This is a genomic window from Pseudoprevotella muciniphila, from assembly GCF_003265305.2.
Taxonomy (GTDB): domain Bacteria; phylum Bacteroidota; class Bacteroidia; order Bacteroidales; family Bacteroidaceae; genus Alloprevotella; species Alloprevotella muciniphila.
On record NZ_CP033459.1, the window covers coordinates 2,825,044 to 2,882,714 of the forward strand.

Consider the following 57,671-nt stretch of genomic DNA (forward strand, 5'->3'; position numbering starts at 1 on the left):
AGTTTCACCGTGAGCAGGTTCTTTTCTGCACTCGTGCCACCAATAACAAATGCAATGTGATAAGGTGGGCAGGCTGCCGTGCCGAGTGTCTTCATCTTGCTGACGAGGAAAGGCACAAGCGTCTGCGGATTGAGGATGGCTTTCGTTTCCTGATAAAGGTAGGTCTTGTTGGCAGAACCGCCGCCTTTTGTAACGCAAAGGAACTTATATTCCATACCTTCCGTGGCTTCGATGTCAATCTGAGCGGGCAGGTTGCAGCGGGTGTTTACCTCGTTGTACATGTCGAGAGGAGCATTCTGCGAATAGCGCAGGTTCTCTTCTGTGTAAGTCTTGTAAACACCTTTGGCTATGGCTTCTTCGTCTTCAAAGCCTGTCCACACTTGCTGACCCTTTTCGCCATGCACTATGGCGGTGCCGGTGTCCTGGCAGATGGGCAGTTGCCCCTTGGCGCTCACTTCGGCGTTGCGCAGGAAGGTAAGTGCCACATACTTGTCGTTGTCGCTGGCTTCAGGATCGGAAAGTATCTTTGCCACTTGTTCGTTGTGCGAACGACGAAGCAGGAATGATACGTCGCGAAATGCTTGGTTAATCATTTTTGTCAGTCCTTCGGGCTCCACTTTCAGGATGGGATGCCCTTCAAAATCGCCTACAGATACGTAGTCCTTTGTCAGGAGATAGTATTCTGTCTGGTCGGGGCCGAGTTGGAACATCGGCGCATAGTGGAATTCTGGTGTCTGTGCCATAATATGTTGTTGAATTAAATTGTCGTCTGTGTTACTGTTCTTGGCAATACGTTTGCGAAGTTAAAGATTTTTTTTGAAGAAAAATACCATATAGGTCAATATTCTTACTTCTTGAATGGTTTTCTGAATGTACAGCCTTCTTTCCACCGTGAGCAGCCGTACGCTGTGTGTCCTTTGATAACCTTACCCTTACCGCAGACAGGACAAGTGCTACCGGCGCGGATAATCTTACGTTTTGGCGCATTGGTGGAAGATGTGCTGTTGCCGGACCTTTTCTTGCTGCCATCAGGGACCTCTGAAAGGGCAATGTGGCGGTTGCTGTTGTCCGACATCACTTCCTGAATAATCTCGGAAACCATCACCTTGAGTTCTTCAATGAACTGCGGAGCACTGTATTTCCGGTGCTCAATTTCGCGCAGTTTCTTTTCCCAACGCCCTGTCAGTTCTGCACTTTTCAGCAACTCTTCCTTTATCAGACCAATCAGTTCTACACCTGTCGGAGTGGCGAAGAGCGACTTGCGTTGTTTCCTGATATAGCCACGCCGGAAAAGTGTCTCGATGATGGCTGCACGAGTGGATGGGCGTCCGATACCGTTTTCTTTCAGTGCCTCGCGGAGTTCTTCGTCGTCCACGAGTTTACCTGCCGTTTCCATGGCGCGCAGAAGTGTGGCCTCGGTATAATACTTTGGCGGCTGTGTCTCTTTTCTGGCAAGGTTGGGCTCGTGTGGACCGCTCTCGCCAACCCTGAAGTCGGGCAACGTGCGTTCCTCGTCGTTCTTGTCATCTTCACTCTTTGCATCGCTTGCGAAAACGGTGCGCCAGGCAGGTTCAAGAATCACTTTGCCTGAAACGCGGAAAGTCACGTCGTCTGCCTGACCCAGAACAGTGGTAGTGGCAAATTTACAGTCAGGATAGAAGTTCGCTATAAAGCGTTTCGCCACGAGGTCGAAAACGTTGCGTTCCATGTCGGTCATGTTGACGGGTTCGCGACCGGTGGGAATAATGGCGTGGTGGTCGGTTACTTTCGAAGAGTCGAACACCTTTTTGCTCTTGCGCAGAGGCTGTCCGCGCAGGGGTTGGAGCAATGCGCCGTATTGCTTGGATATGCCGTTTAGTGTGGCTTTACATTTGGGATAGATATCATCGCTCAAATAAGTGGTATCTACGCGGGGATAGGTGGTGAGTTTCTTCTCATAAAGGGCTTGAATGAGTTGCAGAGTCTGGTCGGCAGAATAACCGAATTTCTTGTTACATTCCACTTGTAGCGATGTTAGATCAAAAAGACGTGGTGGAGCCTCTGTGCCATTCTTTTTTTGAACTGACGTTACTTCAAAGGGCACGTTCTTTATCTTTTCCATCGCCTGTCTGCCTTCTTCCTCTGTGGAAAAACCGCGTTTATTTATGCTTGTTTTTGCATTATTGTTTTCAGCATCCGCAGATTCTTCATCAGGTTGTCCCATTACGGCAGTAAAAATCGTATCGCGATATTCTGTGGTAAGCACCCAATATGGTTCTGGTTTGAAGTTTTCTATCTCTTCCTGCCGACGTACAATGAGTGCCAAAGTGGGTGTCTGCACACGACCTACAGAAAGAGGAGGTTGACCATAGTTGTTTGGACGATATTTTAGCGTATAGAGACGGGTAGCATTCATGCCGAGCAACCAATCACCAATGGCGCGGCACAACCCGGCTTCATAGAGGGATTGGTAGTCGTCTTGCGGTTTCAGGCTGTTGAAACCCTCGCGGATGGCTTCCTCTGTCAGCGATGATATCCACAGGCGCTGCACAGGACACTTTGCGCCTGCCTTCTGCATGACCCACCGTTGGATGAGTTCGCCTTCCTGGCCCGCATCACCGCAGTTGATGATGCTGTCGGCATGTTTCATCAGGCGTTCTATCACCTTAAACTGCTGCCGTACACCGCGGTCGTTCTTCAACCGTATGCCGAAGCGCTGCGGAACCATGGGCAAACTGCCAAGAGACCAACGCTTCCAGTTTGGCGTATAGTCTTCCGGCGACTTAAGTTCGCACAAATGTCCGAATGTCCATGTAACCTGATAGCCATTTCCCTCAAGGTAACCGTCATGGCGGGTTGTCGCACCAAGCACATTCGCTATGTCGCGTGCCACACTGGGTTTCTCTGCAATACAAACAATCATAGTATCAAGTCATCAAAAAGTTTCGCTTTTATCCAAAAGTTGCTGAAAATCATCCGGAGTGCCAACAGTCATGCCCCCATCCCTCATCTCCCAAATCGCATCCGCAATGCTGAAAGACTGCCGCAGGTCGTGAGTGGTGAGTAATATGGTCTTACCCTCTTCCTTTGCCAACTGTCGCAGCAAACGAAGTATTTCCACTTTTGCCACATAGTCCAGGAATGCAGTGGGCTCGTCGAGGAGGATGACGGGAGTCTCCTGCGCAAGAGCCTTGGCTATCATCACGCGCTGCCGCTCGCCATCGCTGAGCGAAACTAAACGTCGTCGCTCAAGATGGCTCACACCAGCCATTGCCATGCTCTGATCTACCTTCTCTTTATCTTCTGCGCGCATTTTACCACTGAACGGCGTATAAGGAATGCGCCCCATCTCTACTACTTCGCGAACAAGGAGCATCTCTGTGTCGGGACGGTGTGTCAGAACAACTGAAACCATACGCGAAAGTTCACTGCGCGAGTAGTCCGAAAGCGGTTTGCCCTGCCATATAATCTCACCACCCATCGGCGACAGAAACCCACAGAGCGTCTTGAGCAAGGTGCTCTTACCCGTACCGTTCCTGCCTATCAATGCCGTAACGCTGCCTGCCGGCAGACATCCCGACAATCCCGACGCCACAACACGACGTCGATAACCAACAGACAAGTCAGAAACTACAAGCACACTCTCTTTCATACTGCAAAAATAACAAAAAACATGAACTGACACGTGATAATTGTCTATCGGTGGAAGCTGAAATGGACTTTCAGTTCGTTTTGCGAATATCAATAAAATAAAGCAGAATGTATTTCCGCAAAATAGCGGTTTATACACTCTGCTTGTAAATTCAAGAATTATTCTTTTACAGGTGTTTAATTACCTGCTTCTTCTATCTTCTTTTTGCCTTCTTCACCAATTTTTTCAATTTCTTTTTTTGCAGCATCACCAATTTCTTCCAATTGTTTGTTTGCATTGTCTTTTATATCTTGTAGTACTCCAAACTGTGCTTTAACTTCTTTGGCTTCCTCTTCAGTCGGATACTTGTAAACACTAAGCAACAATGCCAAACAGGATATGATAATACCAGCAATAGAAAGGCCTTTCGAACTCTTTATGATGCCATAAATACCTGCGATAACGCCTAAAATGGCAACGATTAGACCAACCATGGCTGCCGTCTCAAAACCGCTTATGTATTCATCAATGCCTTCAGCGGTAAACTTTAAGCCTTCCTCTGATGGTTGAAGTGCTATGAGAAGAACGAACGCTAAAATACCTAAAAGCAAACTGCATAAACCAATTGTTTTAGACTTTTTGGGTGCTACTGGCACCTGAGGTGCATTTGTTTGTTCCATAATCAGAAATTTTAAATGTTAATAGAATAAGTTGTTTCTTTTATAGTGTAAATTATAATGTCCTTGTACTGGATTTATTTAAGTGCAAAAATATACATTTTTTAACAATAACCAACTTATTTCAGCAGTTTTTTTTTACCAAATCGTCAGGATTTACTTCAAAATCTTGCGTGTAACACCATTTTCGCGGATGATGTAAACACCGTGAGAGTTGATGTTGTTGACCTTTCTGCCATCAATAGTGTAGATTTCCGGATTTCCTGGGCGTGCGAATGGTGGCTGTGTGATAGCAGTAGCAAAGTCGAGGCCTACATAGTTGAAGCGATAGCGACTGCCTAAATCGCTTATTGTGTTGCCGCTATAAGTCATTATTACCCAATTTCGATTGGCATCGCTCCCATGACTTGAACCTCTATCAGAGATAAGAATCCCATTCGCTTTGATGCCATAGTAGCCATCATAATTGGTCTTGATGAGTTGAAGATTGCCCGCCGTGTTCGCACGATATTGCATAAAGTCGTATGTGCCGTCGCTGCTGATGACACCGCTGTTCCAACTGCCGCGTGTCTGACCGGAAATGTAGGCAATGGGGCTGCCTGATGCTGTGTACATGGTGAAGGCATCAGCCGTGGAGCCCGGCATGAAGTAGAACTGCTGCAGGCGTGCGGAGTCAGTTTCTGCATAACTGTCTAAGGTGATTTGAAGTGCAGGCTGTCCCATATAGTCGCCGGCTACCCAATAGAAAGGTGTTGCCCTGTGGTCCAAGATGTTGTAGAGATAGTGCACTTCGTCGTCGCTCATCTTGAAGATGGATTCGCTGGGTTTTACCACATCGCCGGCAGCAACGGGCTTTTCATACTTGCCTGCCTCCATGAAGGTGTAGCGGCTGCCTTGGTCGGAAGTGGAATTGCCGCTGTAAGTCATGATGGTCCAGCCCATGTTGTCTTCCGAGCCATGGCTTGTACCGCGATTACAAAGTAAAACGCCATTTGTGGTCTGAATGCCATAGTAACCGGTGTAGTTCGTTACGATGAAGTTGAACTCACCGCTGTTTTCCGTGTCGTACTGCAAGTAGTCCATAGTGGCAGTGGAGGTGCCGCTGTAACTGGTACGTGTCGTGCCGGGCACATAGTCCATCTTCTTACCGTCGTAGGTGAATATGTTGAACGACTTGGCGTCTTTGCCTTGAGTGAAAAAGAAGTATTGGTCAGTGGCTTTGTCTTTATTCACCTCTGCATAGTTCTCGTTCGTTACCTGAACGGCTTTGAAGCCATACTGATTACCGAGCGTCCAGAAGAAGGGACCTTCGTAGGATGTCGTGCTGCGGTTGTCAACCACGGTGTAGAAAGTCTTGCTCTCGTCTGTGCTGAGCGTTACCACCTTTGAGGGCGGAATAATGTCGCCTGCAGCGTATGTCTCTTGCTGCTCGGCAGCGTTGGGCCATGGAACGACTTCTCCGGTTGTGGTAATGGTAGGACGCTGAGCATCCATGCTGATGAGCGAATCGGTAAGTTCCTGTGCCAATGCCTTGAGCAGTTCGGGCTTGCTGTCGGCAAGATTGTTTTCTTCGCCGGGGTCTTGACTGAGGTCATACAGACGGAGTTCCTGATTCTCCCAGAAATAGAGCAGGTGATAGTTGCCTTTCATCAATCCGGAATATGTACCATAACCTTCCGACTTGTCAGCCGATTCGCCCCAACGGTTGGGATAATGCCAGATGGTAACGCGGTCGCGCTTGATACCGGGATTTTTGAGCATGTCGCTGAAGTCGCGGCCGTCAACAGTCTGCACCGTCTCGTAGTTCGTTACACCAGCGAGGCTGAGAATGGTGGGGAAGAAATCCTCTATCATGATGCGGTTCTCGTTCACTGTGCCGCCTTCGGTCACACCGGGCCAGTAGGCTATCATAGGCTCGTGGATGCCACCGTCGTAGCCGGAACCCTTGCCGCCGCGGGCAGGATAGTTCTGGTCGTGGTTATAGCGTCCTTGACGGGGACTGACCGCTTGTCCGCCGTTGTCGCTCATGAAGAGGAGAATAGTGTTTGCTGCCAAAGCAGAGTCGGCTTCAAGAAAGTCCAGAATGTCGCCCAGACTCTTGTCCATACCCTCAACGAGTGCTGCATGGTTGATTTCCGAAGTACTCAGGTTGGCTTTAAGCATTTGGTCGTAAACACCCACACCATTGCTCATATAGTTGCCGGTGAAGCGGGCGTCCGCATTGTAAGGTGTATGGATGGCATATTGCGACATATAGAGGAAGAAGGGCTTGTTGTTGCGTATAGGAATCTGGATTTTCTTCAACGCTTCGCGTGTGAGAGCCTCCGTAAGGAAAACGCCTCCTTCATAATATGCCTCAAGACCGGCAACATGGTATGATCCGCTGCCATAGTTCTCTGAAGCCAGATAACTGCCAGGTCCGCCATTTGCACCACCGCCAATGTTAATCATGAAGCCGAGACCTTTCGGGTCGGAACTTGTGGTGCCGGATGCGCCAAAGTTGCCTTTACCAATATGGATAGTGGTGTAACCGGCATCCTTGAGTAGTTGAGGCAGAGGAGTAACGAGTGTGCTGTGATTGAGGTCGGCTGACTTGGTCGTAGTGGAAGGCTGTATGCCGTTGTAGTTCCAGTCGGGCAGGGTCAGCGAACCACCGCTGGCATTAGTGTTGCCGCTGTGAATCCAGTTCGTTACACGATGGCGGGCGGCATTCATACCGCTCATCAGCGAGCAACGCGAGGGTGATGAAACGGGGCAGGCGTATGCATTGGTGAATTTTACACCCATCGCCGCCAAACGCTCCATGTTAGGCGTGCGGTAGCGGTCATTCAGTAGTGTGCGTTCCTTGTAAAAAGGCACGGAGGTCTCCTGCCATCCCATGTCGTCAACGAGGAACATGATGATGTTAGGCTGATCTGTCTGTGCTAATGCCATAGTAGGCATAATAGAACCTAACATCAAGGTCTTTATAGTATTCGGGTTCATCATATTTATGGTAATTGATTAGGGTTTGTTGAAAAATAGTCCTCAAAAGAGTATCGATTACAAAAATATAAAAATATTTGTAAAGATGCTCAAAAGAGCCAAAATCAATTCAATTTGCAAGTTGAATTTCTGTTTATTCTAATCAACTCAGCGGCTTCTCAAAGTAACAACCACCACTTCTGGCCAGGCAACAAATCGGGCACGCATAAGCGAGGTACCAATACCCGACGTAACGTAGAGCATTTGATCTTTTTCATGATAGGCTCCTGCGTATTCTCTGAAAAAAAGTGCCCCGAAATTTACGAAAGGCAAACTCAGTTGCATGCCATGTGTGTGTCCAGATAAGGTTAGAGGTATGTCTGTCTTTTCTACAACACTCCGACGCCAATGCGACGGATCGTGCGAAACAAGAATTTTGAAAACACAGTCGTTCAGACCTCTCATGGCTTTCTTCAAGTCGCCAAATCGTGGATGTCGGGCATCGTCGCGCTCACTGTCGTTCTGAACGCCAATGATAGCAATACTGTCGCCACCACGGCGGATAGTCCTGTGCCTGTTAAGCAACACTTTCCAGTCCATGCCGCGTTCCATGCTGACAAGACGTTGAATATCTCTCAGGCGTTCTTCATCGCTGTTCCAACTGGTGTATGCCATGTAGTCGTGGTTGCCAAGAACGGATATAACGCCATCCGTCGCACTTAATCTGGAAAGCGGAGTGATAAATTCATCCAACTGTCCGGAATGATGAGTCACAATATCGCCCCCGAATAGAATCAAGTCTGCATGTGTGCTATTGATGTAATTAACGATACTGTCAATGGTAGAAGGTGTGCCGTGCTGGGTATCAACGTGCAGGTCGCTGATGAAGGCTATGCGGTAGCCGTCGAACGACTTTGGTATGCGCCTGTCTGTAAGTTCGAGTTCGGTTGTTACATATTGCTTTTGTCCGAGCGTGAAAGCATAGAGCATATAGACTAAAAACAATGCACAGATACCGATACCGCAGACAATTATTGAGCGACGAAGAAGACGACGTTTCTTGAAAATACGGGAAATGAGCAAAAAACTCAGAAGTATGATTTCGGCAGTACAAAGCGTAACGATTACACTGATTATCCACATCCTGCAGATCTGCGAATCTGCTTCTTTACTCTCTAAAATGGCAGAAATAAGGAAAAATACCAACATGAGTGCGTTGGGAATCAAACTTATCCAACGCCATTTTCTCCTCGGAAGAACAAACCAAAGCAGAATATCTGCTGTCAAAGGCAGCAGAAGCATCAGAATGAAGATGTGGGAAAGATACATGATGGTGATGTCCTGAATCAGTTGTCTGTTACGCGAGCCAAAAACTTTCGCATCGTTTCAAGTGGAAGCCCACGACGCTTTGCATAGTCGGTGAATTGCTCTTCGGTGATTTTCCCGATGTTGAAATATCTTGTAGCGGGGTGGGCGAAGATAAGTCCGCAGACTGAGGCATGTGGCTGCATGGCACCGCTTTCGGTCAGGCTGATACCGATTTCAGCCATGTTGATGAGTTCGTCAAGAAGAAAAATAATGCTCTGGTCGGGCAGGCTGGGATAGCCGACAGCCGGTCGGATGCCCTGGAACTTCTCGAGCAGGATGTCGTGCATAGACAGGTCTTCGTTTGGCGCATAACTCCAATCCTCGGTGCGGATAAAGTGATGCATCTTTTCTGTGCAGGCTTCTGCCAGGCGGTCGCAAACTGTCTGTACGAGCATGCCTTTGTATGGGTCGTCTTTATGCAAACTTTCCATCTCGCCATCGACAGCGGAAGCAAAAATGCCAAGATTGCCCTCTACGGATGGTTTGCCGTTCGAAAGCGTAGCCGGAAGTTTGCTGCCGAGGGGACGGATAAAATCTGCCAGACACAGATAGGGCGCACCATCTCTGGCTGTCTGTTGACGGAGGAAGGGCAAACGCTTGCCGTTGACGAGTATATCATCGCCATCACTGTATGCCGGAAAAATCTGGTATTGGGCATATGCCTGATAGCCTTCAGCGTCAAGTTCTCCAATCGTTTTTAGTGCGTCAGAATATAAATCCAAGGCTACTTTCGCCTGTGCCCGTTCCGCTTCACGTTCAAAGGAGTTAATCCACGATTGTCGGCAAGACATGCAGTCGTGCACTTCTGCCACTTTTGAGAACCTTGCAGAAATCTGCCAGGCATGGAAGAAGTAGGACCAACTGATGTAAGGCGTCAGTACGCGAAGAGGAAAATGTAATGTCATAATTTAGGTGGAAAAGGACTATCTGTCGTAAGTTACAGCCTGCCCCCGAATATTTTCGTTCGTAATGTATCTGCCGTTATAGATAGGGAATCCGTTGCAGAAAGTGCGCTCGATGCGCCAATGGAAAGTCTTGCCTTCGAGCGGACTCCAGTTGCATTTGCTCTCTATGCGGTTGGGTGTGAGTGTCCATGGTGCGTGAGGACGCACGAGTACGAGGTCTGCCTTGTAGCCTTCGCGGATAAAACCACGATTGTCTATGCTGAACAGTCGGGCAGGGTGGTGGCACATCAGTTCTGCCAACCGTTCTATGCTCAGTACACCCTCGCTGACCATTTCGAGCATCGAAAGGAGAGAAAACTGTATCATCGGAATGCCCGATGCCGCCTTGAAACAGCCGCCCTTCTTGTCGCTCAGTCGGTGAGGGGCATGGTCGGTGGCTAATGTGAAAATCTTACCATTGCTAAGTCCCTGTCGCAAAGCATCGCGGTCGGTGGCGGTCTTAATGGCAGGGTTGCATTTTATCCTCGATCCGAGTGTGCGGTAGTCGTCTTTGGTAAAAAGCAGGTAGGAAAGGCAAGCCTCGGCGGTAATGTTGGGGTAGTCTTCGGTGATGAGTTCCAGTTCGCGTGCCGTGGAGACGTGGGCGATGTGCAGGCGTGTGCCGTAAGTCCGGGCAAGGCGGACGGCTTGTTCTGTTGACTTGAAACAGGCTTCTTCCGAGCGTATCTCACTATGGAAGGACACGTCGGCATCATCACCATGTTCTGCCCTGACAGCCTGTGCATTCTTATCGATAAGCGAGGAGTCTTCACAATGCACCACGATGGGCACCCGCGCGTTCTCAAAGAGGCGTTCAAGCGCAGCAGTGTCGTTTACGAGCATATTCCCGGTGGAGGCACCCATGAAAATCTTGATGCCGCAGTAGCGCCTGATGTTGGTGCGCAACAATTCTTCTGCATTGTCGTTCGTTGCACCGATGTAGAAGCCATAGTTTACCACGCTCTTATGCGAAGCCATCTCCATTTTTGCCTTCAATGCGTCCGGTGATGTGGTCTGAGGTAAGGTGTTGGGCATGTCGAGCACGGTGGTTACCCCGCCTGCTGCCGCTGCCTTGCTCTCTGAGAGGAAATCGCCCTTATGGGTGAGGCCCGGGTCGCGGAAGTGGACGTGGGTATCTATGGCACCGGGCAGCAAATAGCACCCTGAAGCATCAATCACTTCATCTATGGGAAGTGATGTTTCAGCATCCGTTCCACGGACAATTTCGCTGATACGGTCGCCATCTATAATAACAGAGCCAACGAAAGCATCGCCTTCGTTGACTATAGTTGCATTCTTTATCTGAATAAGCATGGTTGAAAATTTCCTTATGTTATGAAGACGTTTTTTGACGAGGCTTGATTTTACCTGTCATGCTCGCCCAGCGAAGACGCATCACACCGAAGAGTGCTTCGCCGAATATGCCGCCCGACATCTTGCTCGTGCCAAGTTGGCGATTTACAAAGATGACAGATACTTCCTTGACGTTAAAGCCGAGTTTGTAGGCGGTGAATTTCATTTCTATCTGGAAAGCATAGCCTTTGAAACGAATGTTGTCGAGATCGATGGTTTCAAGCACCTTGCGGCGGTAGCACACGAAGCCTGCCGTGGTGTCGTGAGTGGGAATGCCCGTGATGAGTCGCACGTATTTTGATGCATAGTAACTCATCAGCACACGCCCCATGGGCCAGTTCACTACATTCACGCCCGTCAGGTAGCGAGACCCTACTGCCACATCGCCGCCACCGGTGGTTACCGCCTCATAAAGGCGCGGCAGGTCGTTCGGATCGTGGCTGAAGTCGGCGTCCATCTCGAAAATGTACTCATAGTCGCGCTCTAAAGCCCACTTGAACCCTGCAATGTATGCCGTGCCAAGCCCCAACTTTCCGCTTCGCTCAACGATGAAAAGACGGTCGGAGAATTCCTCTGCCATCAGTCGCTTCACGATGTCGGCGGTGCCGTCGGGTGATCCGTCGTCGATAATCAGGATGTGGAACGCCTTTTCCAGCCCGAATACGGCACGGATGATGTTTTCAATGTTCTCTTTCTCGTTATAAGTAGGAATGATAACGATGCTGTCGCTTTGTGTCATTTTTCCTGTAAGAATTTGTTAATGCCTGCTTTTTTGCCTGCATTTGTCTTCGTCATGCAAAGATAACGCAAATCGGAGAATATAAGTCAAATTCAACTTGATTTTTGCATCATGTGCGTGGGCAGATGCCCTAAGAACCAATAATCATCAAGACTAATCATAAGACTAAACCCTAATTTATAGACCACCTCTTAATCATAATAATTGAAGTGTAATTTCACACCTTTATAGTTTGTGAATGTTCCGGAGTAAGAGCCATAGTCGCCTTTCGAGCCGGAACCACTTACTGTGCCTACAAATTTACCGATATACTTTCCCCTGTCGTCCGTGGCGGTGAGGATGAGGCTGCCTGTGCTGCTGTTGAACGAGGAAACCCTCAGTTTGCGCTGATTCGACGAGCCATTGCCGTAGTCCACCCAATAGCCTCCGGTTGAGCCGTTCATCCAGAGTGAAGACGAGCCGCCTACACTGCCGTTCATGTTCAGGTTTACACTTCCGCCTGAATGATTAGTGCTGACAACATCACCTGCAGTAGTTTTCGACCGTCCCTTTTCTTTCTCAAGAGCCTGCTTGAGGTTTTCATTCTCTTCCTTTATCTTGTCTTGATCCTGTTGCAGTTTGTCTATCTGCTCTTGTTGTCTGACAGCAGTTGATTCAGATTTTGAGTGGCTCCCTATCAGGAACCAAATCAGAAAACCAACAAGAATACCCACCAAAACACACGATATGACGACAAGAGCAGTTCTCAGGTTTGAATCATTGCCATTTTGAGGAGATGGCTGTGGCTTGTAGTACCCTTGGGTAGGGTTGATTTGCTGACTTTGTCGGAGATTCTGCGCTTGTTGAGGTGTCTGGTTAATAGCGGCACCGCATTGTGGACATACGTTTTGCCCTGATTGAAGCGGTGTGCCACAATGGGGGCAGAAATTTGCAGGAGAGTTGTTCATGGTTATTATGGTTTTCGTTTTCTTATGCAAAGTAAAGCAAAAAATACGAAACATGTTACCGGTTTGTAGTCATAATCCGTAACAATTCGTCTTTTTATTTGCAGTACATTTTTTAGAATACACCGAAAACCCTCCAAAAAACGAAACTCATGGTGTGTTACAGAAACTCCTTTATCTCTTCATGCAATTCCGGAGGATAGTCGAAGGGGAAGTGTTCTACTGCCTTTCGTGCTGCTTGTCGAGCTTCGTTGAAATTCCCGATGGCTCCCAATGCTATGGTTAGTGTGTGATACATTATAGCAAGTCTCTCGTCAAATTGCCCTTGCTCGGGTTCCCAGAGTCTGATGGCCTTACGTATGTACTGCACCTTTTCCGAATCGTAAAGGTGGTAGCTCCAACTGAAATACAGGGAAGACAGTCCGTCGGTGTCGTTCAAGGACTTAAGTAGGCTTTCTGCTTGTCTCCATTCTTCTTCAGGGTTTTCAAAATTATAGTATTTTCGTAATTCTGCCTGACTTCTCAATGCCGTTGCCAACTCTTGGTTGTTGGCGAATATCATGTTGTCGTATTGTAGGGCTATGTCGATATAATCTAAAGCGTCCTGCATCATGCCGTGTTCCTCTGCACAATTTGATATTTCCACAGAGAGAGAGAAGATGTCTTTTTTGTCTGCATTATCTAATACCTCCTTCCATATTTCATTGGCTCCTGCTTGGTTCTCTTCGGCTGCCAGCACATTCCCTAATTTTACCATCCATTTCAATTTTTGTAGTGGATTTTCTTCTGCATCTATCAGGGTCTTCAGATACCGTTTGGCTCTGTCTGTGTCGCCTTGAATGTAGTATAAGAAGTACTCTAAAACGTTGTTGTCATTATTTATGTTGCTTGTTATTATCGTACTGCTTTCAGTAGCAAAAGGAAGAATCTTGTCCTTGTTCTTGAAAAAAACTTCATCGTTGGGCATAAGTTCTTTCTCATAGATGTCGCGGGCAAGTTGAAGATACTCCTTTGCCTTTTCTGTGTCCATGTATGCAAATAAATAGGTATAGAACTTTGCCTGTGCCTGGCCTATCCTTACTCCAGGCGAGAAATTATCGTTGTCTGTGTCGAGTTGTTCTAATAAATGTGTGTAAACATCACAACTACGGCTATTACCCAAAGATGTGTGAGTGAATATCATGGCAGAATACAACATAGCCACATCTCCTGCACAATTACCATAGTTGAAGTGGTTGATGTCCACATATTTGGAATAATACTTCACTCCCTGTCTGTTTTTTTCTGCCTCTCCTTCCAAGTAACTGCGTATGCCATATATGTTTGCAAGCTCGGGAGAGTTTGCACCATAAAGCTGATACGTCTCTAACTCCGCACTGTCGGCAACTGTCATGCCCTGGCTCAAGTCGTCTTTGAGAAGAATTGCTTCAATCTCCTTCAACTTAATGCTGAACAGATGATATTTCGGAATGCTTCTTCCTCTCATAATCTGCCAGAACTTTTGTAGCCAGAACTTCGTATTCTCTGGTGAATCGCTATACGCGCAGATGTAGGCAATGTGCAGACATACATACAAGTTGAGGTCAGTCTCGTTTGCTTTCTCGTTCTCTTCGTATGCTTCGTAAGCGTATTGAAGGGCCTTCCAGAAGATAGACAGATTAAAGTACATTTTCGATACAGCCAATCTCAGCATGCTCTTGTTCACTTCCTCAAAGGCAATGGCGAATGAGAAGTAATCTTTCGCATCTTTGTACCTGAAGATTTTTTGAGAAAGTTCGCCTAATAATATATGTATCTCGCTATTAGGATAAGATGCATCTATGTTGACGACGTAGTTGAGCAACATGTAGTCAATACGTTGCTCCACAGTAACAGTTTTAGTCCGAACGTCATAGAAACCCAGTTCTGCGTTCTTCGCAAAGTAAACCACATTGTACACAAATGCCTTTATGAGTTCTTGTGGCTTTGAAACGATGTCATCTTTCCATGTCGCCATCAGATAACATAGATACACGCGTGCCGCCTTAAAATATTCGCGTTTGGCATACATATCGTCGAGCGGCTTTAGGTTGATGTGCTTTTGCAACGTTGTGAGCAAGCGCTTATGCTTATCGTCTGTTAAAGGACATTCCTCAAGAGCCACTTCTGTTATCGCCTCGCTGGTGTATATGTTGTTGTTGTCGAGCATCAGCCACCCGAACTCGTTTAGTGAATGAATATAAATAAAAAACTGTTTCGGTTGGTCGGGCATGATGATGTTGCAGGCTACGTCCGACGAAAGCCCATCGCTGCAAATTACAGAAAGTGCTGGAATCAATTCCCTAACCTCTTCAGGAAGATTATTAAATGCATTTTGAATTTCCGTTTTCATATCCGTACAATTTTAAACATTAAACAATAATAACTCTATAATACCATAATTATAAATGAGTGTTGCCCCAAAAATACTCTTCAGTTTGCTTTTCATCCGCAAAAATATGAAATAAATATAGTATTAGTGCTTTGTCAAAGATTTTTTTTCGCGAAAATATGTTAAGGGGTACTCTATCAATTAGGTATTGTTCTTTTGGATAGCATGAGTGTTCACGGTGTTCACAGCGTTCACGGCGTTCACGGTGTTCACAGTGTTCACGGTGTTCATGCGTTCACGGTGTTCACATTCCTTAAGCGTGAACGCGTGAACACTTTGCCTTGAAACGGCTGTTTTTGTGCTATGAATTGAAAGTGTATCAAAACGAATGGAGTGCGCTGTCGCGCAGAAATCACACAAATCTGCACAAATCTAATAAATTGATTTTTAAACGATTATTTTGTATGATTTGTAAAGATTTGCAGGATTTCTCGCCTTAGGCGACTTCTTTAATTTTTGATATACTTTCGTTTAACGGACGCCAACACGCCAATAAATAATTATTCTCTTATTGTTCTACATGAATGACCATGAATTATCATGAATTATTATCAGTAAAGAAATTTATGATGATTAGATTATAATTTTTGTATTATATTGGACAAATACCGTGAACACCTGTTTGTTTATACAAATACTTGATATTCAGTTTGTTATTTGATATTTTAAGCGAAAGTGTTCACGCGTTCACGCTTAAGGAGTGTGAACACCGTGAACGCATGAACACCGTGAACGCCATGAACACCATGAACACCATGAACGCTGTGAACGCTGTGAACACTTGAACGGAAATATCAAATAAATAACTATATTTGCAACGAAAAACGTACTGAAGCAGTAGCAAGCCCATATTTTGAAGTTATGAAATCGGACAAACAGCAAGCCAATGCCGCCAGTGCCTTTGCCAAGCGATGGGAGGACCGCGGATATGAGAAAGGCGACTCGCAGGTGTTCTGGACAGAGTTGCTCACGGAAGTGTATGGCATTGAAAACCCCAGCACGTTCATACGCTACGAAGAACAGGTGAAGGTGGACAAGACCAACTTCATCGACGGATACATTGCCTCCACGCGCGTGATGATAGAGCAGAAGAGCCTTGGCAAGGACCTGCGCAAGGGCATCGTGCAGAGCGACGGTTCAATACTCAACCCCTTCCAGCAAGCCAAGCGTTACATCTCGGGGCTGCCGCTGTCTATGCACCCGCGGTGGGTCGTTACGTGCAACTTTGAGGAGTTCCTCGTCTATGACATGGAGCAACCCAATGGTGAGCCGGAGAGCATCTTGCTGAAAGACCTCGGCAAGGAGTACTATCGCCTACAATTCCTCGTCAATCAGCAGAGCGAACACCTCACGAAAGAGATGCAGGTGTCGATGCAGGCAGGCGAAATAGTGGGGCACATCTATGATGCACTCCTTGCGCAATATGATGACAATTCGCCGGAAGCCCTGCGGTGGCTCAACATACTCTGTGTTCGCATCGTGTTCTGCCTCTATGCAGAAGATGCTGGCGTGTTTGCCCACGACCAGTTCCACGACTATCTTGTGGGCTACGAGGCAAAGGATATGCGCAGCGCACTCATCCGCCTCTTTGAAGTGCTCAACACCCCTGAGGAGAACCGCAGCCGCTACCTCATGGACGACCTCAAAGCCTTCCCTTATACCAATGGTGGACTCTTTGCAGAAGAAATAGAGATACCGCAGTTCACTGACGACCTCCGCCAGACACTGCTGCAACATGCCTCGCTCGACTTCGACTGGAGCGAGATTTCGCCCACCATCTTCGGCGCTGTGTTTGAATCGACACTCAACCCTGAGACACGACGCAGCGGAGGCATGCACTATACCTCGATAGAGAACATCCACAAGGTCATCGATCCGCTTTTCCTCAACGACCTGCGCCAAGAACTCGACGAGATATTGGAAGAAAAGATAGAACGGCAGCGCAACAAACGGCTTGATGCTTATCAAACGAAACTCGCTTCGCTCACGTTCCTCGATCCTGCTTGTGGCAGTGGCAACTTCCTGACAGAGACCTACCTCTCGTTGCGCCGACTTGAGAACGAAGCCATCCGCGAAAGGTATCACGGACAGAGTTTCCTTGCCCTCGACGGTGTGTCGCCCATCAAGGTCAATATCAACCAGTTCTACGGCATAGAAATCAACGACTTTGCCGTAACAGTAGCCACCACGGCACTATGGATATCAGAGGCACAGATGCTCGCTGAAACAGAACGCATCATCAACCACGACATCGACTTCCTGCCACTGAAATCATATACCAATATCGTAGAAGGCAACGCTCTGCGCACAGACTGGGAAAGCGTTGTACCAAAGGAAAAACTTAACTATATCATTGGTAATCCGCCGTTTGTGGGGTATTCATTGCAAAGTAAAGCGCAGAAAGAAGATATACTCAGTGTATTTGTTGATGAAAAAGGAAAACCATTCAAGACAGCAGGAAAGATAGATTTTGTGGCAGGTTGGTATTACAAGTCTGCACAACTGATGAAAGGAACAGATATTCGTGCAGCCCTTGTTTCTACCAATAGTATCACACAAGGTGAGCAAGTCGCTGCCATTTGGAAACCACTCAAAGAATTATTCGGAATACACATTGACTTTGCTTATCGCACTTTCCGTTGGGACAGCGAAGCAAGTCAGATGGCACATGTGCATTGTGTTATTGTCGGTTTCTCTTGTTCTAATGATAAAAGAACGAAAATTATCTATGACGGAGAACGCATAATTAAAGCAAACAACATCAATGCTTATTTGATTGATGCTCCAGATATTTTTATCCGAAGTGTAAATTTATCATTGTGCAAGATGCCTAAAATGCTTTCTGGAAATAGACCAACAGATGGAGGGCATCTTATATTGTCAAAAAACGAAAAGGACGAATTGCTTGAGAAAGAGCCACAAGCAACACCTTTTGTTAAACAATTTATGATGGGATATGAATTTATTAACAATGTGGAAAGGTTCTGTCTTTGGTTAGTAGATGCCAACCCTTCAGATTTAAGAAGGTGTCCTTTATTGATGAGAAGAGTTCAACTTTGCAAGGAGTCGCGAGAAATGAGCCCAGATAAAGGTAGGCAGAAATTAGCTGAAACACCAACTCTATTCCGTGAAACTTTAAACCCTGAAAGATTTATTGCTATTCCCAAGGTAACGTCAGAAAGAAGACGTTATATTCCTATGGGATATCTGGGTAAAAATGTAATTGCTGGTGACAAGTTGTTTATAATTCCTAACGCAAGTTTATATCTATTCGGAGTTTTAACTTCTAATGTTCACATGGCATGGATGCGTGCAGTTTGCGGCAGGTTAAAGAGTGATTATAGCTATTCTATAAATATCGTTTACAATAACTACCCCTGGCCCGAGGTAAGCGAGGAGCAGCGGGCGAAGATAGCGCAGACGGCACAGGGCATTCTTGATGCTCGTGCGTTGTATCCCGATTCCTCGTTGGCAGACCTTTACGACGAACTGACGATGCCTGCCGAACTGCGCAAGGCGCATCAGGCGAATGACCGCGCTGTGATGCAAGCCTACGGCTTTGATGTCAAGACGATGACCGAGAGCCAGTGCGTGGCAGAACTCTTCAAGATGTATCAACGGTTGACAGTTGATAGTTGAGAGTGAGTCTAAAAACTCTCGCAGATATCGCAGATATCGCAGATGACGCAGTAAAAATCTGTGAAATCAGCGAAATCAGCGAGCGACTGTCAGCGTAATTCTTGCTTTGCAAGCGAGTAAACTCGATTACCGCGTAATTCGCGTTCCAAAAAGCCACATAGTTGTTCAATAAATGAATGAAATCTTCGTTTCGTTTCCGTTCAGGTGTTCACGCGTTCACGCTTTGAGAATATGAACAACATGAACACCGTGAACACCGTGAACACCTTGAACACCGTGAACACCTTGAACACTTTGTACACTCCTGAAGAATATCCTAAAGTTTTCAAACAACGCGAAATATCTCTCAACCTAAAATCCGCAGATAATTTTTCGATTGTCTGATTTAGTCCTTGCTTATGATGATTCTGTCTGACTCTGGGCTTAGAAACGCTTGAGCTTGACTTGTATGCAGACACCTTCCCCTTACCCCGTAAGGTCGAGAGGCTTTGACCTAAGCATCAATGAAGAGTGTTAATCTATCCGTGCTCCCAAATTATGTTGTATGGTTTGTTGGAGTAGATGTTGAGTTTGTATTGTCGTGCCGTTCTGATCCACTTGGCAGGGACGGCGATGAATCTGAACAGAAAACTCTTGACTCTGTCTGTGGCCTTGATTCCAAAGAGGACGGCCATGAGCGGCAATGCCACGATGTATCGGTAGAAGTTTGCAGCCATGGCGGTGATAAGCAGGAATACGGTGTTCTGGTTCATGAATGACTTCGGCAGATGCGCCCATCCGAAGTCGTTGTTCTTGCGGTCGAAGACCTGCTCGGCAGTTCCTCGCTTGTTGTAGTGTTGTATGATCTCCTCATCGGTCATGTCCCAGTCGTTGGTCAATATACAGCGGTATGTGTACTCGCCGTCGAAGAGGTCTAGTTGCTCTCCCTTCTGCTTGCGCTGCCGCTGCACGACGAGGCGGCAATGCTTCACGTCCTCGAAACTCTCGAAGGGGAACGACTGCACGTCGTACTGCTGAAATCCTATCTCCACCGTAGTCCAGCCTGTCAGCCGCTTCACCTTCTCATACAGACCTGCATGCCGCTCGGCACGGATGTAGAACTTGTCAGTATGCTCCATGACCATCTTCACAATGTCCTCGCTGTAGGAGCCGCAGTCAGCACGGAAGCTCCTGACATGAATGCCGAACGACCTCATCATCTTGAAGAAACGCCGGTGAGTCTCTGCCTGCATGAAGCGCACGTTCGCATTGCCGTCACGGTTCTCAAGATAGGCTATCAGCCCGCCGATGGTGAACACGCCTGGGCTGTAGCCGTCAAAGCCCTTGTAGGTGCGCTTGCTGTCATACTTCTCTGCCTCAAGGAACTGGTGGTCGAAATCAACGTCGTATGCTCCGCCCTCCGTAAGCTGTCCCGTTGCCAGCAGCAACTTGATGAGCAGCTGGTTCAGTTTCTCAGCCGTGTTGAAGTCATAGACGTTGCCCGTCTTCTCCGCTGTATATGATATGTTCTCCGTTGCCAGTTCCTCTATGCCACGCAGCACAGTGTCCGCACTTGGGACACGGGTATGCGGACGCTCGGTAAGCACGTCCTTCAGATATAGGTTGAGGTCTTCCATGCAGTCGCCACCACAGCAGAAAACGGAGAAGACGGCTCGTATTATCTCGCTGTACTGATAGCCTATCAGCCTACTGCGAAGTCCTAGGTGAGAGTCGATTACAGAGGACAGAATAGAGTCGAATTTGTCCAAAACGAAAAATATTCCACCAAAAGCGGTGATTTTCTCAGATTTTTGTTGTACCTTTGTCATTGATAATTTTTGCTTGTCTTGATTTGCAGCACTAAGGTAAGTGAAAAATCTGAGATGGCAAAATCCTGAGCCGCTCGACTTTGCCGCTTCGCGCGTCGAAGAACTTTTTGTTGCCCTGGTACTTATAAAGAAAGTTAAACTAAAATGCTGCGGAATTAAGGTTCGTAACAATCATGTCTCCAGTATCAGTTATGACATTCTATTCTAAACACCATTCCCTGCCTATCCCGAAAGGTTCGAACAGAACCCGCCGGAAGGCTTTGCTCGCGGTATGTATGCTGCTGTGCATACAGCCGGCGGCCACTGCCCAGGAAACCGCCGACAGCGTGGAAGCGGACGGGAAGATGCCAGGGGTCATCAAGCAGGTGCTCGACAGGCTTAACCGCCCCCCACGCTACCTTGACGACCGCTATGTGCGAAAGCCGCCGACCAAGTTCATTGTCACCCTGAGGGGCAGAGTGCAGCAGACCGGTGTGCGCATCAACGACTATTCGGAGTTGGATACCGACTGGGGGCTTGCCAACAGCACACAGGCCGACTTGCGTATGCAAGAGCGCCTCCATTACAAGGCAGGATGCTATATCACCTATTCAGGCATCCGTGCCGGACTGGGCATGAGCGTAGGGCGCAAGAGCGCCGAGAAGAGTACATCCTTGTACCTCGGCTGCATCAACTCATACTACGGGATTACAGCCCAATATAACAATATCAAGGAGAAGGTGTCATCTGACATGCATTCCACAGTGGACTATCATGGTGAGAACTACGAAAACGACTCCATGGAGGGCGACGCTTACATGGAGTCGGACTATCCTGCCGACATGCGTGAGATACAACTCGACGGCTACTATGCCTTCAACCGCCGCCGCTTCGCCTATACCGCCGTATATGGCGGCAGTGTCGTGCAGCGACGTTCTGCCGGCTCGTGGATGCTGGGAATGAAGTACCTCTATGGGCGGGTGAAGTTCGACTCCAGGGAATCCTTTTTCCCCATCTACGTCGGCGGCATCACACGGTTTACCACCCAACAGTTGTCCGTAGGCGGAGGCTACAGTTACAACCTCGTAGTTCTGAACCGTGACGAAAGGGGGCCACTCCTGCGCGGTCTTCGCAACCTCACTTTCAACGCCACCTTCATGCCGATGGTCACCATGTTCAATCCGCTCACCATCTATTACGACAAAAATCTCGTGGAATGGTTCGGCTATGAAACCGACCATCGCACTCGCAAGTCACATCCGGAACTCAACTACACTGCCACGACGGGCATGGCGCTGAGCATCGACCGCTTCAGTTTCGTCGTCAAAGTCCACTACGACAACTTCCGCTTCAACACAGGCTTACGGAATGAGAACCAGAACAAACTGGGCGATGAGTATGCCATGCAGAAGAACCGCATGAAAGGGCGCTTTTTCAACTGGGGCGTGAGGGCAGATTTTCAAATGAAGTTTTAACCAATGTAATAAAAAAGAACTATGAAAAGAATCATGAAATGGGTGCTCGCCGCCACCCTCATCAGCGGCGCAAGCGTATTCACATCGTGTGATGACAATTCAATAGACAACCCGGTAGTGCCAGACCACTTCATCAACGAGGCATTGATGGACAAGACCGTTAAGCCCGGCGACGACTTCTACATGTATGCCCTGGGCACCTGGTTCAATTCACATAAAGAGGGCGACCTGGGTTACATGAAGTCTTACGGTGCAATAAACTCCAATGAGGTTGAAAAGGGCCTGTTTGCCTCCGACAACCCCCTGGCCCGGCACCTCGTGCGGAATATTGAGGCTCCTGCGCCATCATTCAATGAAGACGTGAAGGCCGTACTCGACTATCTGGACATCCAGAAGCCGACGGGAATCGGCATGCTGCTGACCGAAATCGGCAAACTGCAGGACAAGGGGCTGAATCCGATATTCTCGAAAAAAGTGGATCTACATATGCAATCCCACTCCTGCCAGGAAATAGTGAGCAGAGGCTTCCAGACACAATTGGTAGAATATTTTCTGGAAAGTAAAAAGATAGACGTGCTGAAATCATCGTACATCAAGTACATACTGACGACCATCGACAACGTGGCAGATCCGGAGCGCACGAAGGCGGCAGGCTATGAGGCGGAACTCGAGGAGCGCGTCAGCGCGATTCTCGCCGAGGAGCAATTGATTTATGCGACAGCCCATGATGGCGGCGATACCTCCGACTCAGACCGTCAGGGCATGTGGAACGTGCGCGACATACCTGAATACACCGAGGCCAGAAGCTTCGCGCGGGGCCGTGCCACACGTGCCGGGGGCGGCGTCGAAGACGAAGTCACCCGGGAGACGCTGGAGGAAGCATTCCATCCAATGGCTGGTGCAATCTTCGACGAATCCCCCGCCTTCAAGAAATATGTGGAACAGAAAGGCGGCATCACGACCGTGCTGAAGACGATGGACAACTGCTACGACTACCTGAGATACTATGCCGTCATGAGCGTATTCGGCTACATAAAGGCTAATTATGCCGGTAAAAGCGAAGAAGCCGTCAAGAGTAATATCGTAGCGGAATTGAAAAAGACAAGCCTCTTCCTGATGAACAAGTTGAATGCGGACGTACTACGGAAGATGGGGCAAGCCGGGGCAGACCGCTGCCTGACGATGCTGGAGAAAATGCGCACCGTGTTCCGACAGCGCCTCGAAACGCTCGATTGGCTGAGCGACGCCACGCGCCAGGAGGCACTGAAGAAACTGGAGGCCATGCAGTTCTTTGTCGGCATGCCCGACAACCTTAGCGAAGGCGAGTTCACCCTCGACGAGGGGAACACGCTGGTCGAGGACGCCCTGTCCATCATGGCGCAGAATGAAGCCATCAGGCATAACATGTGCGGAAAAGTTGAGCAGCATGTCCGCGCCATCATCGACTATGAAACCGATTATAGCGAACTGAACGCCAGTTATGCTACCGATATGAACTGTCTGATCATCTTGCCGCAATTCATCAGTGAAGGCTTGTTCCCTGCCGATGATGAATACACCCAGTACGTTGCCGCTACAGTCTTCGCCCACGAGATGACCCACGGCTTCGATGCCAATGGGGCAAAGTATGACGAACGGGGATACCTGAGAAACTGGTGGTCATCAGAATCCAAAGCGAAGTTCGAGGCCAAGCAGCAGGAGATGATTGCGCTCTACAACCGTATGGAGGCCTACCCGGGACAGCCGGCCGACGGCGAAAAGACGCTGACGGAGAACATGGCCGACTACGGCGGCATGACGCTGGCCTACTCACTCTTCAAGCAGAAGAAAATGGATGAGGGGCTTCAGGGGGCTGCCCTCGACTATGCCTGCCGGGAGTTCTTCCTGCACTATGCAAAACTGTGGCTGGAATATCCCACCCTTGCCCAAAAGCAGGCGTTGTACCTTGACGTCCATTCAATCCCCCAAAACCGCGTCAATGTCATCGTGACACTCTTCGACGACTGGTACAGGCTCTTCAACGTGACTGACGGGAAACTCTATCTCGCACCAGAGAAGCGCGTGCAGATCTGGTGATATATATTTCATAACAGAGGGACGGTTCTTTTGTTATCGTGCTGTGATAACGAAAGAACCGTCCCCGTGTATGTTCCGAAGTCCTAAGTGTGAGTCTATCACAGAGGACAGAATAGAGTCGAATTTGTCCAAAACGAAAAATATTCCGCCAAAAGCGGTGATTTTCTCAGATTTCGTTGTACCTTTGCTATGCCATTGATGTTTTTTGCTTGTCTTGATTTGCAGCACTGAGGTAAGTGAAAAATCTGACATGATATAAAGGAAGTTAAACTAAAGTGCTGCGGAATTTAGGAATAATTTAAAAGTCAGAAAGATGATGAGAAAAATCATGCAATGGATGGTGGCTGCCACCCTGACAAGCAGCCTCTTTGTATGGACATCCTGTTCGAACGATGACAATGCGATGATTCCGCAGCCCGGCCATGAAACGGAGTTCGGCGCACTGCTGAAAACACTGGACTGGGGCACGGACACATGCTTCGTCTATGGTCACAAGACACCCGACGTGGATGCCGTCACCTCGGCCTTGTCGTATGCCAGGCTGATGCGGCTGATGGGCTACAACTGCAAGGCCAAGGTGTCGAGCGGGATGAACCGCGAGACGGCCTATATCGCCCGCGTGTTCGGCTTCGCGCTGCCCGAACTGAAGTCGAGCGTGGTGCCGCAGACACGGCTCATCCTGACCGACCACACCGACTATGCCCAGTGCGTGGAGGGTGCCCGCGAAGCCGTTGTCCTGCAGAAGATAGACCACCATGTGGAGGGCGACATTGCAGACAGCGGCATCCCCTTTGTGCGCCGCGAGATGGTTGGCTCCACCAACACCATCATCTACGAGATGTATAAGGAACAGGGCATCACCATCGACGACGAGACCGCCCGCATCATGCTGGCAGGCATCATCAGCGACACGCGCAACCTGTCGAAAACCACCACGCAGGCCATCGACTCCACGGCATTGCAAGCTCTGACCGCACAGTTGGCCATCAGCCCCGACTCCGTGGCTCGTCTGAACCGTGGCATGGAGGATGCAGCCACCGACTATACCGGCATGGCCGATGCCGAGATTTTCCTCTCCGACTACAAGGAATACGAGATTGGCGGTCATCTGCTTGGCTTCGGCAGCCTCGTCTGCAAGCAGAGCCAGATGGAAGCCTTCATCGACCGCATGCTGGCAGTCATGCCCGAAGTGATGGGGCAACGTGGGCGGCAGATGCTCGTTGCCAAGATTGACAACATGGTGGAGAACACGGGCGACGACCGTGCCGAACGGCCTTACGTGGAGAATGGCACCTATTTTATATATTATGGTGAAGGTGCCAAGCAGGTGGCCGAGGGCGTCTTCGGTCCGTCATTGCGTGAGGGTGTCTGCTATACATCCGAGGAACTCTCACGCAAGCAGATAGTGCCGCGCATCACTGAAGTGCTGACTGGTAATTAAGATTAGTAATGTTTCATTAAACACAACGACGATGAGAGCGTGCGCCGCATACTGAAACTGAAGAAGCAAGCAGGACACCAGACTCTACTCTGACAGTCAGAAATAATTAATATACATATAATAAAAGAAATGAGAAAGACAAAGAAACTTTGGATGCTCGCCGCCACCCTCGTTTGCGGCGCAAGTGTATTCACATCGTGTTCGTCGGACAACGACGACATTCCTGTCGCGCCGACAGACGAGGTGGAGGCGCAACTGCAGAAGATGACGCTGCGCGAGAAGGTGGGGCAACTGTTCTATGTGCGCCCCGAGTGTCTCGACACCACCATCCACTTCAACCAGCCCAGCAGCGTCGACGGCAGTACGGACGACATCAGGGCCATCAAGTTGCAGGCCGTCAACGAGACCATGCGCGGCGTGAACGAGAAATACCCCGTGGGCGGCGTAATCCTCTATGCCCACAACATCGAGGACGAGGCACAACTCACGGCTTTCATCGCCCAGATACGCGCACTTGGCGGCTCGCCGCTGCTCTGCATCGACGAGGAGGGAGGCCGCGTGGCCCGCATCGCCAACAACGGGAACTTCGCAGTGGAGAAGTTTGAGTCGATGGCGGCCATCGGTGCCACGGGCGATGCGCAGAATGCCTACCACTGCGGCAACACCATCGGCACCTATCTGCGCCGCTACGGCTTCGACATCGACTTCGCCCCCGTGGCCGACGTGAACACCAACCCTGAGAACATCGTCATCGGTGCCCGTGCCTTCAGCGACAATCCCGAGGTGGCCGCGCCGATGGTTGTCAGCTATCTGCAGGGGCTGAAGGATGCCGGCGTGACGGGCTGCATCAAGCACTTCCCCGGCCACGGCGACACCAAGGCCGACACGCACTTCGGCTATGCGCAGAGCCTGAAGACGTGGGCCGAGATGCTCTCCTGTGAGATGACGACCTTCAAGGCTGGCATCGCGTGGGGCGCGCAGTTGATTATGACGGCCCATATCGCCACGCCCAACGTGACAGGCACGGACATCCCCGCCACCATGTCGAGCATCATCCTGCAAGACAAGTTGCGCGGCGAACTGGGCTATCGGAACATCATCATCACCGACGGCATGGAGATGGGAGCCATCACCCAGCAATACACTAATGCCGAGGCCGCCGTGGGTACGCTGCTGGCTGGTGCCGACATCGTGCTTGGCCCGCAGAACTTCGTTGGTGCCTTCGATGCCGTCATCAAGGCCGTGGAGGACGGCACGCTCACCGAGGAGCGCATCAACCAGAGCGTGCGCCGCATACTGAAACTGAAGAAGCAAGCAGGACACCAGACTCTACTCTGACAGTCAGAAATAATTAAAAGACGAAGTCACCCAGGAGACGCTGGAGGAAGCATTCCATCCGATGGCTGGTGCAATCTTCGACGAATCCCCCGCCTTCAAGAAATATATGGAACAGAAAGGCGGCATCACGACCGTGCTGAAGACGATGGACAACTGTTACGACTACCTGAGATACTATGCCGTCATGAGCGTATCCAACTACATGAAGGCTCGTTATGTCGGTCAAAGCGAAGGAGCCGCCAAAAGTATTATCGTAGCGGCATTGAAACAGACAAGCCCCTTCCTGATGAACAAGTTGAGTGCGGACGTACTACGGAAGATGGGGCAAGCCGGGGCAGACCGCTGCCTGACGATGCTGGAGAAACTGCGCACCGTGTTCCGACAGCGCCTCGAAACGCTCGACTGGCTGAGCGACGCCACGCGCCAGGAGGCACTGAAGAAACTGGAGGCCATGCAGTTCTTTGTCGGCGTGCCCGACAACCTTAGCGAAGGCGAGTTCACCCTCGACGAGGGGAACACGCTGGTCGAGGACGCCCTGTCCATCATGGCGCAGAATGTAGCCATCAGGCATAACATGTGCGGAAAACAAATTGAGCAGCAGATCCGCGCCATCATCGACTATGAAATCGATTATAGCACGAAGAACGCCTTTTATAATTGCGAGATGAACTGTCTGGTCATCTTGCCGCTATTCATCAGTGAAGGCATGTTCCCTGCCGATGATGAATACACCCAGTACGCTGTCGCTACAGTCTTCGCCCACGAGATGACCCACGGCTTCGATGCCAGGGGGGCAAAGTATGACAAACAGGGATACCTGACAGACTGGTGGTCATCAGAATCCAAAGCGAAGTTCGAGGCCAAGCAGCAGGAGATGATTGCGCTCTACAACCGTATGGAGGCCTACCCCGGACAGCCGGCCGATGGCAAAAAGACGCTGGCGGAGAACATGGCCGACTACGGCGGCATGACGCTGGCCTACTCACTCTTCAAGCAGAAGAAAATAGATGAGGGGCTTCAGGGGGCTGCCCTCGACTATGCCTGCCGGGAGTTCTTCCTGCACTATGCAAAACTGTGGCTGGAATATCCCACCCTTGCCCAAAAGCAGGCGTTGTACCTTGACGTCCATTCAATCCCCCAAAACCGCGTCAATGTCATCGTGACACTCTTCGACGACTGGTACAGGCTCTTCAACGTGACTGACGGGAAACTCTATCTCGCACCAGAGAAGCGCGTGCAGATCTGGTGATATATATTTCATAACAGAGGGACGGTTCTTTTGTTATCGTGCTGTGATAACGAAAGAACCGTCCCCGTGTATGTTCCGAAGTCCTAAGTGTGAGTCTATCACAGAGGACAGAATAGAGTCGAATTTGTCCAAAACGAAAAATATTCCGCCAAAAGCGGTGATTTTCTCAGATTTTATTTGTACTTTTGCCATGTCATTGATGATTTTGCTTGTCTTGATTTGCAGCACTAAGGTAAGTGAAAAATCTGACATGGCAAAATCCTGAGCAATATTTTGTTACCCAGGAACTTAAAAAGGAAGTTAAACTAAAGTGCTGCGGAATTTAGGCTCAAAATAATTTTGTGAAATAAAAAAGTTGTGGTAATTTTGCAGCCGATTAGACCATTACACGTTAATTGTTACCAAAACATTGATTTAACGTAATAGAATAAAAAAGAGCAAAATAGCAATGAAACAAGGTATTCATCCCGAAAATTATCGCCCTGTAGTATTCAAGGATATGAGTAACGGCGATATGTTCCTTTCCCGTTCTACATGCCGCTCCAACGAGACTGTAGAATTCGAAGGTGAGACTTATCCTTTGGTTAAGATTGAAATTTCAAACACTTCACATCCTTTCTATACCGGTAAGTCGAAACTTGTCGATACGGCAGGTCGTGTAGATAAGTTCATGAGCCGCTACGCAAAGGCACGCAAGTAATAAATTTATTTCTACGCAAACGAAACAACTCGTTAGCGCGTGAAAATATAAATGTTATAGAACTTGGCGGAGGCACCATCGGTGCTTTCGCTTTTGTTGTTGAATTGTACTAATAAAGTACACCTAAAATCTTTCACTTTTTTCGCAGTCATTTCAGATAAATATCTAATTTTGTTGCTGCAAAAAGTCGTATCGCATGCTTGAATTTCGTACAGAACCCATAAAGAACATCCGAATAGCCCTTATCGGACTGGGGCAAAGGGGTATGAAAACCCTTGAGCGCTATGCCTATATCCGCGGTGCTGAGATACGCTACGTGGCAGACCTGGACGAGGAGCGCCTTGACATAGCCAATGCCGTGCTTGCAGCCTCGGGTCGTCCGCAGGCGCGCAAGATGGTGGGCGAAGAGGCTTGGCGGGAGGTATGCAGGCAGGACGATGTTGACTTGGTGTATATCTGCACGGAATGGCGGACACACACGCCTATGGCTGTCGAGGCGATGACGTGTGGCAAGCATGTGGCAGTGGAAGTGCCTATCGCCACGACGATAGAAGAGTGCTGGCAAATCGTTGATACGGCAGAGCGCACACGTCGGCACTGCTTTATGACCGAGAACTGCTGTTACGACAACTTCGCCCTTGCCACGCTCGAAATGAGCCGAGAGGGGCTCTTCGGTGAACTGACGCACGTGGAAGGCGCGTATATACACGACCTGCGCGACACGCTCGGCCTTTCTGCCTCTGCTGCCGCAAAACAGCAAGTGTGGATGGAGGTGAGTTTTGCCCGACATGGCGGAAATGCCTATCCCACTCACGGCATGGGACCGATAGGGTGGCTCATCAACCTGCACAGGGGCAACCGCATGACGCATCTCGTCTCGATGACTTCAAACGGTGCGGGAACTGACAGGATGCTCGGGAAAGTAAATTCCACGCTCATACATACAGCGGCGGGAATAACAATCCTCCAGCAACTCGACGTTACCACACCGCGCCCTTACAGCCGTCTGCAAACCATCTGCGGTTCCGAGGGATATGCACAGAAATACCCATTGCCAACCCTTCGCCTTGCTGATTCGGATAAGTTGCTCACCGGAGAAGATGCTCTGAATAAGGCTGACGGCTTCATGCAAAAGAACCCTGCCTCGGGCTATTGGAACGAGGGGCGCAGCATCGGTGTTCCCAACGAGATGAACTATGCCATGGACTGCCGCCTCGTGCATTGCCTTCACTATGGGCTACCGCTGGACATTGACGTGTACGATGCAGCAGAATGGTCTGCCATAGCACCTCTTTCAAAACTTTCGGCAGAAAAAGGCGGCATGCCGGTCGAGGTGCCCGACTTTACACGCGGGCGGTGGGATGTACTCACGTCGCATAGGTTCTATCAATAATTTAAGTTTCGCAAGTTTCACTTGCTTGAAGTTGACGAAGTTAGCGGAGTTAGCGAAGTTAGCGAAGTTAGCGAAGTTAGCGAAGTTAGCGGAGTTAGCGAAGTTAGCGGAGTTAGCGAAGTTAGCGGAGTTAGCGGAGTTAACGAAGTTAACGACGATACGTTAGACCAATAAAATACCAAAGAAGAAAAAGAAAACATCAGCATTAGTAACGTCGTTAACTTCGAGCGTAGCGATAACTTCAATAACTTCGATAACTTCAAAAAAAGCGGCAACTCCGATAACTCTGAGCGTAGCGATAACTTCAGAAAGTTGAATAATCATGAGGAGTTCGTATTATATATGCAATTATATATGCAACTTAAAACACGTTTGGTTTTGCGAATTCCAATTCTATAAGTAATTTTGCACCGGAGAAATGAATCTGGTAATTGACATCGGTAACACGTTTGCCAAGGCCGCAGTATTCAAAGGGAACCAACTGCAGAAGGCTGTACACTTCAGACGCAACGACCTCGGACCTCTTGAGGCGTTTCTTGAGGATGTAGAGCCCATTGCCTGTGCCTTCTCTTCTGTGGCAGACCATACGGAGAACATTGAGGCAATGCTCGGGCGATTGAATTGCAGAGTGCTGCATGTTACAGGACAAACACCTGTGCCGTTCGTAAACCTCTACAGCACGCCCCGGACACTGGGTAGCGACCGCCTTGCCGCCGTGGCAGGTGCCTACAAGTTGCTTCCAGGCAAGAATGTGCTCGTCATCGATGCCGGTACTTGCATAACCTACGACTTTATCGATGCCAACGGTTGCTATCACGGCGGGAACATTTCTCCCGGTCCGGCGATGCGCTTCCAGATGCTTCACGAGCAGACGGCACGTCTTCCGCTCATTGATGAAGATGGTGAAAAACCTCTCCTTGGCGACGATACCAAAACGGCTATAAGGAGTGGTGTGCTGCATGGTGTGAGGTATGAAATGCAAGGCTATATCAATGAACTCAGCGAGGAGCACTCCAACCTGAAAGTCATAATGACAGGCGGGAAGAAGAAAAATCTTATCCTGAGTTACGAGATATGGAACGATATTGTTCATGAACCGTATCTTGTAGAAATAGGTCTGAATGCCATTCTGCAGTACAATCTGAATACTCCTAAACTATAATCCCCTCTAAATAGAAATAATACTGATAATGAGCAATATAAAGAAAGTTTTATGCACGATGGCACTAATACTGCCCACGTTTACTGCACTGGCGCAAACCAATGGTAGTAACTCGCCATATTCAAGATATGGTTTCGGATTGCTTGGCGACGGTGCACAAGGGTTCAACAAAGGCATGGGAGGCGTGGCATACGGCTTCAGTTCCAACCGCGACCTGAATTTCAAGAATCCCGCCAGTTATTCTGCCATTGATTCACTCTCGCTCGTGTTCGATATAGGACTTACGCTTCAGAATGCCAATATCGGCACTTCCAGGCATAAGACGAATGCCCGCAACACCTCGCTCGACCATGTCAATGTGGGTTTCAGGGCAGCGAAGAACCTTGGTGTGTCGCTTGGGCTAAGACCTTTCAGCACTATCGGCTACAGCATTTCTCAGGACGAGAGCAATTCGCTCAACAGCGGTGAAATCACCCAGACCGACGTCTATAAGGGAGATGGTGGCTTGCATGAAGTTTACATCGGTGCAGGATGGCGCCCCTTCAAGCCGATAGCAATTGGTGTGAATGTGGGTTATCTGTGGGGCGAAATGACCCACAACGTAACCGCATCCTTCAGCGACGCGACGATTTATTCGCGAAGAAGAGAATACGCAGCAAACATCAGTACCTATAAACTCGGGTTTGGTCTGCAATACTATCAGCCCATCAGCAAGAAACTCAGTCTTACCATAGGTGCAGCCTATCAACTTGGCCACGAAATAGACAATGCCGCAAAATATTACGACCAGAAACTTTCATCATCGGCGGTGATTACTGCGGACACACAATTCGTGAAGAAAGCCTTCCAACTGCCCCATACTTTCGGTGCAGGCGTGATGGTCAACTATAAGAACAAACTGAAGGTAGGTCTCGACTACACGTTCCAGAAGTGGAAGGACGTAAAATTTCCCGAACTTAATGCCAAGACAGGGCTTTATGAATCCGTCAAGGGAGCATTTTCCAACAGCCACAAGATGGCGCTGGGTGCAGAATTCATTCCCAACCCCGAGAGCATGCATTGGGGCAGCCACGTGAGGTATCGTGCCGGTGTTTCCTACACCACGCCATATCTTCGCATCAACAATGGCGACGGTCCTGCAAGTTATGCTGCAAGCATAGGAGTGGCATTGCCGCTGATAAAGACGCATGGAACTTATCGCGCCACTACATACCAAAACTGCAACCTGCTCAACTTCTCAGCACAGTTTGAGCGTGTACAGCCCAAACACTCGTGGCAGATTGCAGAAAACTACATCAGGTTTACTATCGGAATTACCTTCAATGAAAGATGGTTCCAAAAGTGGAAAGTGGAATAATAGGGACATAGCCTGTGAAACGTTTTTCATTCCTGTTACCGCTACTGCTTGTCCTCTCCTTGCTGTTCTCGGCATGTACGGAGGACAAACCACCTATGGGCGAAGTGGTCAGGAACAGAGATTCCCTGCCGATCATGATAACAGGCGGCTGCTCTAAGATTATTTCCGACTCTGGCGTGGTGCGTTACCGCATTGTGGCTGAAGAATGGAAGGTCTTTGACAAGACCACTCCTTCGAGAATGGAATTTGTGAAAGGCATCTTCATGGAGCGCTTCGACAAACAGTTCCGTCCCAATCTGCTCATAACAGCCGACACCGCCTTCTGCTACAATCAGAGCCTTTGGGAACTGCGCGGAAGAGTGGTGATCAAAAACAAGCAGACAGGCACTCTCTTCAAGAGCGAAGAACTCTTCTGGGACCAGAGTAAACACCTCGTTTATGGCAACAAATACATGCGCATAGTGGAGCCCGACCGCGAGATAGAGGGCGACACCTTCAAGTCGAACGAAGACATGACCATGTACGAAATTACACAAAGCAGCGGATTTATGCCCAGCAGCGGGTTCAAGAAAAGCATGAACGGTGGCGGTGCTCCGGCCGCCAATGCCAATGCTGCATCGGACTCTGCATCGGTAGGCGACTCTGCAACGACTGCACCGCCTGCTCCTGCTGCCGCACCACAATCGGCTACCAACAATAAGTAGTATAAAACACTCTGAACTATGCTTTTTCTCATTATTTGTCTGATTTTCTTGGCGATTTTTGCAGCCGGATGCTATGTTGCTTTCATGGCTCCCGACCTTCTGATGATCAGGCTGGAAGTGAAAGAGCAAAAAGAAGTATCCGGACCATTCAAGTTGATACACCGCCATTCACGCTTGTTCTTGCAGACCATGCTCGCAGTAGTGGTGTTGGCACTCTTTATGGCGTCATTGTTGGCCTATAAAGATTATTCAGCAAGTTTTGATGCGCTCTACTTCTGGCAGAAATTGCTATGCTTCCTGCTGCTGATTGTGGCAAGTGTCCTGTTGATAGTCATTCTTCCTTATCGCGTCGTGGCAAGCAGCAGGGCAGACAATATCGTGATGAGGATGGCAATGCCCGCTTTCATACTCTTTTCCATATTTTGTGTGCCTGTGTTCATCCTTTCCGAACTCACTGCCGCGGTGCTGCGATTCTTCGGTTTTATGCCTGTGCCGAAGGAGAAGGGTAGGGAATACGACCTCGAAACACTCGTACAGATGGAACTCGAGCAAGTGGCTGCAAACGACCACGGCGAAGAAGTGAGAATGTTTCAGAACGCCTTGGAATTCGGTGAACTTGATGTCAGCCAGTGCTTGGTGCCTCGGACAGAAATTGTCTATGTAACGCGAGACAGTTCAAAACAGGACTTGGTTGACTTGTTTGTCAAAAGCGGAAAGTCGAAAATTATCGTCTGCGATGACGACCTCGACCATATCATAGGCTATGTACACTCCTACGAACTCTTCAAGAGCAAGGCGGACTGGACAGAGGACATCCTTTCGATACCGATAGTGCCTGAGGCGATGCCCGCAGCAAAACTCATGCAGATGCTCCTTCAGGAAAAGCGCTCGTTGGCGGTTGTAGTCGATGAATTCGGTGGTACGACGGGTATAGTCAGCATTGAGGACATTCTTGAGGAAATACTCGGCGAAATAGAAGACGAGCACGACCATTCCACATACACTGCACGCAAGACACCCGATGGCGACTATCTGCTCAGTGCGCGAATAGAAGTGGAGCATGTGAACGAAACGTTCGGACTGAATTTGCCTGAAAGCGATGATTATCAAACCATAGCCGGGCTAATACTGAACTCCAACCAGCGATTTCCTAAAATAGGCGATGTGGTGAAAATCGGAGAGTTTTCGTTCAAGATTATTCGTACTACACAGCGGAAAATAGAACTCGTCCGCCTTTCAGTGGATGAAAAATGAATAATTAAACTTTCAGAAGTTATCGCTACGCTCGGAGTTATCGGAGTTAACGAAGTTATCGACGATACGTTGAACCGATGAATAACAAAGGAAGAAAGAACAAGAAGACATCAGCATTAGGTACCGTCGTTAACTTCGAGTGAAGCGATAACTTCAATAACTTCGCTAACTTCAAAAAGAAAGAGGGAACTTGAATGAATATCTGTTGTGCAAATCACAGGAATATAGCACTCATGATGCCGCAAGAAAATAAATTTATTAGAGGATAGACGTTGTTAGATATTTTTTTTCTAACTTTGCGCGGCAAAAATGTATTGACACAAAAATACTGATAATAAATAAAACAAAATACTAATGGCAGCAATTCAAAAAATTAGAAGTCATGGCACCATTTTGATGATTATTCTTGGTGGCGCTCTGTTGTTGTTTATTGTAAGTTCTGTTATTACAAACTTCAATATCTTTAGCAACGCAAACGAAGTAGGAAGTGTAAACGGAAAATCGCTCGACGCCCAGACCTATCAGAGGCGTGTGGAAATTCTTTCCGAAGAATTGAAGACCCGTAACACTATGCAATCAGGCAAGGAGACTGCTCTTTCAGACCAAGAGATGTCCACCGTCAGAAACTATGTCTGGCAGGAATTCTCTACCAGTCAGGTCATCAAGAAGGAAGCCGGTAAAGCAGGGCTTTCGGTATCAGATGAAGAACTTGACGATGTGCTCCGTACAGGACAGGCACAGTGCATTCAGTTGTTCTGGCCGCTCGTAGCACAATTCGGTCTTGGCGACCAATATAATTTCCAGGCGCTCAAGCAGTTCATCGGCGAGAAAGACAAGAACATGCAGCAGATTGCACAGAGTGGCAATGCCGATGCGATGAACAAGTATGCAATGGCTATAGAAGCCTGGGATCTCGTAGAAAAGGACTTTTTGCCAAACGAGATACTCTTGCAGAAACTCAACACGCTCATGTCGATGAGTGTTGTTTCCGATCCTATATCTGCAAAGTATGACGCAGCACGTCTGAGTGATGCCATCGATGCACAGATTGTAGCAATTCCGGCTTCCACAATCGACGATGCCAAGATTCAGGTGTCTGAAGCAGAACTTCAGGCTGCATACGATGAACTGAAAGAAATGTTCTATCAGAACGATGAAACACGCGACGTTAAGATTATCGACGTGAACGTTGTTCCCAGTCCGCAGGATATGGCATCGCTCAAGAAGGACATGGAAGGCAGTGCACAGCAGTTGGCTACAGCCACCGACATCAACAATGTTATCGGTACGGCTTCTACTATTCAGTACACCAACATGCCTCTGACAAAGGCGTTCTTCCAGAGCGAAGTGCCCGATGTAGCACAGCGTCTTGATTCCGGTGCAACAGGCAGTGTTGTGGCGCCTTATATTTCAAAGGAAAGAGACGGCTCTGACGTTTATACCACATTCAAAGTTGTGGCTAAGGAAGAACTTCCTGACTCCATCCTCTACAGTGTGATTGTACCTCGTGGCAAGGACCTCGATAGCCAGAAGAAATCGGCAGACAGTATCTACAAAGCCATTGCAGGCGGTGCCGACTGGGCAGCGCTTTCCAAGAAATACAATCAGCAAGGTGCAAAATCCGACAGCATCTGGATGACTTCAAAGATGTACGAGCGTTTCGGTATGTCGGCAGAAGAAGTGAAGATCAACACAACGCTCAACACTACTCCGGCAGGCGAATTCACAAAGATAGAAGGAGATGGTGGCGACATGATTGTCAAGATTCTCGACCGCAAGGCTATGCAGACGAAGTACAACGTAGCCATCTATCGCAGGAACGTGGAGTTCTCTGACAAAACTTCCGACACAGAGCAGTCGAAACTCAATGAATTCCTTGCCAAGAACCAGAGCATCGATGCCATCGTGAAGAACGCTCCGAAGAGTGGTTACAAGGTGCAGGACTATGATGCCTTGTCTAAGTCAGGTGTCGTAAATCTCGTAGCCGGTATCGGTAATGCCCGCGACGTGGCAACATGGATTTTCGACGATGCAGAAGCAGGCGAAGTTTCGAAAGTGTATGAAGTAGGTTCTAAAAACGACCACCTCGTACTTGCTATGGTAACGGGTGTGAACAAGAAAGGTTATCTGCCCATCGACAACCCGGGTGTAAGGAAGCAACTCACTGCTTACGTCAAGCAGCAGAAGAAGGTTCAGCAACTGGCTAAGAATTATGGCAAGATGTCGTTTGAGCAGGCTTCAGCCGTTGCAGGTGCCGTAACCGACACTATCGCTAACGTCAACGCTTTCGCCATTTATCAGGGCGGTGTGATGGCTCAGAAGGTTGGTACTCCGGAGGTGAAACTTGCCGCTGCCATCTGCAAGACCGCAGTCAGCAAGACAGCCGTTGTAGAGGGAACCGGTGCACTCTATTTTGTAAAGGTGCTCACTAAGAAGACCACCAAACACACCGACGCCTTTGCACAACTTATCGGTGCTAACATCGCCCAGAGCATGTTGGTAGGCGGACAGCAAGGTGGTTCACCACTGTTGACAGCCCTCATCGAGAAAACCAAGATGGATAACAACCTTTATAAGTTCTTCTGATTAGCAGTGAATTTATAATGCAGCATAATGGGCCGCGCATTCGCGCGGCTTATTTTTTAAGAGAGACGTATGATTATAGGAGAACTGAAAAATCTGTATGCCAAAAGCCCCAATGTCGCTGCACTGGTGCGTGAACTGTCGAAGAAGTCGCGCAAACCGGTGTTTTGCGAAGGCTTGAGAGGCTCGGCTTCGGCATTCTTTTTTGCTACGCTTCTTGAGAGGAATATACCTGCAAAGCCCTATATCTTCATTCTGAACGATGAGGATGAAGCCGGATATTTCTATCAGGATATGGCAAAACTCGCTGATGAAAATCATATTCTCTTTTATCCGTCGGCATACAAGCGTGCTGTGAAATATGCCCAGCGCGACCCTGCCAACGAAATACTCCGCACAGAAGTTCTTGAAAGGATTTCAGGCAAAGTGGAGTCGCCGCTTTTCATTGTAACACACCCTGTTGCACTCACAGAGAAAGTGCTGCCCGGAAACACCATAAACGACCATCTCGTAGCCCTTAAGGTGGGCGACAGTCTTGACCTCACAGAACTCGCGAAACGTTTGTCAGAGATAGGTTTCAGGCGTACAGACTATGTGTATGAACCCGGTGAGTTTGCCGTGCGTGGAAGCATACTCGACGTGTATTCTTACGATTCCGGACTGCCTTACAGAATCGATTTCTTCGGCGACGACATCGAGAGCATCAGAACATTTGAAGTACAGTCGCAGTTGAGCAGTGAAAAAATGAACGAGGTGAAACTCATTGCTGCCATTGCAAGTGAGCCTCATGCAGGAGTGCCGTTTTCCGACGTCGTGCCTGATGAGACCGTGATATTCGTGAAGGACTTAGCACTCATCGATAATACGTTTCGTAGAGTTTACAATGAAGGATTCTCGCGCCAGGCAGCATTGAGCCGCGACGAAGGAGAGACGGAACTCGACAAGGAAATGCTCCTTGCTGACCCCGACACGCTGATGAACAAACTGTTTGCATTGCAGCGTGTGGAGTTCGGACTCAAACCATTCAGTGAGTCGTCGTCAAGGCTGAAGTTCAGCGTTCAGCCGCAGCCCGTCTATCATAAAGACTACGACTTGCTCTTTCATTCGCTGTCTGATTTCATTACGAGCGGCTATCACATTTATATGTTAGCCGATGGCGAAAAACAGAACGAGCGCTTGAGGAATATCCTTTCAGAGAAGGCGAAAGCCGACTTTATGCAGGTGGATTTCACACCAGTATCCGCAACTGTTCACGAGGGTTTCTCTGATGGCGACCTTAAGGTGTGCTGTTTTACCGACCATCAGATCTTCGACCGCTACCACAAATACACCCTAAAGAACGAAAAGGCGCGAAACGGCAAGATGGCACTCACGCTGAAGGAGTTGCGCCAGTTCTCTGTTGGCGACTATGTGGTGCATGTGGATCATGGCGTGGGGCGTTTCGGCGGCCTGATTCGTATGCCCAGCAGCGACGGAACGATGCATGAGACCATAAAAATCAATTACCTCAACAATGATGTTATCTATGTTTCCATACATGCGCTATATAAGATAAGCAAATATCGCGGTCAGGATGGCGTACCACCTAAAATGAATAAACTTGGTGGACGTGCATGGGAAAATCTCAAAGAAAAGACCAAGAAAAAAATCAAGGACATTGCCCGCGACCTGATAAAACTCTATTCCGAACGTCGTGAGGCAGAGGGCTTTGCCTTTTCCGGTGATAATTACCTGCAACATGAACTTGAGGCAGCATTTACCTACGAGGACACGCCCGACCAACTGCGCGTGACCAACGAAGTGAAAGCGGATATGGAACGCAGGCAACCGATGGACCGTCTTGTCTGTGGCGACGTAGGATTCGGAAAGACGGAAATAGCCATCCGCGCCGCGTTCAAAGCGGCATGCGACTCAAAACAAACCGCCGTATTAGTACCTACCACAGTCCTTGCCTTGCAGCACTACAAGACCTTTTCCGAGCGGCTAAAGGATTTTCCTGTTCGTGTGGATTACCTGTCAAGGGCACGTACCGCAAAACAAACCACCGAGATACTCAACGACCTTAAGAGCGGTAAGATTGATATACTTATAGGCACACATCGGTTGATAGGAAAATCTGTGAAATTCAAGGACCTCGGACTGCTCGTTATCGACGAAGAACAGAAATTCGGTGTGGCAGTGAAGGAGAAACTGCGCCAGATGAAGGTCAATGTCGATACGCTGACCATGTCGGCAACACCTATACCGCGAACACTGCAGTTCTCGTTGATGGGTGCGCGCGACTTCAGTATGATTCAGACACCACCACCAAACAGGCGGCCCGTAAGAACGGAAATTCACAGTTTCGACCACGAGGTGATAGCCGAAGCCGTCAATTTTGAGATGAGTCGCGGCGGCCAGGTGTTCATCGTGACCAACCGCATAGCCGCACTGCCGAACATCAAGATGCTCTTGCAGAAATACGTTCCCGATGCGCGCGTGGCAATAGGACACGGACAAATGCCGCCCGAAGCACTCGAAAAGACAGTGCTGGGATTTATTAATTATGAGTACGACGTTTTGCTCTCCACCACAATCGTGGAGAATGGGGTAGATATCCCGAACGCTAACACCATCATCATCGATGCAGCACACACTTTCGGTCTGAGCGACCTCCATCAGATGCGCGGACGCGTGGGCAGGAGCAACCGTCAGGCGTTCTGCTATCTTCTTGCACCGCCGATGTCATTGCTCAAGGACGATGCCCGCCGCAGGCTTCAGGCGGTAGAATCGTTCAGCGACCTCGGCAGCGGTATCAGTATCGCCATGCAGGACCTCGAAATACGTGGCGCAGGAAACCTCCTCGGTGGCGAGCAGAGTGGTTTTATAGCCGATTTGGGTTTCGAAACCTATCACAAGATACTTTCACAGGCGGTAACAGAACTCAAGAACGACGAGTTTGCAGAACTCTATGCCGAACAGGCTGCCACGAATGTGGAAATAGCGGCAGAACTCTTTGTGGATGATTGTAACATAGAGTGCGACTACCACGCCTATTTCCCCGAGACATATGTGCCGGGTGCGGCAGAGCGTATGCTGCTCTATCGTGAACTCGACAACCTCTCAAAAGACGAGGAACTGGAAGCGTTTAGGCAACGCATGAACGACCGTTTCGGACCACTCCCCGTGGAAGGCGAGGAACTCCTGAAAATCGTATCGCTTCGCCGTCTGGGGCGCCTGTGTGGTGTAGAACGGCTTATCTTGAAGAATGGCAAGATGACGATGTATTTCGTACAGAACAAAGACAGCATCTTCTATCGCAGCAATGCCTTCAACAGTATCATAGATTATGCCATGTCGAATGTGAAACGGTGCAAACTTGATGAACATGCTGGCAAGCGACTGATGACTGTTACGGATGTGCCCACTGTCGCGCAGGCAGTTGTCGTTCTAAAGAGTATTTTGGGCAAGTGATACCGTTTAGATTGTTGTTTTTCTTCGTTTTTTTGATTTATCTTTGCTGAAATAAAATAAAATCATACCTTTGTGGACAAATTTAAAGTCAAACTTTAAAATTGTCCAAACAATGCGCAAGTCTTTTATAGACAGACATTTATCAACTTCCATTTCCGAGGCTCTTCGCTATTTGCCTGTTGTTACACTGACCGGTCCGCGCCAGTCCGGCAAGACAACTCTGTGCCGTGAGAAGTTCCCGGAATTGCCCTATGCCAACCTGGAGGATGCAACTGTGATGGACGAAGTAAATGCCGACCCTAAGGCGTTTTTGAACAAATACCCACAAGGTGCTATTATTGATGAAGCACAAAACTATCCTCAGTTGTTCTCCTATTTGCAGGTACTTGTGGACGAAGACCGTTTTCAAGGACGAAACGACCGCCGATTCATAGTTACAGGCAGTAACAATTTTACGTTAATGGAGAAGATGTCGCAATCCATGGCGGGACGCACGGCAGTAATGACACTTCTGCCGCTTTCAACACAGGAAATCCTGAACTATGTACCACAAGCGAGCGCTTCACAACTGATACTAAACGGAGGTTTTCCTGCTATTTGGACTGCCGATGAAAGGGGTCGTTCTTTGCAACTGTCTAATTATTACACCACCTATATTGAGCGTGATGTCAGGCGACTGATAAATGTGGTAAACCAACGTGCGTTCCAGACATTCATTCGTTTGTGTGCCGGACGTATAGGACAAGAATTCAATGCGTCTTCCATCTCCAATGAAACAGGGGTGAGTGTACCCACAATAAAAAACTGGTTGAGCATTCTCAATGCGTCATACGTGATTCATCTCTTGCAGCCTTATCATGCCAACATCAGCAAGCGGCTCACAAAGACACCAAAATTATACTTTTACGACACAGGGCTTGCTGCCTTTCTGCTTGGCATCAACACCATCGAACAACTTGATACGCACCCTTTGCGTGGCAACCTTTTCGAAAACATGGTGGTCAACGACTTTATAAAGCACGGCACCAATGCAGGGCGTGAAGAATTCCTGTCGTTCTACAGGGACAAGAGCCAACACGAAGTAGATATCATCCGTACGCTCACAGACAAGGTGGAAGCCTACGAAATAAAATCCTCGCAAACTTTCCATACCGACTTCTTCAACAATCTCAACTATATCCGCCCACTCTTGACAGAAAAACTTGTCAAAACGGCGGTTGTTTACGATGGCAATCAAGAGAACGCACAGGCAGAAAATGCTTTCCTTAATTTCAGGCATATATTTGATTAAATAAATCTCTAACACAATAAATAACCTACATCATGAAAAGAATCTTTATACTATTGACATTTGCTGCACTTTCGACGAATGTGCTTGCGCAGAATAACGCATCACATCGGGTAGATTCCCTTACCGCACTTGCCAATCAGGGATATGTAGATGCCATCCTTGAATTGGGCAAAATGTATTTCTATGGCGAAGGTGTGCAAGTAGATAACAATAAAGCCTTTGAATACTTCTCCAAGGCGGCATCGTTTTTGAAAGAAGCGGTGTATTTTTTAGGAGTATGTTATAATAATGGAGAAGGTGTTGAGAAAGATACTATTAAAGCCTTCTCACTTTTTGAGGAGGCACTACCATGGGTGATGGAAGAGGCTGAAAAAAGTAATCCGGATGCGCAAAGAATTTATGGTAAATATTTCTCGAACGGCTGGATTGTTGAAAAAGATAAAACTTGTGCTGTGGAATGGTACCGCAAGGCGGCAGACCAAGGGAATGCACAAGTACAACTCAATCTTGCAGGCTGCTATTACAATGGAGAAGGTGTAACACAAGACTATACCGAAGCTGTGAAATGGTTGCGCAAAGCAGCAGAGCAAGGAAATGCGAGAGCACAATATAACATCGGTTTCTGCTGTTACAATGGCGAAGGAGTAACAAAAGACTATACTGAATCCGTGAAATGGTGGTGCAAGGCTGCAGAGCAAGGACTTGCCGAATCACAAGGCGCCCTCGGTTTCTGCTATTACTATGGCAATGGTGTTACACAAGACTATTCCGAAGCCGTGAAATGGTACCGCAAGGCGGCAGAGCAAGGAGATGCACAAGCACAATACAATCTTGGTGAGTGCTATTACAACGGAGAAGGAGTTACAATAGATTATACGGAAGCAGTTAAATGGTATACTAAGGCTGCAGGGCAAGGATTATCAAATGCACAGTTTAAACTCGATTACTGCTATAAGTATGGTAAAGGCGTAAATAAAACAGAAGCGATTACGTGGTTTCGCAATGTAGCAGAGCAAGGAGATGCAATGACACAATGCGATTTCGGTAATCGCTATTTCAATGGCGATGGAGTTCCACAAGATTATGCAGAAGCTGTGAAATGGTATCGTAAGGCTGCAGAACAAGGCTTTGCAGAGGCGCAATACAATCTCGGTAAGTGTTATGCCAATGGCAATGGTGTTTCGCAAGACTACGCAGAAGCTGTGAAATGGTATAATATGGCCGCAGAGCAAGGAAATGCAGAGGCACAATGCAACATAGGCGCCTACTATTATGGTGGTCTAGGTGTGTCTCAGAGTTATACTGAAGCAGTTAAATGGTTCCGCAAGGCTGCGGAGCAAGGATATGCATTGGCACAAGTACTTCTCGGTGTCTGCTATGAAAATGGACAAGGTGCATCTCAAAGTTATACTGAAGCCATGAACTGGTACCGAAAGGCTGTGGAGCAAGGGAATGCGTTTGGACAAAATGCTCTTGGATATTCCTATGAAAACGGCAATGGTGTTTCTCAAAGTTATGCCGAAGCCGTGAAATGGTACCGCAAAGCGGCAGAACAAGGAAATGCAGATGGGCAGTGCAAACTTGGTTGGTTCTATGCTAATGGTCAAGGCGTGTCACAGAGTTATGCCGAAGCCGTGAAATGGTACCGCAAATCGGCAGATCAAGGAAATGCTTTTGCGCAATATAGTCTTGGATATTCCTATGAAAATGGCAATGGTGTTCCTCAGAGTTATGCAGAAGCCTTTAAATGGTACCGCAAATCGGCAGAACAAGGAAATGCTGATGGGCAGTGCAAACTTGGTTGGTTCTATGATAATGGTCAAGGCGTGTCACAGAGTTATACTGAAGCCGTGAAATGGTATCGCAAGGCGGCAAATCAAGGTAATACTTCTGCACAATTCAGCATTGGATGTTCTTATCAAAATGGTCAAGGCGTACAACAGAATTATGCCGAGGCTTTCAAATGGTGGAAGAAGGCGGCAGATAATGGTCATGCTGGGGCGCAATGTAACGTCGGGTGGTGCTACGAACATGGAAAAGGCGTCAAGCAAGACAAACGCATTGCCATTGTGTGGTATAAAAGTGCGGCGAAGAATGGTGATGAAGTGGCAAAGGAGAACTTAAGAAACTTAGGCGAAAGTTGGTAGGTCGTGTTCTTTTAATCAAGAAATCTTCAAGTAGTAAGTTTTCGCTGCTATGTTCGTGTCATCGCCAAGCGAAGCAATGGCAAAAATTCAGGATAGAGCGACGAAGTTCGTTAAATCTGTGTCTTTCGCGTTAAAAAACATAAAGATTGATAAAAGATGAAAATCAGAATTTGAACTTCGCAAATCAATTGAGGCTATTGATAAAGTAATCAAAAGTTTAATCAACTAAAATTTATAAAGATATGGCATTTTTCAATAAAAACAAAACAGATCGTCATAATAGTGGGAGAACTACAAGATGGGTTTCCTTAGGGAAAACAGAAGCTGAAGGAGAGAAGGATGGTCTCAAAAAATATTATGATGACATCCTTCACATTTCAGATGCCATTTATGATGGTAAATTTATTATTACAGGAAGAAAAGGTGTTGGAAAATCTGCATATGTGCAATATTTGATGAATAATTCAGAGCACGAAAAAGATTTATTTTGTAAAGTAATTACAAATGATGCTATCGATTTAGAAAAAATCATACAGTCAGTTCCAGAAGGAGTAGGTAATAGAGATGAAATTGTTTATGAATGGATTATTTTAACAGGATTTGTTCAACTTATCTTACAATCAGAAATCGGAAAATATACAAATGAATATAATTCATTAGAGAAATTTCAAAAAAAGAATAGCGGGTTAGTTGACGTTGAAAAATGGATGGTGTTAGAAGAAAACGTTAAAGATGGGTATAGTGTAAATTTCTCTTCACTACTCATAAAAGGCTTCTCAACCTTTTTTTCAAAGGACTTCTCCCAGAAAACAATGAGAGCCCCATTTTATAAGCTAATACATCCTCTACGAGAAATACTTGCTAAAATGTTTGGATTTCAGGTGTATGAGAATTGTGATTTTGTACTTATATTTGATGATTTAGATGTAAACTTTAATCTTAATGATATTAACCACAAAAGAAGATTATTGTCTTTATTGCGTATCACAAAAAAATATAATACACAGATATTTACGAATAAAAATGTACGCGTTTTAAATATGCTGAGAGACGATATTTCAGCACAACTGGATGGGGTGTCTCCAGATAAAAATAAAGCTTTTAGTTCTTACGAATATAATTTGAATTGGTATGACTTTGATAAAAACGGCCAAGAAACTGATACGGGCTTAAGAAAATTCATCAATAAAAGAATAAAATTCGCTTTTGATGACTTTAAAATACCTTACGACAGAATAGATCCTTGGCAGACGCTTGTGCAGAACGACGCAAGCGAAGCATATAGGGGAAAAACAGCTTTCAAATATATATTAGACTTTACATTCTATAGACCAAGAGATTTAGTTGCCTTATTTAGAAATATTTCTGATAAATATTACAAGATGCCTTTATCTCCTCAAGATATTAAAACTCTTATCAAGGAATATCTGCCATGGAATATTGCAGAAATCAAAGATGAACTATCTAATTTATATAATACGATGGAAATTGAAAAGATATTCCATGTATTCAGAACAATGGCAGTTCCAAATTCGCAATGGACTTATTCTTCAATTTTAGAAATCTTTACAAATGAAGGTCTTTTAGAGAAGGATTTTAATAAAATGGTAGAATATAATTTCATTATACCAAAGTCTGAAACTAATTATCAATACTTTTCATATCGAGAAAAACCAAGAATAAGCAGAGCTGATAATTATTTTTATTGCTTGCCAAAATGTATATACGAATACTATAATGACAATATCTAATAAATTTATAATATTGGATTTGAACTTCGTAAATCGATTGATGCAATAGATGCTGTTTTAAAAAGCTTGATAAACAACTGATAATACTGAAGGTCACGTTAATTAAATAAACAAAGCATATAAAGTATGATTGACAATTTAATTAATGAAATAGAACAGGCAATGCTCAATGTTCTTGATAACGAGCAGTTAAGCCAGTTGCGAAAGGTGCTCGATTACACTTTCCGCAATGTTTCCGTGACCAAGAAGGAATCTGTACACACAGAAAGTAACAACCAGGCTCTTATTGACAATTTCATAGCTGCTAAAAAGGTGGAGGGGTGTTCAGATAAGTCTATCTCCTACTACAAGAGCACCATCAATAATGCGCTATTGAGGATTGAGAAAGAAGTTGTGCATATCACCACCGATGACCTACGAGGCTATTTGAACCAGTATCAGGAAGAAAGTGGTGCAAGTAAGGTGACGGTTGACAACATCCGTCGTATTCTTTCAAGCTTCTTCTCATGGTTGGAAGAAGAGAACTACATAGTTAAGAGTCCTGTACGCCGAATCCACAAAGTAAAAGTCGGTAAGACCGTTAAGGAAACCTATACTGATGAAGCCTTAGAGCAGATGCGCGACCATTGCTCCAATATACGTGACCTTGCTCTAATAGATCTGCTCGCTTCCACAGGAATGAGAGTAGACGAACTGGTACGGCTCAACAAACGTGATATTGACTATCAGAATAGAGAATGTGTTGTTACGGGTAAGGGCGATAAGCAACGAAAGGTTTACTTCGATGCTCGTACCAAGATACACCTTCAGAAGTATGTGAATAGCCGTACTGACACAAATGATGCGCTCTTTGTGTCATTATTGGCCCCAAATAACCGCTTAGAAATAAGCGGTGTAGAAATCCGTCTGCGACGACTTGGACGAGAGTTGAACATACCTAAAGTTCACCCTCACAAGTTCCGTCGTACTCTCGCTACAATGGCAATAGATAAAGGCATGCCCATCGAGCAAGTCCAGCATCTTTTAGGCCATCAAAGTCTCGATACAACATTGCAGTACGCAATGGTGAATCAGAACAATGTTAAATTGTCTCACCATAAATTCATTGGATAGTATGTCGCAATTTATCGAGATGTTCGGCAAAGCTACTGAAAGGGTCGAATTATCTTCTTTATGCGATACATTCATTGATGGGGACTGGATTGAAGCAAAAGATCAATCTGATTCTGGAATAAGACTAATTCAGACTGGAAATGTTGGCGTGGGCGAGTATAAAGATAAAGAAGATAAAGCCCGATACATAAGTGAGGAAACCTTCACTCGCCTCAATTGTACTGAGGTTTTTGAAGGAGATATTCTGATCTCACGTTTGCCCGATCCAGTGGGTCGTGCATGCTCTATCCCAGGAGGTTTGGGCAAATCCATTACAGCCGTTGATTGTACAATTATAAGACTCAACGAAAAGGTCTTGCCCAAGTACTTCATTTCGTTCACTAACACTCCTGATTATGCGATGCAGATAAAGAAAGTTCTCAGTGGCACTACAAGACTTCGTGTTAGCAGAGCAAATCTTGGTAAAATCCAAGTTCCTCTCCCTTCTAAGGACGAGCAACAAACATTTGTAGAGATAGCAGATTAGGCCGATAAATCAGAATTTGACGGGTTCAAATCGCAATTTATCGAGATGTTTGGGAATCCTGTTTCCAACAATAAAGGATGGAATACCTTACCTATCAAGGATGTTGCTCCAGAATCTCCAAGCATAGAAAAGCAAACAGGGAAAGTGTGGATTCTGAATCTTGACATGATTGAGAGTAATACAGGCAAGGTCGTTGAAAAAGTCTTTGAAAACGACTCGAACTTGTTGTCTGTAGCCCCATTTGATGAAGGGAATGTACTATACTCAAAATTGAGGCCCTACCTCAATAAAGTAGTCATTCCAGACGGGAAAGGATATGCTACAACAGAACTCGTTCCACTCCGTCCGAATCAGGAATTGCTTAATCTCACATTCTTTAGTCATTTGCTTAGAGGAGATGATTTCGTTACTTACGCTAACAGTATATCGACTGGAACCAAAATGCCAAGAATGCCCTTGAACGATTTAAGAAAGTTCCAATGCATTCTTCCTCCTATAGAGAAACAAAATGAATTTGAAGAGATTGCTCATCAGGCCGATAAATCATAATTTATAGAACACCCCTAAAATCTACACAGTTCAAGGTTGATCACTTTGTTTGTATACAAGATATTGCCCCCAAACCACTTTCATTCCCACGGATTTTCGTAACTTTGCAGTTTGAAAGAAATAACAAATACGCTATATGGAATTTATTAAATTAGACATGAGTGCAACGGTGCCGTTCCTTAGTGCTGGAGCAGTGGAAAAATTAGAGGAAAAGGCACTTGCTGCCCGTATGGCATTGGAGGATGGTACCTGCAAGGGCAATGACTTCATAGGTTGGCTGCATCTGCCTACATCCATCAGTGCAGAATTCATTGCTGAAATCAATGAAACCGCCAAAGTGTTGCGCGAGAACTGCGACACGATCGTTGTGGCAGGTATCGGTGGATCTTATCTTGGTGCAAGAGCCGTGATCGAGGCACTTGGCAACAGTTTTGCCTGGTTGGCTAACAAGGGCGAAAATCCCAACATCCTCTTTGCAGGAAACAACATCAGCGAAGACTATCTTGCTGAGATGACGACTTACCTTAAAGGGCAGAAATTCGGCGTTATCAATATCAGCAAATCCGGTACTACCACAGAAACAGCACTGGCTTTCCGCCTGCTCAAGAAGCAGTGCGAGGAACAGCGTGGCAAGGATATGGCGCGCAAAGTCATCGTTGCCATTACGGATGCCAAGCGTGGTGCTGCCCGTACCACAGCCGACAAGGAAGGCTACAAGAGTTTCGTTATTCCAGACAACGTGGGCGGTCGTTTCAGTGTGCTTACCCCGGTAGGCCTGCTTCCCATTGCCTGTGCAGGCTTCGACATAGCCGAACTGGTGCGCGGTGCACAGGACATGGAAAAGGTAACGGCTCACGACGTGCCATTTGCCGAAAACATTGCCGCACAGTATGCTGCCGTTCGCAATGCACTCTATCAAAGCGGGAAGAAAATAGAAATCCTCGCCAACTACCAGCCAAAACTTCATTCGATGAACGAATGGTGGAAACAACTCTACGGTGAGAGCGAAGGCAAGGGCGGCAAGGGCATTTTCCCCGCAGCAGTTGACCTGACCACCGACCTCCACTCCATGGGACAGTGGATACAGGACGGCGAGAGAACCATTTTCGAAACAGTAATCTCTGTAGAAAACGCCGAGCACGAACTCCTCTTCCCGCATGACGAAGAGAACCTCGACGGACTGAACTTCCTCGAAGGAAAACGTGTGGACGAAGTCAACAAAATGGCAGAACTCGGCACACGCCTCGCTCATATCGATGGTGGTGTGCCTAATATCCGCATCATCATGCCTCGACTCAATGCCTACTATGTGGGACAACTCATCTACTTCTTTGAAGTGGGATGCGGCATCAGTGGTCAGTTGATTGACGTCAATCCGTTCGACCAGCCGGGCGTGGAAGATTACAAGAGAAACATGTTTGCCCTCCTCGAAAAGCCCGGTTATGAGGAAGAAACAAAAGCCATCAAGGCAAGACTGAATGGTTAGGAATTTCAAGTGTCGCAAGTTTATGCTTGAAGTTAACGAAGTTAGCGAAGTTAAAGAAGTTAACGACGATACGTTGGACCAATAAAATACCAAAGAAGAAAAAGAAAACATCAGCGTTAGTAACGTCGTTAACTTCGAGCGAAGCGATAACTTCAATAACTTCGATAACTTCAAAAAAAGCGGCAACTCCGATAATTCCGAGCGTAGCGATAACTTCAGAAAGTTTATTAAGAAATAAGTGAAGACAGTTTCAGAGGACATAATCAGGAACAGCATATCACATTATCTGAAAAGAAACGGCTTTGACGCGTTCTCGCCCAGAGCCGTGCTTTTCGATATGGATGGCGTTCTTTTCGACTCCATGCCCCTTCATGCCAATTCGTGGGCAAAGGTTTGTACCGAATTTGGGTTGTCAATGACTCCGACTGAGGCCTATATGCACGAGGGACGCACAGGCGAATCGACCATCAACATCCTCTCTATGCGCGCCCGAGGACGCAAGGCTACGCAGGAAGAGATTGAGGCCATCTATGCAGAGAAATGTCGCCTGTTCAACTCACAGCCCGAAGCGCCGAAAATGCCTGGTGCAGAGCAGACGCTTGAGCATGTAAGGGACTGCGGCATGAACATCCTGGTCGTAACAGGCAGCGGTCAGCAGTCGTTGCTTGAAAGATTGAACACCAACTATCCCGGTTTCTTTGCCTCAGAGCGTGTAGTTTCGAGCAAGGACGTTAAGCATGGCAAGCCCAATCCCGAACCCTATCTCAAAGGCCTGGAAAAGGCGCAAGTGGAGCCTTGGGAGGCTATAGTTATAGAGAACGCACCACTCGGCGTGAAAGCAGCAGTGGATGCCAACATCTTTACCATTGCAGTAAATACCGGTCCATTGCCCGACAGTGTGCTTCTCGAACAAGGTGCCGACATGGTTCTCGCCAGCATGGAAGAATTGGCGCATAATATCAAACATATCATAAATACACAGCGTTGAATTTTCGTATAGTCATATTGCTCTTAGCCATCCTCTTGATGCCGATGCATGACATGGTTGCGCAAGAGACGTCCGAGCCCGACAGTGTGCTTCATATCAGTCTTCTGACGAGTGCGCCGGGCCCCGACATACATGAGGCATACGGACACACGGCTATCAGGGCACGCATCTCCGGCACAGACTATGACTGGGCATTCAACTATGGCGTATTCACCTACGAGGAAAGCCTTTTCTTCTGGCATTTCATTTTGGGAAAGGCGGAATTCATGTGCTGCGCCTTTCCTACAGATATTTATTTGGAGGTCTATGCGAAGGAAGGCCGATGGGTGGACGAGCAGGAAATCAATCTTACAGAGGAGGAGAAGTATGAACTGCTCAGATTGCTTGAAATCAACGTGTTAGACAAGGGATGGAAGTATCAATACAGTTTTCTTTATGATAACTGCACAACCCGTGCCTACGAAAAGATTGTAGAGGCAGTAAGCGGGAATGTGGTTCTGCCCAAGGAAAACAACAGCAAGACATTTCGTGAGTTGCTGCATGAATTTGCCGGTCCTGACGAATGGTCCGGTTTTGCTGCCGACCTCGTGATGGGGAACGAAGTGGAACAGACACCGTCAGTCAGGCAAATGATGTTCTTGCCGATGTATGCAGAGAGCACCCTCGACAAAATCAAAATACAGAATCCTGATGGCAGTGTGCGTCCTTTCGTGAAGTCGAAAGAGCGTCATCAGCCTGTAGCGAAGGGCGACAGAAATCTTCTGCCTTTCCGTCCTTTACATTTTGCCGTGCTTCTGCTCATTGCGGCAATAGCCCTGACGATGTATGAAAAGTGGAAGAAGACTTATGTCAAGTGGTTTGACGTGGCTCTGATGCTCTTTCAGGGCTTGTTGGGTGTCATTGTCATGATACTTCTTCTGTTTAGCCATCATCCTGCGGTAAGCAGCAACTGGAATGCACTTTGGCTGAACATTCTGCCGCTTTTGGCGCTGCCATTTATGTTCAGGAAGAAAAAATCAGTCATTTTGACCGTCCTGTTTGCCATAATTATTGTACTTTTACTCGCATTTTTTGTGATAGGTGCGGCAGGCGTGCAGGAAATACCCCTTGCAGCATACCTTTTGGCACTGACTTTGCTGATAAGATATACCAATGCGTTTCTCCTCGTGCGTAACAGTCCGGCTAAGGAAACGGCGCAAGTTGAAGAAAAATCATTGCCTAAGAAGCATAAAAAGAATAAGAAACGTTGAAACAGCATAGCGATACGGCATATAAGACGACAGACCACCTTGGCAAGAACCTCATCTGGTCCTTGCTCACTGTGGTTGCTGCGCTGTCATCTCTCGAAGTGGCAGCCCATCCTGCCGGTGTTACCTATGAAAAGACGGATGCTGCAATCGTGGTGCAGCAGTTGGCTGTCCAGATAGCGAGGTTTGAACAAAACGCTCAGACCAAGCGTGTCGTCGTGCCGGCAGATTATATGTCGGTAACATCGTTTGAGAATGCTGTAACCAGGAATAGCAGACAAACTCTTTATGAAACAGATTACGTAACCCCGATAGTATCTCCATCGCTGAGGATACGTGCACCCAACGTTTGATTTATTTTTTTTACCGACGTATCTGGCGCGTCAGTGTAAAGATGGTTAATGTTGCGATACCTTAACAGACCAAAGCCAGAAATAAGTCAGAAAATCATCATCAATTCTAAATCAATACTCCTAAAATGGGACTAAATAATATCTTAACGAAACTTTTCGGAAACAAGTCAACCCGAGATATGAAAGCCATCCAACCCTGGGTGGAGAAAGTAAAGTCGGTCTATGACGAAGTGGCAGAACTTGACAATAACCAACTTCGCGAACTCACAAAGACCATACAGCAGCAGGTGCAAAGTTCTGCCGACGACATACGCGAAAAAATCACAGCACTCAGAGAAAAAATAGAAGGTACACCCATCGAGGACAGGGAAGTCATCTTCAACCAAATCGACAAACTCGAAAAGGACGTGCTCGAGCGTTATGAAGAAGAACTTGAGGCTGTGCTACCGCATGTTTTTTCCATCGTGAAAGAAACGGCAAAACGCTTCACTGAATCGGAAGACATCATTGTGGATGCCACAGACTTTGACCGCGAACTTGCAGCCACTCACGACTTTGTTGATATCGAGGACGACAAAGCCATCTATCATAACCACTGGGTGGCAGGCGGAACGGAAATTGTCTGGAACATGGTTCACTACGATGTGCAACTCTTTGGCGGCGTGGTGCTCCACCAAGGTAAAATAGCCGAAATGGCAACAGGTGAAGGTAAGACGCTCGTTGCAACTCTGCCAGTGTTCCTCAATGCACTGACCGGCAATGGTGTACATGTGGTAACGGTGAACGACTACCTTGCCAAGCGCGACTCCGAATGGATGGGACCGCTTTATATGTTCCACGGACTCAGTGTGGACTGTATCGACAAGCACCAGCCCAATTCCGAAGAGCGCCGTCAGGCTTATCTTGCCGACATCACCTTTGGTACGAACAATGAGTTTGGTTTCGACTACCTCCGCGACAATATGGCGATGAACCCCAAAGACCTCGTGCAGCGTATGCACAACTATGCCATTGTCGATGAGGTGGACTCCGTGCTTATTGACGATGCACGTACGCCGCTCATCATCAGCGGACCGGTCCCCAAAGGCGATGACCAACTCTACGAAGAGTATCAGCCGCTTGTGGAACGCCTCGTGGCCACACAGCGTAAACTGGCTACCGACTATCTCGCGGAAGCCAAGAAACTCATTGCTTCTGAAGACAAGGAAGACGTGAAAAACGGTTTCCTTCAACTGTTCAGAAGTCATAAGGCACTCCCCAAGAACCGTCCGCTCATCAAGTTCCTTTCAGAGCATGGTATCAAGTCGGGCATGCTCAAGACAGAGGAAATCTACATGGAGAACAACAACCGCCGTATGCCTGAGGCTACCGACCCGCTGTACTTCGTCGTTGACGAGAAGCAGCGCAGTGTGGACCTTACCGACAAGGGCAACGCGTGGCTGGCAGAACAGGTAAAGGACGACCAACTCTTCGTCCTTCCCGACATCACAGCAGAGATGTCTGCCCTCGAAGCAAACAAGAAACTCTCCGATGAAGAGCGCCTGCAACGTAAGGACGAACTCATGTCTGAATATGCCATCAAGAGCGACCGCGTACACACCATCCTCCAGTTGCTCAAAGCCTACACGATGTTCAATATAGATGAGGAATACGTCGTACTGGACGGTCAGGTAAAAATCGTTGACGAACAGACCGGACGTATCATGGAGGGACGTCGTTGGAGCGATGGTCTGCACCAGGCTGTTGAGGCAAAAGAGCACGTGAAGGTAGAAGCCGCTACTCAAACCTTTGCCACAATCACGCTGCAGAACTACTTCCGTATGTACCACAAACTTGCAGGTATGACCGGTACGGCTTCTACCGAGGCAGGTGAGTTCTGGAACATATATAAACTCGATGTCGTAGAAATTCCCACCAATCTGCCTGTTATCCGCAACGACATGAACGACCGCGTCTATAAGACCAAGCGTGCCAAGTATAAGGCAGTAATCGCGGAAATAGAAAGTCTTATCGCTCAAGGTCGTCCGGTGCTTGTGGGTACGACAAGCGTTGATGTGAGCGAATTGCTCAGCAAGATGCTCAGTATGCGTAAGATACCACACAAGGTGCTCAATGCCAAACTCCACCAGCAGGAGGCAGAAGTTGTGGCACTTGCCGGTCAGAAGAGTAGTGTGACCATTGCGACCAACATGGCAGGACGTGGTACCGACATCAAACTCAGCGAAGAAGTGCGCAAGGCTGGTGGTCTTGCAATTATTGGTACTGAACGACATGAGAGCCGGCGTGTGGACCGTCAGTTGAGAGGTCGTTCAGGTCGTCAGGGCGACCCGGGCTCGTCCGTTTTCTTCGTGTCGCTCGAAGACAACCTTATGCGCCTCTTCGCCAGTGAACGCATTGCCAAGGTGATGGACAAACTTGGATTTAAGGAGGACGATGTCATCGAAGCAAAGATGATCAACAACAGCATAGAGCGTGCCCAGAAGAAGGTGGAAGAAAACAACTTCGGCATCCGTAAGCGTCTGCTCGAATACGATGACGTCATGAACAAGCAGCGAACTGTTATATATGAGCGACGCCGCCATGCTCTCATGGGAGAACGCATCGGTATGGACATCTCCAACATGATTTGGGACCGTGTGGTCAATATCATCGACAAAAACGATTACAAGGGTCAGAAGGACCAGTTCCTTGAAATTTTCTATATGGAAATACCATACACAGAGGGAGAACTTGATGCAGAAAAGCGAGATGATCTCTACGAAAAGTGTTTCCAAATAGCCATCGACAAACTCAAGGAGCGTACGGATGAACTCGCAAGGGTGGCATTGCCCGTCGTAACGCAGGTGTATGAGAATCAGGGCGATATCTACGAATACATCCTCATACCTGTGAGCGATGGCAAGTTGGTTTACAACATCAGGACTAATCTGAAGGAGGCTTATGAAACAGAGTGTAAATCGCTTGTGCGCGATTATGAGAAGGCTATACTGCTTCGCAACATTGATAATGGCTGGCAGGAGAACCTGAGATTGCTTGACGAACTCCGACACAGTGTTCAGAATGCTTCATACGAGCAGAAGGACCCGTTGCTCATCTTCAAACTCGAGAGTGTGAAACTTTTCGACACGATGATTGACGAAATCAACAACGAGACTGTTTCGTCGCTGATGCGAGGACGTATTCCGACGCAAGTGGAGAATGATATCCGCGAATCTAATGAAGAGGAAGATCGCCCCAGGACGCAATACACCGAGAGTCATGGTGATGACAGCGAAGACGCCCGCCGTGCGGCACAGCGTCAGGCTGCCGGTCAGGACACGCGCGAGCGTCAGCCCGTCAAGCCTATAGTAAAGGACAAGATGCCCGGCAGAAATGACCCATGTCCCTGCGGAAGCGGCAAAAAGTTCAAGCATTGCCACGGCAAAGGGCTTTAACTGCCTTTATTCTTTAAAACAACAAACCGATGCATTACTAATCTGATGCATCGGTTTGTTGTTGGGGTCTGTACGGGAATGATGTGGATTTTCTGCAGCGCAATTTTACACTCATCGAGTGCAATTTGTTTTTTTAGACTACAAATGGTATTACCTCAGCGATTCTGTCAGCAACTTGATCTCAATCTTGGGTGAGATGCGTTCGTAGAGTATGTTGTAAACCGTGTCGAGAATGGGCATGTTCACGTGGTAGTGCTCGTTGATGTATTTCATGCACTTTGTGCCATAATAGCCTTCGGCAATCATTTCCATCTCCATCTGCGCCGATTTTACGCTGTAGCCACGTCCAATCATCGTGCCGAACACCCTGTTGCGCGAAAAGTTGCTGTAACCTGTAACCAAGAGGTCGCCCAGATAGACACTGTCGTAAATGTTTCGCTCAATGGGATACACGGCGCGCAGGAAACGATTCATTTCCTGTGCCGCATTCGCCATCAGTACAGATTGGAAATTGTCGCCGTATTTCAGACCATTACAGATGCCTACTGCTATGGCATACACGTTCTTCAGTACGCTGGCATATTCTATGCCTATTACGTCGGCAGAAGTCTTCGTTTTCACGTAGTCCGACGTAATCATATTCGCCAAGAGTTGTGCACGTTCCAGGTCGGCACAACCTACAGTCAGATAGGTGAGCCTGCCCAGAGCCACCTCTTCGGCATGGCTCGGACCGCCCAGTACGGCAAGGTTGTCGTCGGGCACATTATATACCTGTCGGAAATATTCCGAGCATACCAGGTTATCGTCGGGGACGATACCCTTGATGGCTGTAACGATAATCTTGTTGCTGATGCGTACGCGGAGTTTGCGGAGATGGTTCTTCAGATAAGGCGACGGTGTTACGAAGATGAGTGTCCTGCAAGCATTAGCCACCTCGTTGAGGTCGCTTGTAAACGTAATTCTGCTTGTGTCGAAGCGCAAGGAAGTGAGATACGATGGGTTGTGCTCCAAACGCTTGAAGTCTTCTATCGTCTCGGGCCGGCGCATATACCAGTATATGGATGGTACACATTCGAGCACCATCTTGGCTATTGCTGTAGCCCAACTTCCACTGCCTATAACGGCAACGGGGGCTAATGAGGAATCTATGCCGGGCACGTTTTCTTCCATCGCTATCTGTTTAATCAATCTTCGTCAACCACTCGCTGATGTCAGCCACACTGGGCTTCACTACGTCCAATTTGTATTTCTTGATGATTTCGCCTATCTGCTGCTGAATCTTCTGCGCATTACCTTCTTTCATGTCGCTGACCAGGTAGTAGCCCACTTTCTGAAGAACGGGCACAATCTCTTCCGGCACACCAATCGCCACGTATTTCTCTGCAGCATCGCGCGGAGCCTGCTTTTCGGGGCGCATCTGCGGGAAGAACAGCACTTCCTGTATGAAGAATTGTCCTGTCATCAGCATCACCAACCGGTCCATGCCTATGCCTATACCCGACATGGGCGGCATGCCGTACTGCATGGCACGGAGGAAATCCTGGTCGATGAACATTGCCTCATCGTCGCCCTTCTCGCTCAGGCGTAACTGGTCCTGGAAACGCTCTTCCTGATCTATCGGGTCGTTCAACTCGCTGTAAGCATTTGCCAACTCCTTGCCGTTTACCATCAACTCGAAGCGCTCCGTAAGGTTCGGGTTGTCGCGGTGCTTCTTTGTAAGCGGCGACATCTCGATGGGGTAGTCTGTGATGAATGTAGGCTGGATGAAACTGCCTTCGCAGAAGTCGCCGAAAATCTCGTCAATCATCTTGCCCTTGCCGAAAGTCTCGTCTATCTGCTCCATGCCCAGCGTCTTACATATCTCGCGAATCTCTTCTTCGCTCTTGCCGTTCAGGTCGTAGCCCGTCTTTTCCTTGATGGCATCAAGCATCGGCAGGCGGCGGAAGGGTGCCTTGAACGAAATCACGTTATCGCCCACCTTTACCTCTGTCGTACCGTTCACGTCGAGGCAAATCTTCTCAAGCAACTGCTCTGTGAAGCACATCATCCACTTATAGTCCTTATACGCCACGTAAAGTTCCATGCATGTGAACTCGGGGTTGTGTGTACGGTCCATGCCTTCGTTGCGGAAGTTCTTTCCAATTTCATACACACCGTCGAAACCGC

The 57,671-nt window shown here is 47.7% G+C and carries 42 protein-coding genes (2 of these 42 only partly in view); 26 read left to right on the top strand and 16 right to left on the bottom strand.

The genetic code is table 11. The annotated features are described in order from the left end of the window. From C7Y71_RS11400 to C7Y71_RS11450, 11 genes are all read right to left on the bottom strand, one after another. Positions 1 to 743 carry the beginning of a fumarate hydratase gene (locus tag C7Y71_RS11400; protein ID WP_111899082.1) on the bottom strand. It extends 898 nt beyond the left edge of the window, so 743 of the gene's 1,641 nt are visible here — the first part of the coding sequence; the start codon lies at positions 741 to 743; its stop codon lies off the left edge, out of view. A gap of 104 nt (positions 744 to 847) precedes the next feature. Continuing rightward, positions 848 to 2,902: a DNA topoisomerase 3 gene (locus C7Y71_RS11405; RefSeq protein WP_111899083.1), complete on the bottom strand. Its 2,055-nt coding sequence runs from the start codon at positions 2,900 to 2,902 to the stop codon at positions 848 to 850. 12 nt (positions 2,903 to 2,914) lie between these two features. Next, on the bottom strand, positions 2,915 to 3,631 hold the full coding sequence (locus C7Y71_RS11410) for an ABC transporter ATP-binding protein (protein WP_111899084.1): 717 nt from the start codon (positions 3,629 to 3,631) through the stop codon (positions 2,915 to 2,917). A gap of 176 nt (positions 3,632 to 3,807) precedes the next feature. After that, the gene (locus tag C7Y71_RS11415) at positions 3,808 to 4,290 is read right to left on the bottom strand and encodes a hypothetical protein (protein ID WP_111899085.1); all 483 of its coding nucleotides are present in this window, start codon (positions 4,288 to 4,290) and stop codon (positions 3,808 to 3,810) included. 153 nt (positions 4,291 to 4,443) lie between these two features. Beyond that, positions 4,444 to 7,275 (bottom strand): sulfatase-like hydrolase/transferase, encoded by a 2,832-nt coding sequence (locus tag C7Y71_RS11420; RefSeq protein ID WP_226943481.1) that lies wholly within the window; start codon positions 7,273 to 7,275, stop codon positions 4,444 to 4,446. A 144-nt stretch (positions 7,276 to 7,419) separates the two neighbouring features. Then, positions 7,420 to 8,580 carry a metallophosphoesterase gene (locus tag C7Y71_RS11425; protein WP_111899086.1) on the bottom strand — a complete coding sequence of 387 codons (1,161 nt, stop codon included), beginning with the start codon at positions 8,578 to 8,580 and terminating at the stop codon, positions 7,420 to 7,422. 17 nt (positions 8,581 to 8,597) lie between these two features. Next, positions 8,598 to 9,524 carry a vitamin B12 dependent-methionine synthase activation domain-containing protein gene (locus tag C7Y71_RS11430; protein ID WP_111899087.1) on the bottom strand — a complete coding sequence of 309 codons (927 nt, stop codon included), beginning with the start codon at positions 9,522 to 9,524 and terminating at the stop codon, positions 8,598 to 8,600. Between the two features lie 18 nt (positions 9,525 to 9,542). Next, positions 9,543 to 10,877 (bottom strand): dihydroorotase, encoded by a 1,335-nt coding sequence (locus C7Y71_RS11435; RefSeq protein ID WP_111899088.1) that lies wholly within the window; start codon positions 10,875 to 10,877, stop codon positions 9,543 to 9,545. Positions 10,878 to 10,896: 19 nt separating this feature from the next. Further along, positions 10,897 to 11,655, bottom strand: a complete 759-nt coding sequence (locus C7Y71_RS11440; RefSeq protein WP_111899089.1) for a polyprenol monophosphomannose synthase — start codon at positions 11,653 to 11,655, stop codon at positions 10,897 to 10,899. A 191-nt stretch (positions 11,656 to 11,846) separates the two neighbouring features. Beyond that, entirely contained in the window at positions 11,847 to 12,602 is a 756-nt protein-coding gene (locus tag C7Y71_RS11445) for a zinc-ribbon domain-containing protein (protein ID WP_193215921.1), read from the bottom strand. Positions 12,603 to 12,759: 157 nt separating this feature from the next. Beyond that, positions 12,760 to 14,970, bottom strand: coding sequence for a hypothetical protein (locus C7Y71_RS11450; RefSeq protein WP_111899091.1), 2,211 nt, complete (start codon positions 14,968 to 14,970; stop codon positions 12,760 to 12,762). A 689-nt stretch (positions 14,971 to 15,659) separates the two neighbouring features. Here C7Y71_RS11450 and C7Y71_RS12140 point away from each other — a divergent pair. Together C7Y71_RS12140 and C7Y71_RS11455 are read left to right on the top strand one after the other, a co-directional pair. Next, positions 15,660 to 15,794: a hypothetical protein gene (locus C7Y71_RS12140; protein ID WP_262883953.1), complete on the top strand. Its 135-nt coding sequence runs from the start codon at positions 15,660 to 15,662 to the stop codon at positions 15,792 to 15,794. A 76-nt stretch (positions 15,795 to 15,870) separates the two neighbouring features. After that, positions 15,871 to 18,648, top strand: a complete 2,778-nt coding sequence (locus C7Y71_RS11455) for a DNA methyltransferase (RefSeq protein ID WP_111899093.1) — start codon at positions 15,871 to 15,873, stop codon at positions 18,646 to 18,648. Between the two features lie 200 nt (positions 18,649 to 18,848). Here C7Y71_RS11455 and C7Y71_RS12145 read toward each other — a convergent pair whose 3' ends face one another. Together C7Y71_RS12145 and C7Y71_RS11460 are read right to left on the bottom strand one after the other, a co-directional pair. Further along, on the bottom strand, positions 18,849 to 18,977 hold the full coding sequence (locus C7Y71_RS12145; protein WP_262883954.1) for a hypothetical protein: 129 nt from the start codon (positions 18,975 to 18,977) through the stop codon (positions 18,849 to 18,851). Positions 18,978 to 19,166: 189 nt separating this feature from the next. Next, entirely contained in the window at positions 19,167 to 20,456 is a 1,290-nt protein-coding gene (locus tag C7Y71_RS11460; RefSeq protein ID WP_151908913.1) for an IS1380 family transposase, read from the bottom strand. A gap of 173 nt (positions 20,457 to 20,629) precedes the next feature. Here C7Y71_RS11460 and C7Y71_RS11465 point away from each other — a divergent pair, with 173 nt between their 5' ends. The 7 genes from C7Y71_RS11465 (at position 20,630) to C7Y71_RS11495 (ending at position 30,107) form a co-directional block, all read left to right on the top strand. After that, complete coding sequence (locus C7Y71_RS11465) at positions 20,630 to 21,910, top strand: DUF4421 family protein (RefSeq protein ID WP_111899425.1); 1,281 nt, start codon at positions 20,630 to 20,632, stop codon at positions 21,908 to 21,910. Positions 21,911 to 22,321: 411 nt separating this feature from the next. After that, on the top strand, positions 22,322 to 23,986 hold the full coding sequence (locus tag C7Y71_RS11935; RefSeq protein WP_394366628.1) for a M13-type metalloendopeptidase: 1,665 nt from the start codon (positions 22,322 to 22,324) through the stop codon (positions 23,984 to 23,986). A 337-nt stretch (positions 23,987 to 24,323) separates the two neighbouring features. Then, complete coding sequence (locus C7Y71_RS11475) at positions 24,324 to 25,427, top strand: DHH family phosphoesterase (protein WP_262883962.1); 1,104 nt, start codon at positions 24,324 to 24,326, stop codon at positions 25,425 to 25,427. Positions 25,428 to 25,556: 129 nt separating this feature from the next. Further along, a complete protein-coding gene (locus tag C7Y71_RS11480; RefSeq protein WP_226943483.1) occupies positions 25,557 to 26,765 on the top strand; it encodes a glycoside hydrolase family 3 protein in 1,209 nt (402 codons plus the stop codon). Positions 26,766 to 26,826: 61 nt separating this feature from the next. Beyond that, positions 26,827 to 28,014, top strand: coding sequence for a M13-type metalloendopeptidase (locus tag C7Y71_RS11485; protein ID WP_151908915.1), 1,188 nt, complete (start codon positions 26,827 to 26,829; stop codon positions 28,012 to 28,014). 448 nt (positions 28,015 to 28,462) lie between these two features. Then, positions 28,463 to 28,714, top strand: coding sequence for a type B 50S ribosomal protein L31 (locus tag C7Y71_RS11490; RefSeq protein ID WP_111899147.1), 252 nt, complete (start codon positions 28,463 to 28,465; stop codon positions 28,712 to 28,714). A 196-nt stretch (positions 28,715 to 28,910) separates the two neighbouring features. Beyond that, entirely contained in the window at positions 28,911 to 30,107 is a 1,197-nt protein-coding gene (locus C7Y71_RS11495) for a Gfo/Idh/MocA family protein (RefSeq protein WP_111899146.1), read from the top strand. Positions 30,108 to 30,269: 162 nt separating this feature from the next. Here the strand turns inward: C7Y71_RS11495 and C7Y71_RS11940 are convergent, their stop codons facing one another. Continuing rightward, complete coding sequence (locus C7Y71_RS11940) at positions 30,270 to 30,431, bottom strand: hypothetical protein (protein ID WP_193215924.1); 162 nt, start codon at positions 30,429 to 30,431, stop codon at positions 30,270 to 30,272. Positions 30,432 to 30,525: 94 nt separating this feature from the next. Here C7Y71_RS11940 and C7Y71_RS11500 point away from each other — a divergent pair, with 94 nt between their 5' ends. From C7Y71_RS11500 to secA, 17 genes are all read left to right on the top strand, one after another. After that, positions 30,526 to 31,269, top strand: a complete 744-nt coding sequence (locus C7Y71_RS11500) for a type III pantothenate kinase (protein WP_111899145.1) — start codon at positions 30,526 to 30,528, stop codon at positions 31,267 to 31,269. 58 nt (positions 31,270 to 31,327) lie between these two features. Beyond that, on the top strand, positions 31,328 to 32,626 hold the full coding sequence (locus C7Y71_RS11505) for a hypothetical protein (RefSeq protein ID WP_226943485.1): 1,299 nt from the start codon (positions 31,328 to 31,330) through the stop codon (positions 32,624 to 32,626). Positions 32,627 to 32,640: 14 nt separating this feature from the next. Next, positions 32,641 to 33,330, top strand: a complete 690-nt coding sequence (gene lptC, locus C7Y71_RS11510; RefSeq protein WP_111899143.1) for an LPS export ABC transporter periplasmic protein LptC — start codon at positions 32,641 to 32,643, stop codon at positions 33,328 to 33,330. An 18-nt stretch (positions 33,331 to 33,348) separates the two neighbouring features. Further along, the gene (locus C7Y71_RS11515; protein WP_111899142.1) at positions 33,349 to 34,584 is read left to right on the top strand and encodes a hemolysin family protein; all 1,236 of its coding nucleotides are present in this window, start codon (positions 33,349 to 33,351) and stop codon (positions 34,582 to 34,584) included. A 354-nt stretch (positions 34,585 to 34,938) separates the two neighbouring features. Then, positions 34,939 to 37,170: a peptidylprolyl isomerase gene (locus C7Y71_RS11520; protein ID WP_111899141.1), complete on the top strand. Its 2,232-nt coding sequence runs from the start codon at positions 34,939 to 34,941 to the stop codon at positions 37,168 to 37,170. 69 nt (positions 37,171 to 37,239) lie between these two features. Continuing rightward, the gene (gene mfd, locus C7Y71_RS11525; protein WP_111899140.1) at positions 37,240 to 40,620 is read left to right on the top strand and encodes a transcription-repair coupling factor; all 3,381 of its coding nucleotides are present in this window, start codon (positions 37,240 to 37,242) and stop codon (positions 40,618 to 40,620) included. A 112-nt stretch (positions 40,621 to 40,732) separates the two neighbouring features. After that, positions 40,733 to 41,911: an ATP-binding protein gene (locus C7Y71_RS11530; RefSeq protein WP_111899139.1), complete on the top strand. Its 1,179-nt coding sequence runs from the start codon at positions 40,733 to 40,735 to the stop codon at positions 41,909 to 41,911. A 32-nt stretch (positions 41,912 to 41,943) separates the two neighbouring features. Further along, complete coding sequence (locus tag C7Y71_RS11535) at positions 41,944 to 44,058, top strand: SEL1-like repeat protein (protein WP_111899138.1); 2,115 nt, start codon at positions 41,944 to 41,946, stop codon at positions 44,056 to 44,058. Positions 44,059 to 44,300: 242 nt separating this feature from the next. After that, positions 44,301 to 45,809 (top strand): P-loop ATPase, Sll1717 family, encoded by a 1,509-nt coding sequence (locus C7Y71_RS11540; protein ID WP_111899137.1) that lies wholly within the window; start codon positions 44,301 to 44,303, stop codon positions 45,807 to 45,809. A gap of 126 nt (positions 45,810 to 45,935) precedes the next feature. Beyond that, positions 45,936 to 46,922, top strand: coding sequence for a site-specific tyrosine recombinase/integron integrase (gene xerA, locus C7Y71_RS11545; protein ID WP_111899136.1), 987 nt, complete (start codon positions 45,936 to 45,938; stop codon positions 46,920 to 46,922). A gap of 1 nt (position 46,923) precedes the next feature. Then, entirely contained in the window at positions 46,924 to 47,448 is a 525-nt protein-coding gene (locus C7Y71_RS11550; protein WP_193215925.1) for a restriction endonuclease subunit S, read from the top strand. Positions 47,449 to 47,493: 45 nt separating this feature from the next. Then, complete coding sequence (locus C7Y71_RS11555) at positions 47,494 to 47,997, top strand: restriction endonuclease subunit S (RefSeq protein ID WP_111899134.1); 504 nt, start codon at positions 47,494 to 47,496, stop codon at positions 47,995 to 47,997. Between the two features lie 136 nt (positions 47,998 to 48,133). Next, positions 48,134 to 49,483 carry a glucose-6-phosphate isomerase gene (locus tag C7Y71_RS11560; RefSeq protein WP_111899133.1) on the top strand — a complete coding sequence of 450 codons (1,350 nt, stop codon included), beginning with the start codon at positions 48,134 to 48,136 and terminating at the stop codon, positions 49,481 to 49,483. 259 nt (positions 49,484 to 49,742) lie between these two features. After that, positions 49,743 to 50,471, top strand: coding sequence for an HAD family hydrolase (locus C7Y71_RS11565; protein ID WP_111899150.1), 729 nt, complete (start codon positions 49,743 to 49,745; stop codon positions 50,469 to 50,471). Next, complete coding sequence (locus tag C7Y71_RS11570) at positions 50,468 to 51,721, top strand: lipoprotein N-acyltransferase Lnb domain-containing protein (RefSeq protein WP_146739481.1); 1,254 nt, start codon at positions 50,468 to 50,470, stop codon at positions 51,719 to 51,721. Before C7Y71_RS11565 ends, C7Y71_RS11570 begins: the two co-directional genes overlap by 4 nt. Continuing rightward, a complete protein-coding gene (locus C7Y71_RS11575; protein ID WP_111899131.1) occupies positions 51,718 to 52,071 on the top strand; it encodes a hypothetical protein in 354 nt (117 codons plus the stop codon). The genes C7Y71_RS11570 and C7Y71_RS11575 overlap by 4 nt, the downstream gene beginning before the upstream one ends. 125 nt (positions 52,072 to 52,196) lie before the next feature. Next, entirely contained in the window at positions 52,197 to 55,505 is a 3,309-nt protein-coding gene (gene secA, locus C7Y71_RS11580) for a preprotein translocase subunit SecA (protein ID WP_111899130.1), read from the top strand. Positions 55,506 to 55,655: 150 nt separating this feature from the next. On the opposite strand, the gene C7Y71_RS11585 is transcribed toward secA, so the two are convergent. Together C7Y71_RS11585 and lysS are read right to left on the bottom strand one after the other, a co-directional pair. Continuing rightward, positions 55,656 to 56,675: an NAD(P)H-dependent glycerol-3-phosphate dehydrogenase gene (locus C7Y71_RS11585; RefSeq protein ID WP_111899129.1), complete on the bottom strand. Its 1,020-nt coding sequence runs from the start codon at positions 56,673 to 56,675 to the stop codon at positions 55,656 to 55,658. Positions 56,676 to 56,685: 10 nt separating this feature from the next. Continuing rightward, positions 56,686 to 57,671: the 3' portion of a lysine--tRNA ligase gene (lysS, locus tag C7Y71_RS11590; protein WP_111899128.1), read on the bottom strand. It continues 748 nt past the right edge of the window; the window shows 986 of its 1,734 coding nt (coding positions 749–1,734); its start codon lies beyond the right edge, outside the window; it ends in the stop codon at positions 56,686 to 56,688.

What these genes read in the sequence shown, in the direction of transcription:
- C7Y71_RS11425 (WP_111899086.1), bottom strand. Translation starts at nt 8,580, where the DNA reads ATGTATCTTTCCCACATCTTCATTCTGATGCTTCTGCTGCCTTTGACA.
- C7Y71_RS11505 (WP_226943485.1), top strand. Translation starts at nt 31,328, where the DNA reads ATGGCACTAATACTGCCCACGTTTACTGCACTGGCGCAAACCAATGGT.
- C7Y71_RS11530 (WP_111899139.1), top strand. Translation starts at nt 40,733, where the DNA reads ATGCGCAAGTCTTTTATAGACAGACATTTATCAACTTCCATTTCCGAG.
- secA (WP_111899130.1), top strand. Translation starts at nt 52,197, where the DNA reads ATGGGACTAAATAATATCTTAACGAAACTTTTCGGAAACAAGTCAACC.
- C7Y71_RS11420 (WP_226943481.1), bottom strand. Translation starts at nt 7,275, where the DNA reads ATGATGAACCCGAATACTATAAAGACCTTGATGTTAGGTTCTATTATG.
- C7Y71_RS11485 (WP_151908915.1), top strand. Translation starts at nt 26,827, where the DNA reads ATGGCTGGTGCAATCTTCGACGAATCCCCCGCCTTCAAGAAATATATG.
- mfd (WP_111899140.1), top strand. Translation starts at nt 37,240, where the DNA reads ATGATTATAGGAGAACTGAAAAATCTGTATGCCAAAAGCCCCAATGTC.
- C7Y71_RS11440 (WP_111899089.1), bottom strand. Translation starts at nt 11,655, where the DNA reads ATGACACAAAGCGACAGCATCGTTATCATTCCTACTTATAACGAGAAA.
- C7Y71_RS11935 (WP_394366628.1), top strand. Translation starts at nt 22,322, where the DNA reads ATGCTGCTGACCGAAATCGGCAAACTGCAGGACAAGGGGCTGAATCCG.
- C7Y71_RS11540 (WP_111899137.1), top strand. Translation starts at nt 44,301, where the DNA reads ATGGCATTTTTCAATAAAAACAAAACAGATCGTCATAATAGTGGGAGA.
- C7Y71_RS11555 (WP_111899134.1), top strand. Translation starts at nt 47,494, where the DNA reads ATGTTTGGGAATCCTGTTTCCAACAATAAAGGATGGAATACCTTACCT.
- C7Y71_RS11450 (WP_111899091.1), bottom strand. Translation starts at nt 14,970, where the DNA reads ATGAAAACGGAAATTCAAAATGCATTTAATAATCTTCCTGAAGAGGTT.
- C7Y71_RS11435 (WP_111899088.1), bottom strand. Translation starts at nt 10,877, where the DNA reads ATGCTTATTCAGATAAAGAATGCAACTATAGTCAACGAAGGCGATGCT.
- C7Y71_RS11460 (WP_151908913.1), bottom strand. Translation starts at nt 20,456, where the DNA reads ATGACAAAGGTACAACAAAAATCTGAGAAAATCACCGCTTTTGGTGGA.
- C7Y71_RS11515 (WP_111899142.1), top strand. Translation starts at nt 33,349, where the DNA reads ATGCTTTTTCTCATTATTTGTCTGATTTTCTTGGCGATTTTTGCAGCC.
- C7Y71_RS11465 (WP_111899425.1), top strand. Translation starts at nt 20,630, where the DNA reads ATGTCTCCAGTATCAGTTATGACATTCTATTCTAAACACCATTCCCTG.
- C7Y71_RS11475 (WP_262883962.1), top strand. Translation starts at nt 24,324, where the DNA reads ATGGTGGCTGCCACCCTGACAAGCAGCCTCTTTGTATGGACATCCTGT.
- C7Y71_RS11495 (WP_111899146.1), top strand. Translation starts at nt 28,911, where the DNA reads ATGCTTGAATTTCGTACAGAACCCATAAAGAACATCCGAATAGCCCTT.
- C7Y71_RS11940 (WP_193215924.1), bottom strand. Translation starts at nt 30,431, where the DNA reads ATGATTATTCAACTTTCTGAAGTTATCGCTACGCTCAGAGTTATCGGA.
- C7Y71_RS11480 (WP_226943483.1), top strand. Translation starts at nt 25,557, where the DNA reads ATGAGAAAGACAAAGAAACTTTGGATGCTCGCCGCCACCCTCGTTTGC.
- xerA (WP_111899136.1), top strand. Translation starts at nt 45,936, where the DNA reads ATGATTGACAATTTAATTAATGAAATAGAACAGGCAATGCTCAATGTT.
- C7Y71_RS11415 (WP_111899085.1), bottom strand. Translation starts at nt 4,290, where the DNA reads ATGGAACAAACAAATGCACCTCAGGTGCCAGTAGCACCCAAAAAGTCT.
- C7Y71_RS11520 (WP_111899141.1), top strand. Translation starts at nt 34,939, where the DNA reads ATGGCAGCAATTCAAAAAATTAGAAGTCATGGCACCATTTTGATGATT.
- C7Y71_RS11405 (WP_111899083.1), bottom strand. Translation starts at nt 2,902, where the DNA reads ATGATTGTTTGTATTGCAGAGAAACCCAGTGTGGCACGCGACATAGCG.
- C7Y71_RS11455 (WP_111899093.1), top strand. Translation starts at nt 15,871, where the DNA reads ATGAAATCGGACAAACAGCAAGCCAATGCCGCCAGTGCCTTTGCCAAG.
- C7Y71_RS11550 (WP_193215925.1), top strand. Translation starts at nt 46,924, where the DNA reads ATGTCGCAATTTATCGAGATGTTCGGCAAAGCTACTGAAAGGGTCGAA.
- C7Y71_RS11410 (WP_111899084.1), bottom strand. Translation starts at nt 3,631, where the DNA reads ATGAAAGAGAGTGTGCTTGTAGTTTCTGACTTGTCTGTTGGTTATCGA.
- C7Y71_RS11535 (WP_111899138.1), top strand. Translation starts at nt 41,944, where the DNA reads ATGAAAAGAATCTTTATACTATTGACATTTGCTGCACTTTCGACGAAT.
- C7Y71_RS11500 (WP_111899145.1), top strand. Translation starts at nt 30,526, where the DNA reads ATGAATCTGGTAATTGACATCGGTAACACGTTTGCCAAGGCCGCAGTA.
- C7Y71_RS11445 (WP_193215921.1), bottom strand. Translation starts at nt 12,602, where the DNA reads ATGAACAACTCTCCTGCAAATTTCTGCCCCCATTGTGGCACACCGCTT.
- C7Y71_RS11430 (WP_111899087.1), bottom strand. Translation starts at nt 9,524, where the DNA reads ATGACATTACATTTTCCTCTTCGCGTACTGACGCCTTACATCAGTTGG.
- C7Y71_RS11490 (WP_111899147.1), top strand. Translation starts at nt 28,463, where the DNA reads ATGAAACAAGGTATTCATCCCGAAAATTATCGCCCTGTAGTATTCAAG.
- C7Y71_RS11560 (WP_111899133.1), top strand. Translation starts at nt 48,134, where the DNA reads ATGGAATTTATTAAATTAGACATGAGTGCAACGGTGCCGTTCCTTAGT.
- C7Y71_RS11585 (WP_111899129.1), bottom strand. Translation starts at nt 56,675, where the DNA reads ATGGAAGAAAACGTGCCCGGCATAGATTCCTCATTAGCCCCCGTTGCC.